The sequence below is a fragment of the Paenibacillus sp. MABNR03 genome, from assembly GCF_050455445.1.
GTDB classification, from domain to species: Bacteria; Bacillota; Bacilli; order Paenibacillales; family Paenibacillaceae; genus Paenibacillus; species Paenibacillus xylanilyticus.
On sequence record NZ_JBCIYR010000003.1, the window covers coordinates 1 to 57,671 of the forward strand.

Consider the following 57,671-nt stretch of genomic DNA (forward strand, 5'->3'; position numbering starts at 1 on the left):
TGCGGACGTGGCTCAGCGGTAGAGCATCGCCTTGCCAAGGCGAGGGTCGCGGGTTCGATTCCCGTCGTCCGCTCCAATAATATTTGCGCCCTTAGCTCAGCTGGATAGAGCGTTTGACTACGAATCAAAAGGCCGGGAGTTCGAATCTCTCAGGGCGCGCCATTTATAAATTCATTTGCCGGCGTGGCGGAATGGCAGACGCGCTCGACTCAAAATCGAGTGGGAAACCGTGGAGGTTCGAGTCCTCTCGCCGGTATAATATAACGGGATGTAGCTCAGCTTGGTAGAGCACCTGGTTTGGGACCAGGGGGTCGCATGTTCAAATCGTGTCATCCCGATCCAAAGAAATGGACTATCTCTAAGAGGTAGTCCATTTTTGTTTTTTCTTAACGTAATACCAAGTTACCTGGGTTCCACACACTGGGTTTATTTTGCATAAAGCATAATCCTTTCGGTCACACTAGGTTTAAAAAAGTGATAGAAGGGGTTCATGTGAACACGTTTAAATTCAGGAAACAATTCAAAAGACGCTGGCGGCGCTGGAAACGAACTGCATGGATGACTGCTTCATTGGTGGCCATAACGATATTGGCCTACAGCGGATTGTCGATTTCCTCTCACATTCAACGATTGTTAACCACCAACTTCGGTGAAGCAGCTGCGGTAATGGGGCCTGTGACCATCGAAGAACGGTCCGAGGAAGAGGTACAAACCATATTGGCAAAGCTCTCTTCTGAACCTGATCGTTTAACTTCGGTTGTTTTGGAGACGCATTATATATGCGGGGTAGAAACGGAACGATTGGGGAAAATGGCTTTACCCCAATTAAAGATATTGTTGCAACAGCATCCGGAATGGGACGCTGAAGTGGTCGCCTCGGATACATTGCAAATCAAGGAACATGTAGATGATCTTTCCCCGTTATGCAAGGAACAGGCTTATATCAGCGTGGATGGGGTGGGGAATCTCAAACTTTATGAAGGTCGACCGACAGAAGAGAAGGTCATACGTACTTTTTTTCAAATGGACGTTGGATCGTTGGAAAGTTCTCTGCCTGAAGGAGTGCTGGAGCAATTACAGCAGGGTATCCGTGTACAAGACAAAGATGAATATAACAGCGTGATTTCTACTTTTAGCGATTATGCCATTGATGGGCCGCATAAAGAAGAGATTCAAAATGGCGGATAAATGAAGAGCATCCCAAATTTAGACTAAGGATCAGTCTTAGGGCATCGAATGATGTCCTTTTTGTCGTAGGAAAAACGACTAGTCGCAAGAGGAACACGACCATGCAGAAAATGCCCTTTTTATGCCGAACCAAACGCTACCAGAGAATAGACAAAGTTTTTCCTGTCGGAGGGTCTATCTTTTGTTATAATGAAATGAACGATACATATGTTCGCTTTATTGTAAGGGAGAGATGGTTTTGCGTTTTTTGGGAATTGACCCGGGGATTGCGATTGTCGGTTTTGGATTTGTGGATAAGATCGGTAGCAAAGTGGTACCCGTACAATATGGCTGCATTCAGACGGAAGCCCATACACCTGAAGAAGAACGGTTGCTTCACGTTTATGAGGGCATGGTGCAGTTAATTGATAAATACAAGCCAGATGCAGTGGCACTGGAAAAACTGTTTTTTAACCGGAACGTGACTACAGCGATGTCTGTCAGCCAAGCGAGAGGTGTTATGGTGCTTGCTGCTGCACAGAAGGGCTTGCCCATAGCGGAGTATACCCCAATGCAGATCAAACAGGCGATCGTGGGATATGGTAAGGCAGAGAAGCGGCAGGTGCAGGAAATGGTCAAAATGTTTTTGCGTTTGCAGGCTATTCCGAAGCCGGATGACGTAGCAGATGCTTTGGCTGTAGCCGTGTGTCACGCGCACTCTTATACATTAAATTCCAAGTTGAATGAGGTATTGCGAAAATGATTGATTTTCTAAGAGGACAGTTCGTACATGTAGAGAATGAATATATTGTGCTTGATGTTCATGGTGTGGGGTACCGTGTATTCTGTCCCAATCCGTTTGCTTTTGCGAAGCAGGAAGGCGAAATTACGGTGTATACCCATCACCATGTGCGTGAAGACGCGATGCTTCTGTTTGGCTTTGTTACACGGGAAGAACAGCGTTTGTTCCGCAAACTGATTGAAGTTTCCGGTATTGGACCAAAGGTTGCACTTGGTATATTAGCAGGTGGTACACCGGACCACGTTGTTACAGCGATCTATCAGGAGAATTTGACGTTCCTGACAAAATTGCCGGGCATCGGCAAGAAGACGGCACAACGCATGATTTTGGACCTCAAAGACAAGCTGGACGGTTTTGGTGCAGCGGCGTATGCTACAGGTTTGTTTGCACCACCTTCAGAGGAATCAGGGAGTGGTTCTGCATGGGATGAGGCACGTGACGGTTTGAAGGCTCTCGGTTATACAGACAGTGAGCTTGATAAAGTGTGGCTTAAGTTGAAGAAGGATGTCACTTCGGCGGATTCTGTTGATGTGTTGATGAAACGTGCGCTGCAAATGCTGTTTACGGGTTAGTTAAATTTGCATATAACATATAGCAGTAGCCCGCACAAAAAAAGGTAGGGATGAACATGGATGACCGGATTATTTCCGCCAACCTGATGATGGAGGATCAGAATGTTGAACTGAGTCTCCGTCCCCGGTATCTGAATGAATATATCGGACAAAACAAGGTCAAGGAAAATTTGAAAGTATATATTGAAGCTGCCAAATTGCGCAATGAAGCATTGGATCATGTGCTGCTCTATGGTCCACCCGGACTTGGTAAAACGACACTTGCCAATATCGTTGCTAACGAGTTGGGCGTGAACCTGCGCACCACGTCGGGACCGGCGATTGAACGCCCGGGCGATCTGGCTGCGCTGCTGACGAATTTACAGGAAGGCGATGTCCTGTTTATTGATGAAATTCATCGTCTGCATCGTACCGTTGAAGAAGTGATGTATCCCGCCATGGAAGACTCTGCGTTGGATATTATGATCGGGAAAGGGCCAAGTGCTCGTTCCGTTCGGCTGGATCTTCCGCCGTTTACCCTGATTGGGGCTACAACACGTGCAGGCTTGCTGTCTGCACCACTTCGAGACCGGTTTGGTGTCATTAGCCGTCTGGAGTTTTATACAGTGGATGAGCTGGCGTACATCGTCTCACGATCTACTGAAATTCTGGGCGTCGAGATTGTTGGTGATGCTGCAGAAGAGATTGCACTGCGTTCCCGTGGGACACCGCGGATTGCCAATCGATTGCTGAAAAGGGTACGCGACTTCGCTCAGGTGCGTGGCGATGGAATTATTACTCAGGCACTGGCTGAAGAGGCTTTGAAACGACTTCAGATTGACCCACGTGGATTGGACGAAATCGATCACAAGATGCTTACATCCATGATTACCAGTTTCCGCGGAGGTCCTGTTGGCCTGGATACGATAGCAGCTACAATTGGTGAAGAAAGTCAGACCATTGAGGATGTCTATGAGCCATATCTGCTGCAGATCGGCATGATTCAGCGTACACCAAGAGGCCGGATCGTTACGGATCTCGCTTATCATCATCTGGGTCTGCCTATACCACCAAGAGACGGAAAGTAACCTGTGTTAACGGAATCTCTTAATAAAGAAAGTTGAAGTTTTCAAGAAATCTACCCGATATAAATTGTAGAAACTGCATGGAGAGGAGTTTGAACGTGGGGAAAGCATTACCAACGAAGAAGTGGAGCCGGCGGTTAAAGGTTTTGGCTACCGCTCTCTTGACGGTAGGATGTCTGCAAGTGCCTGCCTTTGCTGCAGAGAGTAATGGACAGATGATCCGGGTAGCGATGTTTGCGAACCTGGGAAGTACGTATAAGTCGACAACACCACTCATCACACTTGAGACAACTGGTAAGTGGAGTATTGGATCAGAGAGTGGGGCGGGTGTATCCCTTCCTGCTGGTCAAATTCGTTTCAGTGCGGATGGCTTACGGGTAAAGGTGCTCGAAACTGGGGACTTCAAGACTGCAGCCGCAGCTGCAAAATTATTACAGGCAACCAGCGATAAACCATCGCTGTTCACCACGACGTTGAGCGGTAAGGCAACCTACCAGCTGTATACGGGGAATTATGCAACAGAAGCTTTGGCTTCACAAGCAGTAGCACGAGTGCAAAAAGTGGCTGCAGCTCAAATGGGTGGTCAAAAGGCAGCGGTAACCGGAAGCAAGCGTTTGTCGGCAGGGAGCTACAGTTCACTCCAGGAAGCTGAGGCTGCACAGGCATCGCTCTTATCAGCAGGAATCAGTGCCTACACAGTCCTACAATTGACTGGCGGAGCTCAAGGATATTCGGTATGGGTTGGAGAAGCGGTTACGGATGCGGAACTGGCAGCAGTGCAAAAGAATGTGGAAGCCAAAGCACCCGGAGTGAGCTTAACCCCTGTAACTAACAGTGCTGCGCTCATGATCCGTCAGGATGCCGGATTAAGTGCGGATACACTGAAAACTGTTCCACATTACACCATCGCAGGCAGTGAAGCCAAAGCTTTTGTGCAAGGTGATGGAAGCGGGATTAAAGTATTGGAACGCTCTGAGCGGACATACCGGGGAGACATGGAAATTAGCATCGTAGGAGGCGATCTTGCTTTGGTCAATGTCGTCCCACTTGAACAATATCTATACTCGGTTGTTGGGGCTGAAGTATATTCATCCTGGCCAGCGGAGGCCCTAAAAGTTCAGGCAGTCGCAGCTCGCTCTTACGCGCTTCAACAGGGCGATCGTTTTAAAATCGCCAATGTGGTGGATACGACACTCAGCCAAGCGTATAACGGAATTGGTTCGGAGAACGATAAAGTATCGAGTGCCGTAGACGCAACTGCAGGGGAAGTCATCAAAAGCGGCGGTAAAATCGTTGAGGCTGTGTTCTCTTCCAATGCAGGTGGACAAACAGCTCACCCATCCGAAGTATGGAATGGTGGGGCAGGAGTGTTCAGTAATGTGGACAGCCCTGGGGATGCATCGGCCCAAGCTGGGTTACATACGTGGTACCATGTGCTGCTAAGTTCAGGGGTCAGTGGATACATCCGTGAGGACAATGTCAAAGAACTGACAACGAAAACAGATGCAGGGCTGTCCAAAGTGACGGTTACCGCCCAAAATACCAATGTACGTCCCATACCACTCATCCAATCTACGGTTGAACCGGTGGCCAAAATGAACCCGGGCACCGAGGCTGTGGTTTTGGCGAAAGTGGCACAGTCCAATGATTACGCGTGGGTAAGAGGACCTTTTACCTCTGCTGCTTTGGTAAAAGCGCTGCAAGGAAAAACAACGACGACCGTTCCCGCGTCCATCTCAACATTGGAAGTCACGAAGCGCGGACCTTCAGGAAGAGCTCTTGAGGTCAGTGCGAACGGACAACCATTGACGGTCAAATATGCGGATACGTATCGTTCCGCACTTGGGGGATTGCCGAGCACCTTATTTGATATTGCAGGAACCGGAAGTTATACTGTATTAGGCGCTGACGGGCAAACATCAAGTAAAACCGGTTCTAAAGGAGCAGCTGTTTTATCAGCTTCTGGAACGGGCACTTCATCCGGTAATGCTCTTGTCGTTATGAGCGGGGATGGTCAAGCCAGAGCAGTGACCCAGGGTCAGACCTTCATGTTCATTGGTCAGGGTAACGGTCACGGATTGGGCTTGTCTCAATGGGGGGCCAAAGGTATGGCAGATGAAGGGTATGATTACCAGGAAATATTGAAACACTATTATCAAAATGCGACTATTGTTAAGGAATGAATCGAAGATGAATGTGAACTTATATGATTTTGAACTACCGGAGCAGCTGATCGCACAGACGCCATTGCTTGATCGTACGGCGTCCCGGCTGCTGACCTTAAACAAGGAGAGCGGTGAGGTTAATCATCACTCGTTCCCTGATATTATCAACTTTCTGGAGCCTGGTGACACATTGGTCTTGAATGATACTCGTGTTTTGCCGGCTCGCTTATTCGGCACGAAAGAGGACACCGGGGCTAAGGCTGAGGTACTTCTGCTGAAAAACGTGGAGGGCGATCGTTGGGAAGCTCTTGTCAAACCAGGGAAGAGGCTGAAAGCCGGTTCTGTTATCGTATTCGGTGACGAGCTTAAGGCCGTCATCGATGAAGAGGGCGAAATGGGCGCACGCATGCTGACGTTCTCCTATAATGGAATCTTTCAGGAGATTCTGGATCGCTTGGGTGAAATGCCTTTGCCTCCTTATATCAAAGAGACACTGGATGACCGCGAAAGATACCAAACGGTTTATGCCAAGCACGAAGGATCAGCAGCAGCGCCAACGGCTGGATTGCATTTTACGGATAAGCTGCTGGACGAAATCCGTGCCAAAGGAGTCAATGTTACCTTCATCACACTTCATGTTGGACTCGGAACGTTCCGCCCCATGTCTGTTGATGTCGTGGAAGACCATGAGATGCACGAGGAGTATTACTCCCTGTCTCAGGAAACTGCGGACTTAATTAATGAAACGAAGAGACGTGGTAACCGTATATTTGCAGTAGGTACGACGAGCTGTCGAACGCTTGAAACCGTAGGCAGCAAGTTCGAAGATGGCGTGCTTCGGGAAAGCAGCGGCTGGACCAAAATCTTTATCTATCCAGGTTACACCTTTAAGGTTATTGATGGCATGCTTACGAACTTCCATTTGCCGAAATCGACACTGGTTATGCTGGTAAGTGCTCTTGCAGGCAGAGAGCATATCATGCATGCTTATGAGCAGGCGATCCAAGAGCAATACCGCTTTTTCAGTTTTGGCGATGCCATGTTGATCTATTGATTTACACGATAATCTTGGCATAACGATTAATTTTAGAGGATGATTAAAACCAATGGCAGCAATTACGTATGAACATATCAAAACATGTAAACAATCCGGTGCGCGTCTGGGACGCGTACATACACCGCATGGTATTATCGAGACACCAACCTTTATGCCTGTAGGAACACAGGCGACTGTAAAAACGATGAGTCCAGAAGAGTTGAAGGAGATGGATGCACAGATTATTCTGAGCAACACCTATCATCTTTTCCTCAGACCTGGTCATGAGATTATTCGTCAGGCTGGCGGCCTTCACAAGTTCATGAACTGGGATCGCCCGATTTTGACGGACAGTGGTGGATTTCAAGTGTTTTCCCTCAGCGAGATGCGTAAAATTACGGAAGAAGGGGTTCACTTCCGTTCCCACCTGAATGGCGACAAGAAGTTCCTTTCACCTGAGGTGGCCATGGAAATTCAGAATGCACTCGGTTCCGATATTATGATGGCATTTGATGAATGTCCGCCGTATCCGGCTGAATACGAATATGTGAAAAAATCACTTGAAAGAACGAGCCGCTGGGCAGAGCGCTGCCTGGAAAGTCATGCTCGTCCGCATGATCAAGGTCTGTTTGCCATCGTACAGGGAGGCATGCATGAAGATTTGCGTCGCCAGAGCGCTGCAGATTTGACTTCCATGGATTTCCCGGGGTATGCTATTGGTGGACTGAGTGTTGGAGAACCGAAACATTTGATGTATGGCGTATTGGACTACACAGTGCCACTGTTGCCTTCCAATAAACCACGTTATTTGATGGGAGTAGGTTCGCCCGATGCATTGATTGAGGGGTCGATTCGCGGAGTGGACATGTTCGACTGTGTTCTGCCTACCCGGATTGCCCGTAACGGAACAACAATGACCAGCCAGGGGCGTCTTGTAGTTCGTAATGCCAAGTTCGCAACCGATTTTGGTCCACTGGACCCTGAATGCGATTGCTACACTTGCCGTAACTACTCCAGAGCTTACCTGCGTCATTTAATCAAAGCGGATGAAACATTTGGCTTGCGTTTGACGACGATTCATAACCTTCATTTCTTGCAGAATTTGATGCGCAATGTGCGCAAAGCCATAATGGAAGATCGTTTGCTTGATTTCCGTGATGAATTTTTCGATCAATATGGTCTTCACGACAATGACAAAGGTTTCTGATCAGGTTTTGCAGAACCGAAGAAACACGCAGTATCTGTAAGTATAGTCGATAAGGGGGAGTTTTGAATGTTTCAGGGAATGCCTTTAGCAGGAGCTCAAGCAGGCGGTGGAATTGTATCTTTGATTGTACCTTTGGTACTCATGGTTGCGATTTTCTACTTCTTGATGATCCGTCCACAGAACAAAAAACAAAAGCAGCGCAATGCGATGCTGAATCAGTTGAAAAAAGGCGATAAAATTGTAACCATCGGTGGCCTTCACGGTACCATTGCTGAAATTACGGATGATGTTGTTGTCCTTCGTGTAAACGATGTGACCAAGCTTACATTCGACCGTAATGCCATCAGCAGTGCAGTGAGTCGTGAAACCGCTGTTGAATAGCATGATTCTAGTTTGTATCAGAGAATCGGATCTCTACGGAGACCCGGTTCTCTTTTTCTTTTTTTTTATAATCGAATGCTTAAAAATTCTAGGATCTGTGTGTGTTAACTCCGAAAATTCCCCCGAGTGCAGAAATCAGGAATGCGCTTGCGAGCTGCAGGGTGTCCTTCCAATTGAACGAAGCGTCCAAAGCCAGAAATCCAATAAGCAGTACGATCAGCCCGTAGACAATCCCGGTTAAACCTCCATGGTACCAGCCTTTTTCGCCAGACCGTTTTCCCGCTACAAATCCCCCAACCAGGAGGGACAAACCATGAACCACATACGTGTAGAGCGAAAGCTCTTGTTCCCGCATGTTGGTCATCCAGAGAAAGAGGGAGAGAATCAGTGCTCCCAGTAACATCCATACAAATGCATGGCAGAGTCCCGACAAAATCGGGTTGGACATTCGAAACGAAATCACTCGGCGAATCAGCTGCATGAAGCAACCCCCTTGTACAAGTTTGAAATTATTACAGTGTATGGTCAAGCCTCTGGAGTTATGAACTGAATTTTCCATTAAATGAACAATTAAGATTCGCATGAGCACATCAGCTTCAGGTCAAAATAGGGATTACGCTTCAGGTATCTGTCTTAACTCAGATGTGAAGGAGGAACCATATTGTGAACTTTTCAGATATCGGTGCTCATATCTTTCGAACGATTCTCATGTACTTTATTGTCTATGGTGCGATTCGGATTATGGGTAAAAGGGAAATAGGGAAGCTGTCCATGTTTGATCTGGTCGTGTCCATCATGCTTGCCGAAATTGCAGCATTTGTCATTGAGGATACAGATAAACCGTTATTTCACGGCATCGTACCGATGCTGACAGTACTTGTTGTTCAGATTGGCATGGCTTTTCTAAGTCTCAAAAGCCGCCGGTTACGATTGATGATTGATGGCAAACCAACCGTACTGATCTCCAAGGGCACATTGCATCGCGATGAAATGCGCAAACAGCGATACAATCTGGATGACCTGCTGCTTCAATTGCGTGAACAGAATATCGACAGCATTGACGAAGTTCAATTTGCGATCTTGGAGACGACGGGCAAGCTAACGGTCATCCCGATGGACAACTCTTATTCCGCCAACAGCTCATCACAACCAACAAATAACAAGCAAAGACCCAGAAAAGACAAAGTTGATGGCTTCCAAAATATTAAATACGAAGGTCTGCCTTTGCCGCTGATTATGGATGGAAAAGTTCAGGATCAAAACCTTGAGCTCATCAAGAAAACACGCTTTTGGCTTAAAAATGAGATCCAGAAGAAAGGTGTTCTCGATTTTAAGGATGTGTTTATATGTTCCATTGATCATAACGGAAAAGTATTTGTGAGCTTGAAGGATGATCAAAAATAGGAAGTAATGCCCTACTTACGTGAACGTCGCTGGAACCATGAGCCGATGATCGGCATCCGGGAGAGATCATGGAAGTCAATCATTCGGGTTAAGCCCATCACGATAAAGTAAACGATTAAACCGGTTAGTAGAGCCAGGAGCATTCTCAGCCAAAAAGGCAGCAAGATGACTGTATGTTCATACACAAGTAGAGTTGCTGCTCCCATGATGACCATACCTGCTGCTGTTTTGACCCAGTCCATTCGTTTAAACCGCAACTGAAGCAGATTGCGGACACTTCTGGCGTGTAAAAGGGTAACGACGGTTGAGTTCACACAAATGGCAATGACTGCCCCCAAAATGCCGTATTCCGGCCTGGATGCAAGCAGTAATATCAAAGTAATTTTGATCACTGCACCGATAAAGGTATTGAGGAGTGCTTTTCCTGGACGATCGAGTGCCTGCAAAGCGGCTTGAAGAGGTGCCTGGATGTAGATAAACAAAGCAAAAGGAGCCATCAGTTTAAGCATGCTTCCAATCGATGCATCATTATATAGTACCAAACACATCGGTTCGGCAAGCACATACATAAAAACAGAAAAAGGTGCACCTGTGACGAGTGCAAGCCGCAAAGCCTGGTGCATGCGTTTGTGAATAAGGGCTCGGTCTCCCTGTGCTGACGCTTCAGACAGCGAGGGTACAAGTGACGTTGCAAGGGAGGAAGTCAGCGCTCCCGGCAGCAGCAACAGCGGAATAATCATGCCTTGTAAAGCACCGTACTGGGCTGTAGCCAGTCCACGGGATATGCCTGCAAGTGCCAGACTCTGAGCGGTAACGATCGTTTCAGCAAGGTAGGAGAGGGAGCCTACAAGTCGACCTGCTGTTACCGGCACCGAGATGGCCAACAAGCGACGAATCAACCCCGTTTGTGAAGCTTCTGAATCCACGGGTACAGTTGGAACCGGAGCATTTGCATCCTTAGGGGGAAGAAGCCGATTCGCTCGCTCCGAGTCCTTTTTGTATCTGCTGTAATTCCACAGCAATACAAGCATGCCCACAAATTCTCCAACGAGCGCTCCGAGCATGGCCCCTGCGGCCGCCTGAGCAATACCCTGAGGAAGTAAAAGCCAGGAAAACCAGATCACGCATATGATACGGACGACAGTTTCAGTTATAGAGGAAGCGGCATTTGGAATCATATTTTGCTTGCCCTGAAAATACCCTCGAAACACTGCAGATACGGCAATGATGGCAATCATCGGACTCATGCTGACAAACGTATGGTATACCCTCTCATCTGTCAGAACATAGCGTGTAACCCAAGGCGCAAAGACAATGCACAAAAACATGAATACAACACCCAGCGTTAAGGTGAAGCTTAGACTGATCTGCAATATGCGTTGGGGGGAATAACGGTTAGCCCCCGTGTCTGCTTCAGCAACGAGTTTGGCAACGGCGAGTGGTATGCCTCCGGTAATTAATGTCACGAGTACAATAAAAAACGGATAGCTCAGCTGATACAAACCAACCCCTTCAGCTCCGATCACGCGTGGCAGCGCAATGCGGGGGATAAAACCGAGAATGCGATTAATAATGCCTGCAGCAAGCAGGATCATGGCTCCCTGGATGAATGTCTGTTTCTTCAAAACTACCCCTCTTTCCCGGTTGAAAGTAACAGGTCTCGTAAACGGGACAAAGCCGTTGTTCTTCATCCTATGCCAGTCCATTGTCTTCTCATGACAACTTGGACTCTATTAACAAAAAGAACCAGATGGAGCAAGAAGGAATATGAATGGCTGGAGTCGAATTATGTAATATTGATGCCGCATAAAGGCTTGTGCGTATGGAAGGGAGGCGCTCCCCGCTTGGAGGAAATGAACGATATGGAGTTAGAAGAGTCCATTGAGATGTTATGTCGCAGCAAGGCGGAGGAATTAAGGCTTGTCGGATACGAATATGTGACCAGCAAAGATGTCTGGAATTGCGTTAGTCATAAATATGAAAAACAGGGCATTCCACCGCTTCACCAGCTGGTGAACGACATTTTGTCACTGAAAGCAACAAGCTTTATGAACTTTATGACCGTTTCTGCATACCGGGGGTCCTCTTTCTAACGAAAGGGATCTTTTTGTGTTGGAAATTGACTGCTTTTTACGGCATCGCTATAATAGGAATATTGAGAATGAAAGGGGATCTAGGAACGGCATGAAAAGAATTGTCAGTTTCATTCTGGTCGTGCTTGTGACCGCAGGAGTCATGTTGGGCACAAGTCCGGGGCTGCTCAAAAATATACGCTTGGGCCTTGATTTAAAAGGAGGCTACGAGATCTTATATGAAGCAGAGCCGCTGGAACAAGGGCAGGAAGTCACCAAAGCTTCATTGGTACAAACTGCAAAAAGTCTGGAAAGCCGTGCCAATGCGCTCGGAACAAGCGAGCCGGAAGTAACAACAGAAGGAACAAACCGGATTCGTTTGAAGTTGGCTGGCGTTACCGACGAGGCTGAAGTAAGAGCCAAAATGAAAGAACCTGCTGTTCTGACTTTCCGTAGTAAAGGGGAGAACGACAAGGAAGGCGAGTACACAAAAATTGAGCTTCGAGGAAATGAATTTGTTGAGAATGGGGCAAAAGTGACATTCAATCAGCTCAATGAGCCTATGATTGATATTCAAGTGAAAGACAAGGCCAAGTTCTCTGAAATTACGAAGCGTCTCATTGGACAACCTCTGGCCATCTATCTGGATGATCAGTTACTCTCTGCCCCAACCGTACAACAGCAATTGACTGACGGTTCGGCACAAATTACAGGAAGTTACACACGTGAGGAAGCGAATCAGCTTCGTGATACCATTAACCTGGGTGCACTCCCTCTGAAACTCACAGAGAAATACTCACAAAGTGTTGGAGCAACACTCGGTAAATTGTCTCTCGACCAAACCATTAAAGCGGGATTGATTGGTTCCGTTATTATTTTAGTGTTCATGATTGGTTTGTATCGCATACCGGGGATTATCGCAAGTTTCTCCTTGATCACACATACATGGCTGGTACTGGCAATCTTCTATATGGGAGAATTTGTGCTGACCCTTCCGGGTATTGCCGCATTTATCCTGGGTATAGGGATGGCGGTCGATGCCAACATCATTACGTACGAACGGATTAAGGAAGAAATGCGGAGTGGTAAATCGATTCTGTCTTCGGTCAAAGCGGGTGGAAAGAGTTCCTTCCGTACCATTATTGACTCGAACATTACAACAATTATCGCTGCAGCGGTTATGTTTTTCCTGGGTACAGGTGCAGTCAAAGGTTTTGCACTCGTGCTGATTTTTGACATCGTCACCAGCATTATCACGAATATTTTCTTCTCCCGCTTCCTGTTGACCCTGCTTGTGCGGGCTAACGTGTTGAAGAAGCCTAAGTACTTCGGAGTGAAGGAGAGTGAAATTCGTGCGCTTTAATTGGAACTTTGATTATATTAAAGGCAGTAAAATTGCCTATACCTTTTCAATTATCTTAACTGTTGCAGGGATTATCAGTTTGTTATCCTTAGGACTGAATTATGCTGTTGATTTTCGATCCGGTTCAAATGTGGACATCACGGTATCCAAAGCTATTACAGCAGAACAAATTAAGCCCATAATTAATGATATTGGCATCAATGATGGGGATGCTCATATTACAACTGGTGCGGATCGAGTGAATGTCCGCTTCTCTAATGTACTGGATGAGAAACAGGAGAGCCAGTTCAAGGAAGAATTCACCAAGCTGGATTCAGCGGCTTCCTATGAAGTTAATACCGTGGATCCAGAGATGGCCAAAGAATTAGAGCGTAATGCCATTTATGCTGTGCTTATCGCAAGTATCGGAATTATGATCTACGTCGCTATCCGATTTGAATGGCGATTTGCAGTTGCAGCAGTCATTTCCTTGTTCCATGATGCATTTGTGGTAATTAGTGTATTCTCTCTTTTCCGACTTGAAGTAAACTTGACATTTATAACAGCTGTATTGACAATTGTCGGTTTCTCGATTAATGACACGATTGTTATCTTTGACCGGATTCGGGAGAATTTGCGTTTTGCCAAGAAAACAACCAAAGCCGATTTGCGCGAAGTGGTTAACCGCAGTTTGGCACAAACCATGACACGTTCATTGAATACGACATTTACGGTGTTCATTGCATCGCTTTGCTTGTTTATCTTCGGTGGAGAATCCATCCGCATGTTCTCGCTTGCGATGGTGATCGGAACATTGTTCGGTGCATACTCTTCCATCTTTATCGCAGCACCGTTGTGGTTGACACTCAAAGGTAAACAGCCAACAAAACCCAAAGCAACTGCGAAAGCAACCAACTAAACATCTGATTGTCAAGCCGCGTCTGTCAGGCGCGGTTTTGCAACTTTTGGTACAGTATTAAGGGGGAATTTCCATGACCAGAGAACGTATTCCAGCTGCTCAAGCGGCAACGTGGAGTGGTATTGCTGGGAATATGACACTTGCAGTGATCAAGGCTGGAGTCGGTTATATGGCGAACAGCAAATCGCTGCTTGCAGATGGCCTGTATTCTGCCTCGGAAGCTGCTTCCTCCCTGGCAGGTCTCTTCCCCTCGAAGTCTGTACAGAATAGGAACAAGGCCCACCGAGAACGGTCCAGGGAGCATTCACGTATGGCTAGGCCTGGGATTACGGTGTTGCTGTCTGTCCTTATTCTTATGGGCGGGTTGCAGATCGCCATTTCGGCTCTGACCGGATTGACTGGAGATGATCCTGGCCAATCGGCGAAATATGACCATGCACTTATCGCAGCTTTTGCTGCACTTGCCGTGAGAGAAGCCATTTTTCAATTTCAATATCGATATTTTCGCAGACGTAACCAATCACAGGCACTGGCGTATGCTCAGGAACACCGACGTGCGCTCTATTGTTCACTTACCGTGTTGGTAGGCATCGCAGGTTCTATGGCTGGAGAAACGATGGGTATAGGATTTCTGCTGTATATGGACCCAGCAGCTGCACTAATCGCTTCCTGTTTCGTTCTTCACAAAGGTTACCGCATGATCGTGGATACCGTCTATGGCTCACTGGTTCAGGAGCTGGAGCAGGAAGAGGCATTAGATTTTAAGGAAACGGTACAGCGTGTGTATGGTGTCATTACGATTGAGCATCTGGTTGCACGAGAACAGGAACACGATGTGACCATTGAGCTGGTCATTAGTGTGAATCCGAGAATATCCGTGCTGGAGGCTCAGGAAATTGCCAATCGGGCCAAGACATTGCTGTTAACTCGTTTTAGTCATGTAAAAGAAGTGCAAATCCAGGCTATCCCTTATGATCCGGGATATCCTTATAAATCCAATCATGAACTGCCCGATCATGAAGCGACATTAATTCAGTAATGGAGCGCGGGTCCCGTAGATCAGGAAAGGAGCGTTATCATTGCTTTATTCGCAATACCGGTGGAACACACCGAATATCGATCTGGAGGCGGCTGCGGGACTCTCGCAGGCGCTTTCCGTTTCAGGACTTGTTGGACGTTTGCTGGTTAGCCGGGGAGTTCATAATGAAACAGAGGCAGAACGGTTTCTTCATCCCGATCTAGGGCAGATGCATGATCCCTATCTGCTCCTCGGCATGAAGGAAGCTGTCCCCCGTATCCGGCTGGCGCTGGAGCGCGGAGAACATATTTTAATTTATGGGGATTACGATGCGGATGGGGTATCCAGTACTTCTCTGATGATCCATTTAATGCGGCATCTTGGGGCATCCTATGATATCTACATCCCTCATCGTTCCAATGAAGGTTATGGGCTGCACAACCATGCGCTGGATTGGGCCCATCAACAGGGTGTTTCACTAATCATCACGGTTGATACAGGAATCAGTGCAGTCGATCAGATTGCTTATGCAGGAACACTTGGAATGGAAGTTATAGTCACAGACCATCATGAACCACCCGAAGTATTGCCTGAAGCTTATACGTTGATTAATCCGAAACTTCCGGATTGTCCATATCCCTTCAAAGGGTTAGCCGGCGCTGGTGTGGCCTTAAAACTGGCCCAAGCCCTGATCGGTGAGGTGCCTGGCGAATGGATGGAGATCGCAGCCATCGGGACTGTTGCCGATCTGATGCCGCTTGAAGGAGAGAATCGGGTTATTGTCAGTTATGGCGTCGAGTCCATGCGGGGATCACGTCTTCCCGGCGTTAGTGCACTGCTTGAAATTAGCGGTGTGGATCAGAGCCAGGTTACCTCAATCAATATCGCTTTTGCGATGGCTCCACGAATTAATGCCAGTGGACGTCTGGATCATGCCGGAAGAGCAGTGTCGCTGCTTACAACCGAGGATCTGGATGAGGCTCATATGCTTGCAGGGCAACTTGATCTGCTCAATCGGGAACGACAGCAGGTTGTTGAGGGCATACTTCAGGAAGCCAGCGCGCAGTTGGAGCAGAAAATTCAGCTCCGTTCCGGAAAAGTTCCGGATGTGATCGTTCTTGCGGGAGAAGGCTGGAATGTTGGAGTGGTTGGCATTGTGGCATCCAAATTGCTGGAACGTTATTACCGACCAACACTCATTCTCGGGATCGACCCAGAGAGTGGTGTCTGCAAAGGCTCTGCTCGCTCTATTGAAGGCTTGGATATTTATGAGGCTCTCACAGCCTATAAACACACCATGGACCATTATGGGGGACATCCGGCAGCCGCAGGCATGACCCTCCATCGGGATCAGTTGGAAGAGCTGGAGTCGGGACTGAATGAGTTTGCCGGGGCTGTATTAACGGAAGAGGATTTTATGCCTCAGCGCCTGGCAGATGACGAATGCAGAATCAGTGATGTGCCGTTGAAAGTGATCCAGGAGATTGACAGGCTTCAACCGTTTGGTATGAGCAACCCTTCTCCCCGTTTCGTTTTGCGGAATGTAACGGTAAAAGAAACTCGAACCATGGGCCGGGAGAAACGCCATTTGAAACTGGTTCTCGAACAGGATGGGCAACAGCTTGAAACCGTTGCTTTTGGAAAGGGAGCCTTGGCTGAATTTTTACCTGCGGGTACTCTTATTGATGTTATGGGTGAACTGTCCATTAATGAATGGAATGGGATGCGGAAACCGCAATTGATGCTTCAGGACATTCATGTTCCTCATGCTCAAGTGTTTGACTTGCGCGGAAACGCTGATCCGCTGAACGCCATGAAACAGTTCCTAAGTTCACTTGAAGTACATTTAAAATATACATCTGGTTCGATCGGTGCAATTGTCCGGAAGGAAACAAATGTTTCTGAGGGAAATTCATTGTATGAACCGTGCCTTTGGGTATATGATAGAAAGGTCGGTTTGTTGCCGTTTAATGCTGCTGCGCAGCATTATGGACAGGAGCAGGTCCGGACGTTATTTGTGTTTGATACGCCAGAAACCCCGGAACAACTTGATGCCATGCTGGCCATGTTCAGCGGAGCCGAGAATATCATCCTTCTGCACGGATCAGGCAACCGCCGAGATCGCCTTCAGATGCCTTCTAGAGAACTCTTCAAGCGAATTTATATGCTGGTGTCGAAATGGAGAGCCGAACCGGTAGAGGAACAAGAGATTACTCCTGTGCTCAGTCGTCAGTGTGGATGTTCGCCACGCATGATCACGATGATGCTGGATGTATTTGAAGAATTATCGTTCATCACCCGAAATGATGGCAAGATATCGTTTGTGGATAACCCGCCCAAGCGTGAATTAACCTCGTCCCGTCATTATCAGGCCTTGGAAAGCATGGCCGAAACAGAACAGGTATTGCTGGATGCATCTACACCGCAGCTGACACAATGGATGATATCCCGGATGAAGGGCGTATCTTAAATGGAAGTTGTGCTATTTATTTTAGGAGGAGATTATTTTGGATTTTAAAGAGTATATTCGTGTCATTCCTGACTTTCCACAACCGGGAATCAGCTTCAAGGACATTACGACATTGTTGAAGGATGGAGAAATGTACCGCAAGGCGATCAATGAGCTGAAAGTAATGGTTTCTGATCTCAAAATTGATGTCATTGCTGGACCTGAAGCACGTGGTTTCGTTGTGGGCGCTCCTCTGGCTTACGCTCTTGGTGTCGGATTTGCTCCGATTCGCAAAAGCGGCAAATTGCCTGGAGAGACGATCGAAGTAGGTTATGATCTCGAATATGGCAAGGATACGCTTGCGATGCATACCGATGCGATTGAAAAAGGACAAAATGTTCTGATTGCTGACGATTTGCTGGCAACGGGCGGAACGATTGCAACTTCCGTTAACCTGATTGAACAATTGGGAGGCAAAGTTGTTGGAGCCGCATTCCTAATTGAGCTGTCTGACCTGAATGGACGAGCTAAATTGCCGGAGATTGAAGTATTCACGTTGATGAACTACTAAGATCCCTGCATTCGTGTTTTACACAATTTAAAGTGTATCTCCCTTTTCCCGGGAAATAATATACAGCATTAATGATTATAAAAAGCCTGCTTCTCATTTCGCTCTGGACTGAGAAAGCAGGCTTTTTGTGTTTTCGTATTTTCGTGCGCAATTCATAATGTACATAAGTATGCGCCGAGTGTGTCAATCAGGTGTTTTTTCTGTCAGTGGTTGTTTCTCCGATTGATCGTTGGACCAGCCGAGTACGTCAAACAATTTGAACAATAGGCTCAGCAAAATACCGACAATGGTAGCGAGTGCCATACCTTTCAATTGGACACCATAGATCGATACCTGAGTTCCGCTTAATCCGATGACAAGCACAAGCGTAGTCAGCAAAAGGTTCGTTGGTTTGGCGAAGTCTACTTTTTGTTCAACCAGAATACGCAGGCCGGATGCGGCAATGACACCAAACAGAAGCAGGGATACACCACCCATAACCGGTACCGGAATGTTGGCTACAAGTGCCGAGAATGTGCCAGAGAACGATAGCACGATCGCAATAATAGCTGCGCCACCAATAACGTACGTGGAGTAGACTCTTGTAAGTGCCATAACTCCGATATTTTCGCCATAGGTTGTATTCGGTGTGGATCCTACAAAGCCGGACAGAATAGTGGAAACGCCGTTTCCGAGCAGGGAACGGTGGAGACCAGGGTCTTTGGAAAGATCCTTGCCAACAATGCTGCTCGTTACGAGCAAGTGTCCGATGTGCTCTACAATAACAACAAGCGCTACAGGTAAAATGGTGAAGACAACAGACCAGTCAAATGTAGGTGTTGTTACGGTTGGGAGCGAGATGATTTCAGCACTGGTAATTTTTTCGGTTTCGACTGCATTCATAAAGTATCCAAGTACATAACCGGATACAATCCCGATCAGAATGTGAATGATTTTAGGGAAACCGCGGAATGTCACGGCTCCGATTACAGTGATGCCTAGAGTGACCATGGATAAAATAATGGGTTTGGCCTGAGGAACCCAGTTAGGGTTATTCACAGGGTCCGAATTGATTAGCCCTGCCATTCCAGCCGCAACAGGCACAAGTTCAAGACCAATCAGGGCAACGATGGCGCCCATCACTGCTGGAGGGAACACAACATCAATCCAGCCCGTCCCGGCATATTTAATGATTAGAGCCACAACGCAGAATACAATGCCTGTTACGATAAATGCACCGAGCGCCATGGAGTAGCCATTACCCGGATGTGAAGCTAAAACGGACGATACAGGTGCGATAAAAGCAAAACTGGAGCCCAGATATGCAGGTATTTTGCCTTTGCACATCAATATGTAAAGCAATGTTCCGATACCGTTCATTAACAGGATCATGCTTGGATCAACCCCGAACAGATTCGGTACAAGCACCGTGCTGCCAAACATGGCAAACAAATGCTGCAGACTGAGCAGGGAGCCAGATCCCAGTGGCATCTTCTGATTAACCTGAATTTCGCGTTGCAATGAATATTCATCTCCTTTTCCGAAACACAAATCTTCAATAGATTACAGAGTTTCTCTTAATTAATCAATAACATTTTTTGCGTTTTGGCTTTGAATGTACGTTTTTTAGCAAATGTTGATTCTATTTCGTATATAAATGGCCATAATAATTAAGATAATTCCACGATTCAATCCCGGTGAAGGGGACTATAAACAAATTGATGGGACAGTCATAAATTCTTTTAAAAAATTGGATATATGCTCTTATTCGTCAGCAGTTGACGGGAAACGGGTGAAGCGTCATAATTATAGGAAATTACTTTTACGGGGAACCTGTGTTGATCATTTGTCACGGGTTCCATTTTGTATAGAAAGGACACGGAACAGATCAGAATGGGCATAGAGCAATTACTCGAGAAGGCCGGAGCTTATATCAAAGAACCCGATCTGGTGCGCATACGTGAAGCTTACGAATTTGCTGATCAGGCCCACCATGGACAGACGCGAAAATCGGGAGAACCGTATATTCTGCATCCGCTTGCGGTTGCCGACATTGTTGTGAACATGCAGATGGACACCATCTCCATAATAGCAGCGCTTCTTCATGATGTTGTAGAAGATACTACGGTATCGCTTGAAGAAATCCGCAATCACTTCGGCAATACGTGTGCCATGCTTGTTGATGGCTTGACGAAGCTGGAACGTATTCAGTTCCGCTCCAAGGAAGAGCAGCAGAACGAAAACTATCGTAAAATGTTCATCGCCATGGCGCAGGACATCCGTGTCATCGTTATCAAATTGGCTGACCGTCTGCACAATATGCGGACTCTCAAATTCCAGTCGGAAGAAAGCCAGCGCAGAATCTCTTATGAGACGCTGGAGATTTTTTGTCCAATTGCAAACCGTCTGGGTATCTCTGCGATCAAATGGGAAATGGAGGACATCGCTCTCCGTTATTTGAATCCGCAGCAATACTACCGCATTGCAAACCTGATGCACAAAAAGCGTGCAGAACGTGAGCAGTACATTGATACGGTCATGGACGGTATTACGACCAAGCTTGATGAAATGGGAATTCAGGCAGATCTGTCTGGTCGTCCGAAACATATTTACAGTGTGTTCAAGAAAATGACAACGAAAAACAAGCAGTTTAACGAAATCTACGATTTGCTTGCGATTCGTATTATTGTGGATAATATCAAGGATTGTTATGCTACGCTCGGCATTATACACACACTATGGAAACCGATGCCTGGACGATTTAAGGATTATATTGCCATGCCGAAGGCCAACATGTACCAATCGCTCCACACAACGGTGGTTGGCCCCAATGGCGAACCGACCGAAGTTCAGATCCGGACATGGGATATGCACCGTACTGCCGAATTCGGGATTGCGGCCCACTGGGCATACAAGGAAGGTGCAGCCACCGGAAATAATTTTGAAGATAAAATTACGTTCTTCCGGGAAATTCTTGAGCTTCAAAATGAAGCGCAGGATGCATCTGAATTTGTCGAATCCCTTAAAATGGACTTCTTCTCTGACCTGGTATTTGTGTTTACGCCAAAAGGCGAAGTCATTGAGCTGCCTACAGGCTCCGTGCCGCTGGATTTTGCGTATAGGATTCATACCGAAGTCGGCAACCGTACGATTGGTGCCAAAGTGAACGGTCGCATCGTTCCGCTTGATTACCATCTGAAGACCGGTGATATAATCGAGATTTTGACGTCCAAACATTCTTATGGTCCAAGTCAGGATTGGCTCAAAATTGCGAAATCATCCCATGCCCGAGCCAAGATCAAGCAGTGGTTTAAAAAGGAACGCCGCGAGGAAAACGTTGAAAAAGGCCGCGAAAGCTGTGAGCGTGAACTGAAGCGCATGGGACTAGATCCGTCTGCCTGGATGACAGATGACAAGTTGCAGGAAGCAGCCAAAAAATATGCGTTTAACGATATTGAGGATATGCTCGCGGCTGTCGGATTCGGTGGCATTACCGCTGCACAGATCGTAACCAAAACAACAGAGAAGCTGCGCAAGGAACAGGAAGAATCGAACTTGCTCGAACTGAATTCCGAAATGCGCGAGCTGAAGCCTGCACCTGAACGCAAAAATCGTCCAACCAATGGCATTCGTGTCAAAGGAATCGATAATTTGCTTGTTCGCTTTGCACGCTGTTGTAATCCTGTACCCGGGGACGACATTATTGGTTACGTTACACGTGGACGGGGTGTATCCGTGCATCGCAGCGACTGTCCAAACATCCCATCAAGCGGAGATGGAGAAGAAGCAGCGCGCGTCATTGAGGTAGAGTGGGAAGAAAATATCGAGGCCAATTACAGTGTCGACATTGAGATTACCGGCCATGATCGCAATGGTTTGCTTAATGAGGTGCTTCAGGCCGTTTCCGAAAGTAAAACCAATATATCTGCCGTCACCGGACGGACAGACAAAAATAAATTAGCATTGGTGCACGTTACGATTCTGATTCGCAATACAGAGCATCTGCATTCTGTTGTTGAACGGATCAAACGGGTAAAAGATGTCTACTCAGTGCATCGGATCATGCAGTAAGGAGCCTGTAAGATGAGAGTGCTTGTACAACGCTGTAAAGAGGCTCAGGTAACGGTTGGAGAAGAAATAACGGGACAGATTGAATCCGGCGTAATGCTGCTCGTGGGTATAACCCATGAAGATACGGAGAAGGATGCAGTATACCTGGCAGACAAGGTTGCCGGACTTCGGATTTTTGAGGATGATCAGGAAAAGATGAACCTTAGCCTGGTAGATGTTGGTGGCGCAGTCCTTTCCGTCTCCCAATTTACTCTGTACGGTGATTGCCGCAAGGGGAAACGACCAAGCTTTGCAGCGGCAGCCAGACCCGAAGCAGCTGAGGTATTATATGAGACCTTTAATCAGCTATTGAGGGATAAAGGCATTCAGGTGGAAACAGGGAGATTCGGAGCCATGATGGATGTGTCCTTTACGAACTGGGGACCCGTGACGCTAATGCTGGAAAGCCCCATTCGTCAGGAAGCGCGTGCATAATTCGCCGGGGATCAGGCGATAATGAAGGAAGATTCAAGAATTAGCATAAGCTGATCAAAGGAGTATCTCTCATTATGCGTCAGTCTGCCAAGATAACACGTTCCCGCACCGAACCACTGCTTATTCCCGGAAACCTGTATGAGTCGCTGAAACTGGCTCGTGCAGCTTCTGAATGCGTGGCTGCGATCTGGTCTACCCAGGATTCTGATAAGGGAGAGCAGAGTCGTCTTCCTCGTGCCTAAGTTATGCTGAAAGAACAATTTGCAAGCAGGTAGTCATTATATATGTTGAAGCTTACTCGCATAGTAGCGAACCAAAAAGCCCTGATTCGATGTTTCGAATTAGGGCTTTTTGGGTTTCAGTCGTATTTTGTATGTCGGAAAGAATATTGAAGGCATCAACTGTTATAAACAGCTGCAGTTAGGGTAATAACAACACGAGGCACATGATTGTGCCAAAGTTCAGGGTTTGTACAACGGATTACTGCATTTGTAGATCATAAAGTGCTGCAAAACCCGAATACGAAAAGATTTTTCGAACACGGAAAGGAGAACGTACTTATGAGTAAAGTTGCTTTTTTATTGGCGAATGATTTTGAAGATTCGGAAATGCAGGTCCCATATGACGAGGTGAAAAAGGCCGGACACGATGTAGAAATCATCGGTTTAAAGGCTGGTGAAACCCTCAAGGGTAAAGGCGGCAAAGCCTCCTATACTTCAGATAAGGCGATTTCAGAAGTTTCAGCTTCAGATTATGACGCTGTTGTAATTCCGGGGGGATCTTCTCCTGAAAACCTGCGTACGGATGCAAATATTCTGAAATTTGTAACCGAGATTAACAGTGCGAAAAAACCGATCGCTGCAATCTGCCATGGACCACAAATTCTGGCTAGTGCCGATCTGCTGAAAGGAAGAACCATTACATCCTATCCTCCACTTAAAGATGATATGGTCAATGCCGGAGCTGAATTTAAGGATCATGAAGCTGTAGTGGATGGTAATTACATTACATCAAGAACGCCAGCCGATGAGCCTGCATTTGTTCGAGAACTGCTAAAAGTCATATAATCGGTCACGGGTAATCGATTAGCTTGTTTAACAAGTTAATCTGCACCATAAATGATGATTCAATTTATTCCGATAAAGGAGGGTTTGACATGGCAAAGCATATTCAGGCATATTTTCGAACCGAAGATGAGGCAGAGGGTGCAAGAACTTCACTTCAGACATTTCGGACGGAGCATTTGGAGGTAGGACAGCTGGACAGTGCGATTGGCAGAGACAGACGCATCATGGTACCCCTGGTGCCTTATAACACCGCGGGTGGTGCAGGTACCAATGGATCCATGGGTGTGGGTACGGCACCCGGAGTTCCAGCCAGCGAAAACGTCGTTCCTGTCGTTAGCAACGTGGATCGTAACGCTGATCGGGGCCCCCGTGACAATGCAAATGAGGATGGAGACCTGCTGGATGCTGCAGACGTGTCCTCGGACGATTATGATGATCTGCATTATGTTTTGTCTGCCAAAGTCCAGGATGCGGATTATGATGAAATCGTTCATAAACTCCGTTCCAACAATGCCTATGTGGAAGAATTGAATTAACGTGTAGATCCCTTCATTCAGGGCCCTGCGACGCCTGACTTTAAAGTCGGTGTTCTCGCAAGGGCCTTTTTGATGATACTAAGTCAGCCTGATTATAAAGCGCTATCATTTTTGTAATATTACTGTAATATTAGTTACATAAGGCTTTAACATAGGGCGTTTATAATAACAAGCATGACCCCCTTTTTTTATATATCCTTTGAGCCTGCACACCGTGTGCAGGTTTTTTTTTGCTGTCTTATCATGTTAGCCCTTGACTTTAGTACTGCGGTTCATTACAATCAGAAAATAAATTAACTTTAAAGGTTATACTATAACTTAAAACGATATCATGATGATTTGATGACGGGACTAAGTACTCCGTGCCCACATGACCAGAGAGGAATCCCCAGGCTGTAAGGATTCTCTTGATGAGCGGACGAATGACTTCCCCGAGAACAGACGGCGAACACATCAGACTGATAATCTGATAGCCATTAGCCGGCCTGCGCAGGACGTGCGTTACACGTAGAGCGGAATGATTTTTTGATCGGAATGCTGTAAGGCAGTCCCTTTGATCAGATGATCACCTGAACGGCGAAAGTGTCAGGAGTTCCGGAATGTGGGTGGTACCACGGGTGAATGTATAAACACAATCTCTCGTCCCTTGTTTGCTGTATACAGCGACAGGACGAGGGATTTTTTTGTTATCTAGAGAAAAATAGATGCTGGAGGGATGGAAGATGGCTTTTCAGAAACCAACGGGAACTCAGGATTTGCTGCCTGGGGTAGTGGAGAAGTGGCAGTTTGTAGAGGAGAAAGTAAGGGATCTGTGCCGCCGGTTTAATTATCGGGAGATTCGCACACCAATCTTCGAACAGACATCACTGTTTGAGCGGGGTGTAGGAGAGACAACAGACATCGTTGAGAAAGAGATGTACACGTTCAAGGACAAGGGAGATCGCAGCATGACCCTCCGTCCGGAAGGAACCGCTGGCGTTGTACGTGCTTTTGTAGAGAATAAGCTCTATGGGGAGCCGGATGTAACGAAACTTTATTATGTCGGCCCCATGTTTCGTTATGAACGTCCGCAAGCAGGACGTCAACGTCAGTTCCACCAGTTCGGCGTGGAGGCATTCGGAGCTGTAGATCCGGCGATTGATGCTGAAGTTATCGCACTCGGTTATCAGTTCTGCGTCGAGCTTGGATTGAAAGATGTCAAAGTCGAAGTAAACTCGGTTGGTAATGCAGCAAGTCGTGCGGCTTATCGTGAAGAACTGCTTGGTTTCCTGAGACCGATGAAAGACACCCTGTGCAAGGATTGTCAAAACCGCATGGAACGTAATCCGCTCCGCGTTCTGGATTGCAAGGTGGATCAGGACAAGTTTGTCGGTGCACCATCCATTCTGGATAGCCTGGACGAGGAAGCAACGAATCACTTTGCGAAAGTTCAAAGTCTTCTGGGGGATTTTGGCGTAGATTACACAGTGAATACAAGATTGGTACGTGGACTCGATTATTACACCATGACGGCATTTGAACTGAAAGCTCAGGGCATTGGTGCCATTGATACGGTGGGTGGCGGCGGCAGATATAACGGCCTCGTTGGGGACATTGGTGGGCCGGATCAACCGGGCATTGGTTTCGGTATCGGTCTGGAACGTATTCAACTGATTCTGGAACACCAAAATATTGATGTAAGTGCCCTCGCACCGCTTGATGTGTACTTTGTTGCCCTCGGCGAAGCAGCGGACCGGGAAGTCAACCGTCTGTTGTTTAAACTTCGTCAGTCTGGTCTTTCGGGTGAACGTGACTATCTGGGTCGCAAGATGAAAGCTCAAATGAAATCGGCGGATCGATATAAAGCCCGCTACACGGCAATTCTTGGCGACGATGAGCTGGAACGTGGAGAGATTGCACTGAAATCGATGGATACAGGTGAACAGCAAACCGTGAAACTGGAAGAGCTGATTGCAACCATTCAGGGAGCCAAATAAGAGCACAACAGAAACAGCCAGCTGTTAAACAAGTTGATTCAACAATGGAATGATTCGGCAGCTTGCAGGGGGTCTACAAGCAATTTACCAGTTCATTCGGGAATGTTGGAGACCCCGGTAAGCACTCTGCCTTTTCGATAAACGCATCTTCACGCAACCGTGCTGTTGGAGTATTGGCCTTGGCCTGCTTGCACAGAACGGAAATTCACATAATGAGGAGTTTGGTTATGAAAAGAAGTCATCATTGCGGTGCATTAACAACCGCACACATCGGCGAAACGGTAACATTGAACGGCTGGGTACAGACCCGCCGTGACCTGGGAGGCGTACTGTTTATCGATCTGCGTGACCGCAGCGGAATTGTACAGGTTGTTTTCAACCCGGCTTACTCTGGCGAAGCATTGCAAATCGCAGACAGAGTACGTAGTGAGTATGTTATCGCGGTAACGGGTAAAGTCGTTAAACGTGACGAAGAGACCATAAACAAAAACCTGCCTACAGGCGAAATTGAAGTTCAAATTACGGAAATCGAAGTGCTGAACGCAGCAAAAACACCTCCATTCTTCATCGAAGATGGTGTTGAAGTCGACGAGTCGCTCCGTTTGAAATATCGTTACCTGGACCTGCGTCGTCCGGAAATGTACGAAACGTTGAAACTGCGTTCCAAAGCATCCAAAGTGTTCCGTGATTACCTGGATGGAGAAGAATTCGTTGAAGTGGAAACACCGATTCTGACCAAGAGCTCCCCGGAAGGTGCGCGTGACTATCTCGTACCAAGCCGTGTGCATGAAGGTGAATTCTTCGCCCTGCCGCAATCACCGCAAATTTACAAACAATTGCTGATGGTCGGCGGACTTGAGCGTTACTATCAGATCGCACGTTGTTTCCGTGATGAAGATTTGCGTGCAGACCGTCAACCGGAATTCACCCAAGTCGACATCGAGACTTCCTTCCTGCAGCAGGATGACCTGCTACCAATGATGGAAGAGCTGATGGCGAAATTGCTGCGTGAAACCAAAGGCATTGAGCTGGAACTGCCTTTCCAACGCATTACGTATGCAGATGCAATGGGTAAATACGGTTCAGACAAACCGGATTTGCGTTTTGGCATGGAACTGGTGGAAATGAACGATATCGTAGCGAACAGTGGTGTGAAAGTATTTGCTTCTGTCATTGAAAAAGGTGGAGAAGTAAAAGTGCTTAACGCCAAAGGCTGTGGAACATGGAGCCGTAAAGAGATTGATGATCTCGGACCATTCGCAGCACGTTACGGTGCAAAAGGATTGGCATGGATTCAAGTGAAAGACGGCGAGTTCAAAGGTCCAATCGTGAAATTCTTTACACCGGAAGAGATCGAAGCCGTGAAAGAACGCACAGGTGCTGAAGAAGGCGACTTGCTGCTCTTCTCCGCTGACAACAAAAAAGTAGTTGCTGACGTTCTGGGCGCATTGCGTCTGAAAATCGGTCGTCAACTCGGACTGATTGATGACAGCAAATTCAAATTTGCCTGGGTTGTGGACTTCCCACTCCTCGGATATGATGAAGATGCCAAACGTTATGTAGCAGAACATCACCCATTCACGCGTCCAAAAGACGAAGATGTGGCTCTGTTCGATACAGATCCGGGTGCAATTCGTGCTCAAGCCTATGACCTTGTTCTGAATGGTTATGAAGTGGGTGGCGGTTCGATGCGTATCTACAAACGTGATGTTCAGGAGAAAATGTTCGCTGCCCTGGGACTCTCTCCAGAAGTAGCCAACGAGAAATTCGGATACCTGCTCGAAGCCTTCGAATATGGAACGCCGCCACACGGCGGAATTGCCTTTGGTCTCGATCGTCTGGTGATGCTGCTGGCAGGCCGTACGAACCTGCGTGAAACGATTGCCTTCCCTAAAACGGCAAGTGCAACGGATCTGCTCATGAATGCACCATCTGAAGTGGATAATTCCCAATTGGAACAACTTCATATCCGTGTAGCCCGTAAACCGGTGGCGGAAAAGAAATAAAGGAGGCATCGATTCTCAATGCTCCATCAATTTTCGAGAACAGAACTGGCGATCGGACCGGAAGGTCTGAATGCCTTGAAAAATAGTACAGTCGCTGTGCTTGGTATCGGCGGCGTGGGCGGTATAGCCGTTGAAGCCCTCGCTCGCAGCGGGGTTGGACGCATCATCCTCATTGATAAGGATGTGGTGGACATCACCAATGTTAACCGTCAGATTCACGCTTTGACAACGACCGTGGGTCAGAAAAAAGCGGATCTGATGGTAGAACGGGTGAAGCTGATCAACCCCGAGTGTGACGCCATTGCGTTAAACATGTTTTACACGGAAGAAACGTATGAGGAACTGTTCAAATATGAACTGGATTACGTACTGGATGCATCCGACACGATCATCTACAAAATCCATCTCATTAAGGAATGCCTCAAACGTAACATTCCGGTGATCTCCAGCATGGGGGCAGCGAACAAAATGGACCCGACGAAATTCCAGGTTGCGGATATCTCCAAAACGTCCATGGACCCGATTGCCCGTGTGGTTCGCACCAAATTACGCAAAGAAGGCATCAAAAAAGGGGTCAAGGTGGTTTTCTCCACGGAGGAGCCATTAAAGCCGCGTGAGGATGTCACTCAGAAAATTGTTCCTGAGAACGCCCCTGAAATTCGCAAGGCCAAACAGCCGCCAGCGAGCAATGCTTTTGTTCCGCCGGTAGCTGGATTGATTATGGTCAGTGTGGCAGTCAAGGAATTGATTGAAAATGCAGAGAAAAAGCAGCAGTAACCTGTTGTGAAAGGAAAAGCGTAGGTACCGACAAGGTACCTGCGCTTTTTTTTGCATGGTCATCACATGTGAATACGGGCAAAAGAGCCAATCGAAGCCGCTATAAAAAGAGGCTCAAAACCTTAACAAATGTCAGGGTTACGTGATGTACTTCAACCCCAAAACCGTGTATGATATGTGGTGCTGCGCGAAATGATGATAAATACATAGAGAAACGGCAGCATGAGAGAGGGGAACGGAACGAATGAAACAAGGATGGATGACCAGACGTTTTGGCCTAGAGCCGGGAGATCAGTGGAAGAAGGAAATTGTGGCGGGGGCCATTTCCTATTTTGCCGTGGTGTATATCGTGATGGTCAATGCAACAATTCTGGCTGATGCCGGAATGCCGCTGCAGGCGGCTATGGTGGGTACACTACTGACATCTATTGCCGGTTGTTTGCTGATGGCCTTTGGAGGTAAATCGCCGATTATCGTTGTACCTGGAATGGGTATTAATGCGTTTTTCACCTACACACTCGTACATTCAATGAAACTGAGCTGGCAGGAAGCCTTGGCGGTTGTATCCGTCACAGGTGTGCTGTTTGCAGTTGTTGCATTTACGTCACTATATAAAATGATTAGCGAGGCTATTCCGAAGAACCTGCAGCATGGGATCACCGTGGGAATTGGTCTGTTCCTGACATTCATCGGTCTGCAAAAAAGCGGAATTGTTATCGCACACCAGACCACATTTGTGGCTATCGGACATTTTAATGATCCTGGAGTGATCACCGCCTGTGTTACTCTCGTAATCGCCCTGGTTCTATTTATACGCAATGTACAGGGCGGACTCCTGATCAGCATTCTTGCAGGGACAGGCCTTGCCTACGTACTCGGTGCTGTTAATCCTGGCGAATCTGTGTCAGCTATGGAAGCCTTGCGTCAATATGGTGGTTTGTTTGGGGAGCTGTCTCTGGTGAAACTGGCCGATGTGGCGTTCTGGATCGCAGTATTCCTGCTGCTGCTGATTGTTGTATTTGAAAATATCGGACTGATTACGGCTCAGACTCATCTGATTGGTCGTCCCCAACGGTTCAAGGGGAGTTTGCGTGCACTATCGATTAGTACCGTACTCGCCGGTGTATTCGGAAGCAGCCCTCCTGTGGCTGCGGCAGAGACAACTGCCGGGATTGCTGCAGGCGGACGCTCAGGGCTGACTCCTCTGGTTACAGCTGTACTTTTTGGAGCCACGTTTTTCTTTATTCCGCTGCTTGGTTACATACCAGACAGCGCGATTGCTCCCATTTTGATCATTATTGGCGGCTTGATGGTACAAAGTGTCAAGGATATGGATTTCGGTGATTTCACGGAGGCTTTTCCGGCTTTTCTGATTATGGTCATGATTCCATTTACATATAGCATCGTGGACGGCATGGCATTTGGATTCATTGCGTATCCGGCAGCGAAGCTGGCGGCGGGCAAGGGTAAGCTGGTGCCGAAGGTCATGTACGGTATTGCCATTCTGTTTCTGGCCAACTTTGTATTGCATGGGGTATTGTGAAAAATTAGAACGCACGACATGTCATACGTATGAATCGGGTAAGCATGTGGAGAACGGGAGGAACAGGGATGGAAGAGCAAGAACAAACTGAAGTAGTTGAACCGAAGGTAGGGAAAAAGGGATTCAAAGATTTCGTGAAGCTGATCGCCTCAACGCAGCCTCCCAAACTCATTTTGACTGTCGCGTTGATTCTGACACTCATTCAGACAACTGCCGGATTAATCGTTCCGCTGATGACCAAAGGTCTGATTGATGGACTGACGATGTCTGCACTCAATAAATCAGTCATTTTTCTGCTGCTCGGGGCATTTGTCATTCAGGCGATTGCTTCAGGTATCAGCATCTATATGTTGAACTATGCAGGACAACGGGTGGTTGCAACGCTGCGAACCAAGCTGTGGAACAAAGTGCTCTCCCTGCCGATGCCATATTTTGACCGAAACCGCACAGGTGACACGATGAGCCGGATCACGAATGATACAAGCCAGATTATGACGCTGATTGCGGATTATCTCGTTTCGTTTGTATCCAATATCGTGGCGGTCGTCGGCGGGGTAGCTCTGCTATTCTACCTGGATTGGGTCATGTCGCTCATTATTCTGAGCCTGGTACCACTGACGCTGCTGATTTTGCTGCCGGTTGGACGGAAAATGTACAAAATCTCCAGAAAGCAGCAGGATGAGATGGCTGGTCTTACCTCGGTGCTGAGCCAAGTCATTAGCGAGATTCGATTGGTAAAAGCGTATGGCACCGAACAGCAGGAAGCGGAAGCGGGACATTCACGGATTGGCAAGATGTTTGCTTTTGGTTTGCAGGAAGCGAAAATTTTGGCGTTAATCGGGCCGCTATTTACCTTTGTCATGACCGCTGTCTTGGTTGTCATTCTGGGCGTTGGAGGGATGCGGGTAGCATCAGGAATGCTGTCTCCCGGCGAACTGGTGGCATTTATCCTGCTGCTGTTCCAGGTCATTATGCCGATGGGGCAATTCACGACGCTATATTCCCGTTTGCAAAAAGTTGTCGGTGCAACCGAACGCATTCAGGCTATCCTTGCACATGAGGAAGAACCACGTCACAGTACAACGTCTGCTCCAAAGGGCAATGAGACAATTGCATTCAACAACCTGCATTTTTCCTATGTCACAGGGGAAGAAGTGCTGCACGGCATTAATCTGACCGTTCCGGCACGAAAAGTGACGGCGATTGTCGGTCCGAGTGGCAGCGGGAAATCAACACTTTTCTCGCTGCTCGAGCAGTTCTACCTTCCCGGTTCCGGTGCCATTACGTATGGAGGCCAAGCGATAACGGATTATTCACTCGCTTCCTGGCGCAGCAAGATCGGATATGTGTCACAGGAGAGTCCGTTAATGGCAGGTACAATCAAGGACAACATTACGTATGGTCTGGGCCGAGAGGCAAGTATGGACGAGATCCGGCATGCGGCAGACATGGCGTATTCTTCTGCATTTATTGATAAGCTGCCACAGGGTTATGAGACCGAGGTAGGGGAACGCGGAATCAAGCTATCTGGTGGTCAGCGCCAGCGTATCGCCATTGCCCGTGCACTGCTGCGCAGCCCGGATATTTTGATGCTGGATGAAGCTACCTCGAGTCTGGACAGTACTTCGGAGCATGAAGTTCAACAGGCTCTGTCCAATCTGATGGAAGGACGAACAACCGTTGTGATTGCACACCGTTTGTCCACGGTCGTGGATTCGGATCAGATTGTGGTATTGGAGCAGGGCCACGTAACTGGAACAGGAACACATGCGGAGCTGATCAGCACGCATCCGGTATACCGTGAACTGGCTCAAAAGCAGTTTGTTGCACAGGATGGGAAGCCCTGATCCGGGCTGGATTGATTAGAAAGCATAACCGTTGTTCATTCGTCTTCAAGGGACGGGAACAGCGGTTTCTTTCGTTTTCTCATCCTGTTAGCTGTAGCTTTTTGCACTTCAATATGATATAGTGGGTATCCTTTTGTGTCGTCAGATTGGCTATACAAAAAAACATATTCTTAGGAGGTAACTGAAACATGTCAGACAGCTTTCAAAGTGCCTATCAAGAAGAAGAGTACAGGTTAGAGCGAACGATGGAGGAAGTGGATCGTCAGCTGGAACGGCTGCAGAGCATTCCGGTGTATACCGGCCACGATTTCACAGAACAAGTGCTGGAAGCCGGACGCGAAGAGCGCCGTACCGCCTTGTCCAAGAGCGCGCAGCAACCCTATTTCGGACGCTTGGATTTCGAAGAACAGGGCAGCGGGGCACGGAAGCCGCTGTACATTGGCAAAGTCGGCGTAGACCGCGAAGAGGTGGGAGAGCATCCGCTCGTCATCGACTGGCGCGCTCCTGTCGCGAGCCTGTTTTACTCATTTACAGGAGGGGAAGCCTCCGCAACCTACGAAGCACCGGAAGGGCTGATTGAAGGCCTGGTCTATCTGAAACGCAACGTTGTCATCCGGCAGCGGATTTTGGAGCGTGTTGCAGATACATATAACCGGGATAGTGATCAGCCGGCGGTATCGGATGAGTTTCTCGTCTATCGGTTGGGAGAGAACAAGGATAACAAGCTTCGTGACATCGTATCCACCATTCAGGCAGAACAGGATCAGATCATTCGTGCGGCGAGAAACACTGCATTGATCATTCAGGGTGTGGCAGGTTCGGGAAAAACAACGGTTGCCTTGCATCGGCTCGCATTTTTGCTGTATCAGTACAAGGAGCAGGTGTCGGCGGAAAAAATGGTTATCTTCGCCCCCAACCACATGTTCCTCGATTACATCTCAGATGTGCTTCCCGAACTGGGGGTAGGGGATATTCAGCAGCGGACATTCCCGGATTGGGCTATGAGCCTGCTGGGGCTGGATATGCCTCTGGCGGACACGTCGGAGACACTGAATACCTGGTTTGAAACGCCGGAAGCCCGTCCTGAGTTGAACGATGATGTGCCTGGACGCTATAAGGGTTCAATCCGCTTTATGGAACTCATTCGGGAATGGCTGTCAGGCATGGAAGAGGAATCGGTGCCCGATCTGGACTTCAGTCCGTGGGACGGGGCCGTGCTCAGCAAGGCAGAGATCGAAAGCTGGTTCAGCGAAGAATATAAGCACTATCCGCTGGCAAAACGTAAAGAGCGGGTGATGGCGCGGATCCATCGCTGGATTGAGATGGAGCTCAAGAAGCCTTCTCCCGAAGCCGTTCGCAAGGAACGCAAAAAGAAAGCGGCAACCCGTGAAAAAGCCTATGCGAAAAAATGGCCGCAATATGAACCGCTTACGCTGTACAAACAGCTGTTCAAAGCCATTAAGGGTGGTTCAGTGCCGGCATCGCTAAGCAGTCTTATTCCCAAAGGCGTCATGAAGCAGACGGCAGCAGATCTGAAGCAGGATCTCATTCGTGAAGAGGATCTACCTGCTCTGGTGTATATTCATACGCTTATTCATGATATTGAAGGTTCGGAGCGATTTGATCATGTCGTGATTGATGAAGCGCAGGATTTCTCACCTTTTCACGTTGCTTTGCTGGATCTGTTCGTCAAAGGGCACTCCTTCACCATCCTGGGTGACTTGTCCCAAGGCATTCATGAGTATCGTGGTGTCCATGCGTGGGAAGAAATGAGTTCCTTGTTTCCGGAAGAGCAGAATGCCTACTTCGCCTTAACCCGGAGTTATCGTTCCACAATGGAAATTATTGATTACGCAAATACGATTCTGGAACGAGGTGTCAAAAGCGGAATTACGGCCATTCCTGTTTTCCGGAGCGGTGATCCGGTTCGAACGTTAGCCTACGAGGGTGAAGGGAGAACAAAGAGCCTTGAGCGTGCGCTGAAGCTGCTAACGGTCAAAGATTACCGCACGGTGTCCATTTTGACGCGTACCCTGCGTGAAGCGGTTGAACTTCACCGTGAACTTCTGGCTGCGGGCTGGGATCTGAACCTGATCGATGGCGGCAAAAAGCAGTACACCGGCGGCCATTCCGTTTTGCCTGTCTACCTGTCCAAAGGTTTAGAGTTTGATGCTGTTATTGTGGCAGATGCGGATGAGCAGCATTATCTGTCTAATGCGGGTGATGCCAAGCTGCTGTACGTTGGCTGTACACGGGCACTGCACGAATTGTGGCTGTTCCATGAAGGTGAACTGCCGTTCTATGCGGCAGCAACACACAATCCGGAAGGCGAGCCTGTAACGATTCAGGGCTGGCCAGACAGTGACACCAAGTGAACGTAAGCGAAGCTTGAAATATAACAATAAAAGGCATGACGTTTATGGGCAATTCCCATGAGCGTATGCCTTTTTTGTTTCAGCATTTTGCATCATTCGATTTCACTCGCTCCGGGGCACAATATATAGACGAATAGGACCATTTCGATCTATATATTAAAGATTGGAAGTCGCTTATGGGATTTATGAAAATGCTCGTTTGTATAAGTTTGTGTAAAACAGGCGCAGTTTCGCGAATAAGTGAAGCGAGCCTTTGATCAAACATTGATAGGGAATAGCTGTTTAACTTGCCGGCGAAGAACGCCGGGAGAGTTCTGATTGACGGTCTTCTTTTGTCATTCTGGATGCACGACGGTTGACGAGGAAAATGCCGACACCAATAAGTAAACCACCTGCCCCAACGACCCACTGTATCTGCTCTCCCAGCAGAATCCAGCTCGACAATACACCGAAGAAAGGTGCGAGGAATAAATAGGAACTGGTTTGGGCCGGATTACTGTGCTGCAGTAAATAAAACCAGAGTGAAAACTGGATGATGGAGCAAAAAAGCGTTAACCAGAGCAGCACCACAACCGAGGTGATGTTCAGCATAAAGTGAGGCTCTTCAGTCCATGCGCTCAGCAGAAGCAGCGCCGTACCTCCGGCCAGCATCTGGTAGGCAGTAAGCACAAAAGTATCGTAACGATCACCCCAGCGTTTAATGAGCAGCGTGGATACCGCGAAAGAGACTGCACCGCCAAATCCAATCCAGGTTCCGGGGCTAAAGCTCATATGCCAACCAAAGGTTAACATGATTCCTGCAAAACCGAGGATGACACCCATCCATTGACTGAAACGATAGGTTAACCCATACAGGAGAGCGCTGATGATAATGACTAACAACGGATTGGTAAACGTTATAATGGCAGATTCCCCGGATGTAATCCAGTTCATGCTGTAGTAGGCGCAGCCCATCACTCCTGCGGATTGGAACAGCCCGATTACGATTATTTTCAACCATGCGTGCCATCCGGTGGGTAAAGGGCGTTTACGTAGAATCAAGGCCATCAAGCCACCTGCCAGTACATAACGTAATCCCATAAGAAGGAAAGGTGGGGCATACAACATGCCTATCTTGCCAACCGGAAAAGAAGTCCCCATGATCAATGTCGTCAAAATGATCCCTAGTGTGTATTTTAATGGTTTCATAGTTGTGGATGTATCTTTATCATGACTGGAGTTCATAGGGTCTGGCCGCCATCTACGGTAATAAGTTGTCCGGTCATGGATGGCTGTTCAAGCGAAGCACATATCATGTGGGCAATATCCTCAGGCGAGGAAATTCTCTGCAATAACAACGAACCACCGAGACGATTCATTCGCTCCTCGTTTCCGGCCCACCAACGTGTTGCAACGGCGCCAGGAACGATGGCATTTACCCGAATGAGCGGTGAGAGTGCGTGGGCAAGAGATAAGGTCAGTCCATGAACTGCGGCTTTGGAGACTGCGTAAGGGAGGGAGGAGCCGGAACCTGTTCTGCCCGCAATACTGCCCAGGTTCACAATGGAGCCACCGCCTGCCTGCTGCATTCCTTCCTTCACTGCACGAGCGCAATAAAACATGCCTTTCACATTCACATCATACAATTCATTCCAGACATCATCCGTAACGGCTTCCAGATCGTGCAAGGGGATATGACGAGTAATTCCGGCATTGTTAACAAGGGCAGTTATGGGGCCATAGGTTTCGGTTACTGTAGTGACCATTCGCCGGACGTCCAAGTCATCGGCAACATTGGCCTGAACGGCGAATGCCTGCCCTCCTTCATCCAAAATGTGTTGAACCGTCTCTTCTGCTGCATCCTGCGAGCGGGAGTAATTGACAGCAACCAATGCTCCACGCCCGGCCAACAATAGGCTGACAGCACGGCCTATGCCTGTTCCACCACCTGTGATCAAAGCTACTCTGTTTTTCCAGTATGTCATGCTGAACACTCCTTATCATCATCCAGTCAGATGACTGGTTTGGGATCTACATGAATTGTAGTCCGGTTTACACATGAAGTATAATGATTGTTAATGAACTGGATATCATTTTAAATGATGTCAGAGTGGGGGGACCATGGAGAGCGGGGATCTTAGAATATTTCAATGTGTTGCACAGGAAGGGAATCTGACCAAAGCTGCTTCCAAGCTCGGGTATGTTCAATCCAACGTAACGGCACGAATCAGGCATCTGGAAGCCGAAGTGGGTACAACGTTGTTCATCCGTCACAACCGAGGGATGACATTATCTCCAGCCGGAGAGATGCTGCTGGCCTATGCGGATAAAATTATTGGTTTGCTGAATGAGGCATCCAAGGCGCTTCGGGCAACGAGCACGCCATCCGGGCCATTGCGTATAGGATCTACACAGACGGCGGCTGCGGTACGCCTGCCTGAACTTTTCTCCAGATATTATAAACAGTATCCGGACGTGTCTTTGTCACTGGCTACTGGCAATTCGCAAATGCTTATTGATCAAGTTATCGGGTATGAATTGGAAGGGGCGTTTATTGGTTGTTCCTGTGATCATCCCGAAATCGAGTCCATTGATGTATTCGATGAAGAACTGTTTGTGGTCTCGTCGGGTGTGGGGCAGGCGGAAGAACTTACACGCAAGCCAATCCTTGTCTACAGCATGGGGTGTTCCTACCGCCAAACGTTAGAGGAATGGCTGCTCTCCTGTGGGGTGAACCGTCCGGTGATTATGGAATTTGGTACTTTGGAAGCGATCATTAGCGGTGTGGCATCGGGGATGGGAATCTCGCTGTTACCAGAGATTGTGATTCGGCAGCAGATTGGAAATGGCACACTTCGCAAACACTCACTTCCCACCGGCATGAGCCGCATGATGACTCGTTTTATTACACGCAAGGATGCGTTTGTCAGCAGTGCCCTTGGCGCATTTATGGCTATGCTGCCGCAGGAATATGATATGATAGAGAGTGCTGATTGTTCAGACGTTTAGTTAAGCAGGATCTAGTATAGGTAATCCGTTAAGGAAGTGATGAGCATTGGATTTATTTTCGTTTCAACAGGATTCAAAGCCCCAGGCAAGACTGCTTGCTGATCGTATGCGACCAGAGCATCTTGATGAATATATTGGACAAGAACATATTATTGGACCCGGGAAGCTGCTGCGGCGTGCGATTGAAGCAGACCAGATTTCGTCCATTCTGCTCTACGGTCCTCCCGGCTGTGGCAAAACAACGCTTGCCCATATCATCTCCCAGCATACACAGGGACAGTTTGTTCGTCTAAACGCGGTGGATGCCTCTGTGAAGGATGTGCGTGAGGTCATTGAGCAGGCGCAGACCAACAAGCAGCTGTACGGAACAAAAACCATATTGTTCCTTGATGAGGTACATCGCTTCAATAGCTCCCGCCAGGATGCATTGCTGCCGGCTGTGGAGAAGGGCACCATTATATTTATTGGTGCTACGACAGAGAATCCGTTTCACTATGTGAATGGGGCCTTGATGAGCCGCTCCACCCTCTTTCAGCTCGAATCACTGAACAAGGAGCATTCACTTATTGCCATGCGTCGTGCGCTGGCTGATTCGGATAAAGGGCTCGGATTCATGGAATTGCAGGCAGACGATGAAGCCCTGGGTCACATTGCCACGATGGCTAATGGCGATATTCGGCGTGCCCTGAATGCTCTGGAACTCGCTGCATTAACCACACCGCCCGAGAAGGATGGCTCCATTCATATTACACTCGCCGTTGCGGAGGAGTCGATCCGACGTCCGATTGTGAAAGCAGATGAGTCCACCCAATATGATGTGCTGTCTGCTTTTCACAAGAGCATTCGCGGTTCCAGTGATGCTGCATTGTTCTGGTTTTTGTATGCAGTTGAGAAGCTGGGCATGGATCCGATGACGTTTATTCGTCGTCTGATTGCTGCGAGCAGTGAGGACATCGGACTGGCGAACCCCCAAGCGATGACTCAGGCTATTGGTGCACTGGATGCATACCGTAACAACGGATGGCCGGAAGCGAAGCTGAATATTGCGCAGGCAATTTTGTTCGCAGTAGAGAGTCCGAAGTCGAATGCAGTATACACTGCCATATCGAAGGCGATGAATGCGATCGATGAGGTTAAGTCGGCTGAGGTTCCGCTCCATTTAAGGGACACGCATTATTCAGGTGCTGTGAAGCTGGGACATGAAGGTTATCAATATCCGCATAACTACCCTGGCCACTACGTGAAGCAGGAGTACCTGCCCAAGCAGCTCTCACGGAGAGTATTCTATGAAGCAACGGAACAGGGCAACGAGTCGAAAATCAGGCTGAACCAACAGCGGCGAAGAGAGTTGTAATGTTGATGACCCGGGAGATGTGTACAACGTGAAAGAGGTTCTATATGTAGGTGCCGGCGGATTTTTGGGCACATGGACTCGATATGTCATACAGTTAGGGATACCCGCTGGCAATGCAGGCTTTCCTTGGGCAGTGCTGCTGATTAATGCCCTCGGCAGCCTTTTTTTGGGTTGGTTCTTTACCGTTGCCGTTCCAGACAAAATAACCCCACAACTTCGCCTTGCAATTGGCACTGGATTTACAGGCGCGTTCACCACATTTTCCACGTTTACGCTGGATATCGTCCGTTTATCTGATGGCAGCATGTGGATGAAGGCCTTCATGTATATGATGGCAAGTTTGCTCGCAGGCTTGCTGCTCTGTGCTTTGGGAATCAGGCTGGGGCAGCTTATGCGGGGTAAATCGGCGCAGGATGGCGCTGCAACATGATCATATGGGTCGGACTGGCAGGCATGTTAGGAGCCATACTTCGTTACAGTCTGGGGCGGTGGATTTCAGAAAACCTCGGGACGGCTTTTCCATGGGGGACATGGATCATTAACATCAGCGGTTCTCTGCTGCTCGGCTTGTTATATGGATGGCATCAATCGGAGATGATCTCGGACGGAATCTGGGTTGTGTGGGGCACCGGATTTTGCGGAGCATTTACGACCTTTTCGACCTTTGGGTATGAAACGGTTAACCTGGTGACCAAGAAACGTTATTCATCGGCTGTACTTTATGTTATCAGTTCAGTTTTACTGGGTGTTGCTGCCTCATACGCAGGCATGTGGTTAACTGCATAACCAAAAAAATATTCTTTTTGCAGGAAAAAGCAGGAAATAAGCCATCCTTCATGGTATACATGAAAGATGGCTTTTATGATGGGAATACAGGGTATTCCGAATTCTATACATAATGGGGTCTTCCCCGATTATTGCATCGCCGGGACAGGTACTTTTTGAACCTGATCAATGGTTCCGCCGCCCAGGCAAACATCGCCATCATAGAATACAACCGCTTGTCCTGGTGTAATGGCTTTTTGTTGTTGATCGAACTGTACATCCACGCTTCCGTCTTTCTGCCAAGTCAGTGTGACGCCTTGGTCCGGCTGACGGTAACGGAATTTGGCGGTACAGCGGAAGGATTCGTTAGGCACATGATCAGCGCCAGCGATCCAGTTTACGCCAGTAGCCGTCAAACCTGTCGAGTACAAGCTCGCGTGTGCATCGCCTTGAACAACAAGCAGTTGATTTTTCTCCAGATCCTTGTCTGCCACGAACCATGGTTCACCATTGCCGGACCCGCCAATACCGAGACCTTGGCGCTGTCCGAGGGTGTAGTACATCAGTCCGTCATGACGGCCTTTTACTTCACCCGTTACAATATCAACCATGTCTCCACCTTTGGCAGGCAGATAGTTGCTCAGGAACTCTTTGAAATTACGCTCACCGATAAAGCAGACACCTGTGCTGTCTTTTTTCTTGGCTGTGTACAAGCCTGCCGCTTCAGCAATTTTCCGCACCTCAGGTTTGGGAAGATGACCGATGGGGAACATGGCTTTGGACAACTGGTTCTGATTGAGTGCATTAAGGAAGTAGGTCTGGTCCTTGTTGCTGTCTACCCCTCGCAGCAGTTTGAATGTGCCGTCTTCTTCGACAAGACGAGCATAGTGGCCTGTGGCAACATAGTCTGCACCCAAATCAAGTGCCTTGTTCAGGAATTCACCGAATTTGATCTCGCGGTTGCACATGACATCCGGATTCGGTGTCCGACCTGACTTATATTCATCAAGGAAATAGGTAAATACTTTATCAAAGTACTCTTTCTCGAAGTTGACAGTGTAGTAAGGAATGCCGATCTGTTCACAAACCCGGCGAACGTCCTCTGAATCTTCTTCAGCGGTACAGTGGCCGAACTCGTCCGTGTCATCCCAGTTTTTCATGAAAATGCCGATGACATCGTATCCCTGCTCCTTCAGCAGCAATGCGGTAACGGAAGAATCGACACCTCCGGACATGCCAACGACGACCCGAGTATTCTCAATTGTTTTGGACATCGTTATCACCATTTTCTATATATAAATGTGTTTCGTTTCTATTCTAGCATAACCGGACTCAAGTTACGATACACCCGGCCTTTTTTGGATAGTGTCCACTCCAGGCGCACAATTTTGAATATCGTCAATCTTTCTTTTCCATAAAGCCTGCAGATATGTTAACATTAGCTGAGGGTTATGATCGGAATACGGAGGATTAGAAGCCTTGAGATCTGTATTTTTCGTATCCTGCAGTGGGATCATGAAAAAGACGGTCTTGAACCACACCAATATAATATTGTAATTGTTTTTCTGAAAATTGAAAGAGGTGACTCCTTTGAAAATATCGACAAAAGGCCGTTACGGGCTAACCATTATGATGGAGCTGGCTGCAAGAACAGGCGAAGGCCCTACATCACTTAAAAGCATTGCTGAGCGCAACCAGCTCTCAGAACATTATCTGGAGCAGCTGATCGCACCATTGCGCAATGCCGGACTTGTTAAGAGCATCCGGGGCGCCTACGGCGGTTACATTTTGGCAGGAGATCCTGCGACAGTGACTGCAGGTGACGTGATTCGTGTCCTGGAGGGACCGATCTCCCCAGTGGACTTCACCGAAGAAGATGATCCGGCCAAACGTGATCTGTGGCTGCGCATTCGTGACAGCATTGCAGAGGTACTGGATTCCACCACGCTAAAAGACCTGATTACATTCCAGGATCAGGAACAAAAAGACAGTTACATGTTTTATATCTAGTAAGGTTGATATTAACCATCACAGCTAACACACTAAAGCCCCCATTTTGGGGGCTTTAGCCATGCAAGAGCTGCATTTTAAACCAATGAACGCATAGAATTCGAACAAATAACGGGGTGAATAACATGAACAGAATTTATTTGGACCACGCTGCATCAACACCCATGCATCCACAAGTGGCGGAAGCGATGATGAAAGTCATGACAGGTCAGTATGGCAACGCTTCAAGCATTCATGCTTTTGGTCGGGAAGCCAAACGGACGGTTAGCGGAGCAAGGGACAGCATTGCGGCTTATTTGGGTTGTTTTCCGGATGAGCTCGTATTTACGGGTGGGGGCACGGAAAGTGATAACCTGGCGATTTTTGGTGCAGTATCGGCGAGAAAAGAACAGGGAAGACATATTATTACAACGGCAATCGAACATCATGCCGTTCTGCACAGCTGTCAGGAGCTTGAGCGTCAAGGTTGTGAAGTAACCTATCTGCCTGTAGATAAGCACGGGAGAGTAAGCATGGATGAACTGCGAGAGGCTATTCGTCCGGATACGGTACTCATTACGATGATGTTTGCCAATAATGAGGTAGGAACGATTCAGCCGATCCGCGAAATAGGCGAACTGGCGCGGCAGCATCAAATTTTATTCCATACCGATGCGGTACAGGCGCTGGGCACCCAAAACATCTCCTGTAAAGATCTACCGGTTGACCTGATCAGTTTCTCTGCGCATAAAATTAATGGGCCGCAAGGTGTAGGTGCACTTTATGTACGTCGGGGAATTGTTCTGGAAGCGAGATCCCATGGAGGACTGCAAGAGCGTCAGCGGCGTGCAGGTACGGAAAATATAGCGGGGATTGCCGGATTTGCAGAGGCACTCAAAATCGCAACAGAGCAGGCCGAAACGCATCGTCAGCATGATCTGGAATTACGGCACCTTTTGTTGGAACAGCTGAAAATCCACGTGGGTATAGAGCATTTTCATGTGAACGGCCACCCGGAATATACATTGCCCAACATCCTGAATATCAGTTTTCCCGAAGTGTCCACAGAAACGATGTTAATGAACCTGGACATGGAAGGCATCGCGGTTGCGAGTGGTTCTGCATGTACTTCAGGCTCCCTTGAAGTCTCTCATGTACTTAAAGCGATGAACCTGCCGGAGGCATTTTTGCATTCTGCGATTCGATTTAGCTGGGGATTGGGTAATACTACGGAAGAAATCATGAAAACCGCCGAAAAAATTGGAACCATTCTTGAACGCTTGCGTAATAGACCCTAAGGGGCTCTTTTGCACATGGAACATAAGGAGGGGAGAAGTTCCATTTCATCGGTTAGATAGAAGCGGTTTTGATGATCGGCGTCTGATTGCCACTCATCAACTTTGGGCATACCTAGCAATAGCGCCGCGCCTATTTAATGATAAGAAGATGAGGAGGACCCTGCGATGAAGCTTCAGGAAATGATCGGACTAGCCGTTTTTGATGTCGAGGACGGAAAACAGGTCGGTAAAATCCAGGATTTCATTGTAAGTGACGATTGGAAAATTGAAGGCATTGAACTTGAGAATAAAGGCCTGTTTACCAGTCATGTCAAAATCGTGCAGTGGCAAGACATTATTGCCTACGGCGAAGATGCCGTCATGATCCGTAATCAACAGGCTGTCCGCAAGACGGGAGCCGACGACATAAAACACACGTATCTTCTTGGGCAGTCTAAATTGAAAGAGATGTCCGTGCTGACCGAAGAAGGTTTGCTGCTTGGACGAGTCTCTGATGTTTATTTTGACCAAGAGTTGGGAAATACAATAATAGGGATTGAAATTACGGACGGTTTCGTGTCCGATCTGATTGAGGGCCGTAAATGGCTGCCATGTACAAGCGATATGTCTATCGGGGAAAGTGCCATTATGGTGCCTCCACTGAGTGAACAGCGCTTGGAAAATGCCATTCATTCTGTTAATGGATAGGTGAATGTATATGAAATGTCCAAATTGTAGTTCCAAAGATATCGGGAAAATTGGTTCCCACCAGTTTTATTGCTGGGGTTGCTTTATCGAATTGAACGTAAATGGTGAGAAAATGTCTGTGTACCAGGTTGAAGAAGACGGAACGCTCAGTTCTCTTGACGATCTGTTCTTCGGGGAAGAGCTGCCACAAGACTTCCCGCACCTTCACGCATCTTCTTAAAAACGGGAAAAACTTCCTCTATATGCGGTTTTGTGACAATCGATATCATGAGCCCTGTCGTCACTTGGCGACAGATGTGTATAGATGACAGTTACATAGCGGTCTGTCCAGCATGCATTAATGTATGCTCTCGCGGTTAGCAACATGCGTCTCTTTCCATAGTGAAGGAGGCGTTTTTGTTTTCTTCTGTTCCACTTTTGTACGGGGTTAATAAATTTTCCCTTTCCTACATATACTGACTTTCAGAGCCAGTCCAAAGGGGAGAGATGCAAGTGGAGCAATTAACCAAAAACAAGCTGTTCCGTTATGCCATCTGGCTGCTGCTCGGCTTGATCATTCTGTATTTTATATGGCTGCTGAGGCCTTTGCTGCTTCATATATATGGATTCCTGAAAACTGTACTGGCACCTTTTATCGTGGCTCTCATCATATCCTATGTTCTCAATCCGATCGTAAGCATGTTGGGCGGGCGCAAGGTGCCGCGCTCCATCGCCGTTTTGCTTATCTATGCTTTTTTTCTCACTTGTATCGGGGTCATACTAATGAATGTCATTCCGGTGCTGATTGAGCAGCTTGAAGAACTGAACGAGCATATGCCCGAACTATCGATGAGAGCCCAGAGTCTAATGAACAGCATGGATCACAAATTGATGCCACCGAGTGTACGAACAGGCATGAACAGCTGGTTCTTCCAGATGGAGGACCGTCTTACCCAAGGCATCACGATGCTGATGGACAATATCGGGGCAACGATCAATATGCTGTTTAACGTGTTTATCGTGCCGTTTCTCATTTTCTATATGTTAAAAGACTTCGAAGTGTTCGAACGCACGGTCGTTGCTTATCTCCCGCGTTCCCGCCGTAAAGCCATCGTGTCCGTCATGAAAGAGATCGATACAGCACTCGGTAACTATATTCGCGGGCAATTTATCGTCTGTGTGATTGTCGGCATTTTCGCCTACATCGGTTACGTGGTCATTGATATGCCTTACGCGCTGCTCTTGGCAAGCATTGTGGCGGTATTTAATATCGTGCCGTACCTGGGGCCCTTCCTGGGTGCAGCGCCAGCCGTCATCATGGCTTCAACCGTATCTGTTAAAATGGTCCTGCTGGTAGTTATCGTAAACACACTATGCCAGGTGCTGGAGAGCAATGTTATTTCTCCACAGGTGGTGGGGCGTTCGCTCCATCTGCATCCGTTGTCCATTATTTTTGCGCTCCTTGTTGGTGGACAATTGGCAGGTATTGTAGGTCTTATTCTGGCAGTGCCCGTTTATGCCGTTCTGAAGGTCATTGTGCAGCACTTTTTTGCCTATTACATCAAGCGGAGAACAGACTGACTATCCCTTAACGGACTGTCACTTGGGGGCACATTGACACTCGCTTGGCGTACCGATATAATAAAGTGACATGTTTAGAAAATGAAATCGATGATGAAATGAAGTACGCCGAGGGTTCCTTTCCTCAGAGAATAGACTTCTTCGGATTAGATCCAGATCTGATATCCGATGGCTGGAAGAGTCTTGAAAGTTGAAGCGGCGGAAAGCTGATTTCGGAGTGCAGGACAACCCTGCCGGGCGCGACCGTTATTCGCATGAACGAGGAGATTGCTGATCTGTCCGGGAATGAAGGACTAGCAGCAATAACCAGGGTGGTACCGCGATAACATCGTCCCTGATATTTCAGGGGCGTTTTTTGTGTTTATTTTTACAAAAAGTAATGTTAACCAACCGGAGCGAACAGCACCGGACCATAATAATTAATTGGGGGCAGCCAGTATGAAAGCCAGTGAAATCCGTTCCAAATGGATAGAGTTTTTTGCAAGTAAAGGTCACAAAATCGAGCCTAGTGCATCGCTCGTACCGCACAACGATCCATCCCTTTTGTGGATCAATGCAGGTATGGCCCCGCTTAAGCCTTATTTTGACGGTCGTGAGAAACCGGAGAACCCGCGTCTTGCGAACTCCCAAAAATGTATTCGTACCAACGATATTGAAAATGTCGGCAAAACACGTCGTCACCATACGTTCTTCGAAATGCTCGGTAACTTCTCCATTGGAGACTACTTCAAGGAAGAGACGATTACCTGGGCATGGGAATTCCTGACGAGCAAGGAATGGATCGGTTTCGATCCGGAGCGCTTGTCCGTAACGGTATATCCCGAAGATGAAGAAGCCTTCAAACTGTGGAACGAAAAAGTAGGATTGCCAGCTGAACGCATCATCAAGCTGGACGAGAACTTCTGGGATATCGGCGAAGGTCCATGCGGACCTTGTACTGAGATTTTCTATGATCGCGGTGAAGCCTACGGCAATGACATGAATGATCCGGAAATGTACCCAGGCGGAGAAAATGAACGTTACCTGGAAGTATGGAACCTGGTATTCTCCCAATTCAATCACAACAAGGATGGCAGCTACACGCCGCTTCCAAACAAAAACATTGATACAGGTGCAGGTCTGGAGCGTTTTGCTTCCATTCTGCAAAATGTTGATTCCAACTTTGACACAGACTTGTTCCAACCGATGATTCAAAGAACAGCAGCACTTGCTGGTGTGAAATATAATGACAGCGTTGAGATTGATATTGCACTCAAAGTCATTGCTGACCATATTCGTACCGTTGCTTTTGCAGTCGGTGACGGTGTGCTGCCAAGTAACGAAGGACGCGGATATGTTATCCGCCGCCTGCTGCGTCGTGCAGTACGCTACGGAAAAGTACTCGGACTGGATCGTCCATTCCTCTATGAACTGACAACAACGGTCGGTGAAGTGATGGGAGTTTACTATCCAGAGGTAGTAGAGAAGCAAGAATTCATCGCCAAAGTCATCAAAACTGAAGAAGAGCGGTTCCATGAAACACTTAGCGACGGACTGGCTATCCTGGCAGACATCAGTGCTGCAGCCAAAGCCGAAGGCCGCACGGTGATCAGTGGACCGGAAGCATTCAAACTGTATGACACATACGGTTTCCCGTTTGACCTTACCGAAGATTATGCCGCAGAGCATGGTTTGACTGTCGATCGTGAAGGATTCGATGCTTCCATGCAAGAGCAGCGTGATCGTGCGCGTGCAGGTCGTCAGGAAAGCGAAAGCATGAAAGTCCAAGGTGGACCACTTGCCGATCTGGAGGTTAAAAGCGAGTTTGTTGGTTATACTGACCTGTTGACGGAAGCAAAAGTGGTTGCCATCGTTGCTGGCGACGCCCTTGTAGATTCTGTGAGCGAAGGACAAACCTGTCAGGTTATCCTGGACAAAACTCCGTTTTATGCGGAGAGCGGCGGACAAGTGAGCGATCAGGGCTTGCTGCGCGGAGCAGGCGTCACTGCAAAAGTACAAGGTTTGTTCAAAGCTCCACAAGGACAGCACGTACACATGGTAAGCGTGGAATCAGGTGAACTGCGTGTGGGCGAAGTCATTCAAGCGGAAGTGAATGCGTCCAAGCGTGGAGATATTATTAAAAACCATACAGCTACCCATTTGCTGCACAAAGCACTTAAGGATGTACTGGGTACGCATGTCAATCAGGCAGGATCACTCGTGGAACCACAGCGTCTGCGGTTTGACTTCTCCCACTTCGGCAGCATTACGCCGGAAGAATTGACAGAGATTGAGCGCCAGGTGAATGAGCAGATCTGGAATCGCCTGAATGTAAACATTGAATTGAAAGGCATCGATGAAGCCAAAGAAATGGGCGCAATGGCGTTGTTTGGTGAAAAATACGGAGATATTGTGCGTGTCGTACAAATCGGTGACTACAGTTTGGAACTTTGTGGCGGCTGTCACGTAAACAATACATCGGAGATCGGCATGTTCAAACTCGTGAGCGAGAGCGGAATTGGTTCCGGTGTACGCCGGATCGAGGCTGTAACCGGTCGCGGTGCGTATCTCTTCGTTGAGAGCCAACTGGAGCTGCTCAAGCAATCGGCTGCCTTGCTCAAATCCAATGTTGCCGATGTGCCTAAGCGGATTGAAGGTTTGAATCATCAGCTGAAAGAAGCGGCGAGAGAAACGGAATCGCTGCAAAGCAAGCTGAGTGCCATGGAAGCAGGCGCGCTGACAGATCAAGTGGTACAGGCAGGAGATACACAAGTGCTCGCTGCCCGAGTGGATGCACCGAACATGGATGCACTGCGTACCGTTGCCGACGAGTTGAAAGTAAAACTGCCTGATGCCGTACTCGTTCTGGGTGCTCCAGCAGATGGCAAGGTGAACTTCGTGGTTGCTGTTCCTGCTGAAAAAGTGAAACAAGGTCTTCACGCCGGTAAAATTGTCAAGGAAGTCGCGGCAGTATGTGGCGGCGGTGGCGGTGGCCGTCCAGACATGGCACAAGCCGGAGGTAAGGATGCGTCCAAGCTGGATGAAGCGCTGAAACTGGCGGTATCACTCATTGCACAATAACGGACAAGCAAAAAACACAATTGCATTCTCCTTTGTTTACTCGTGGCAGTCAGAATATGTTATTATATAAGCAGAAATCAATTCGGCAGGACATGGTCCCCATGTTCATGCAGGAGCGAGGTGTCATCAATGGACTCCATGGATAAGACGGTTAAATTTAATGTGAAAGCTGACGAGCAGGAAGCATCCTCCAAAGAGATTCTTCTTACGGTGTATGATGCACTGGTGGATAAGGAGTATAATCCGATCAACCAGATTGTCGGGTACCTGATTTCGGGAGACCCGGCATACATTCCTCGTCATAACAACGCACGCAGTCTGGTCCGGAAAAAGGAGCGCGATGAGCTGATTGAAGAGCTTGTACGTTCCTATCTGGCCAATCACCGGTAATGTATACCGCTTCCGCTGTGATGCAGCCATGCATGCAGCGGGAAATGAACCGACAGAAGACAGCCTGAAGCTTAAGAAGGGGAGTATGTAATCCTCCTACGCGGGCTTGAGGATGGGAGAGCATGGATGAAAATATTAGGTTTGGATTATGGGGACCGAAGAATCGGAGTTGCCGTTAGTGACGCCTTCGGTTGGACTGCCCAGGGATTAGAAGTGCTTGAACGCCGCCGGGATGAAGGCGAGTTCGGTCGAATTGCTGAGCTTGTGCGTGAGCACGAAATCAGCGAGATCGTTGTCGGGCTCCCCAAAAACATGAACGGCACCGTAGGGCCGCGTGGCGAGATCTGTATTGCTTTTGCCGAACGACTGCGGGGCGAACTGAATTTACCTGTTCACCTTTGGGATGAACGGCTGACAACCATGGCAGCAGAACGAACGTTGATTGAAGCGGATGTCAGTCGGAAAAAACGCAAGCAGGTTGTGGACAAAATGGCCGCAAGCTTGATTTTGCAAAATTATTTAGATGCGAACAGTAAAAGGTGAGGGGGATCAACAATGGCTGAAGATCAACTGGGTATGGAAGAAGAATCGGAGATTATTTACATCGCGGATGACGAGGGCAATGAAGAAGAATTTGAAGTCATCATGAAGTTTGAAGTGGATGGGTCGGAGGCCAAGTACATGATGGTTGCTCCGGTTGAACCTGAAGATGGAGAAACGGATGTATATGCATTCCGTTATGAAGAAGATGGCGACGATATTAAACTTTTCGTCATCCAAGATGATGCCGAATGGGATATTGTCGAGGAGACGTTTAATACATTTTTGGCAGAAGATGAAGAGGAAGCGAACTAAATGACCGAATACAGCCGCAAAGACCTGAAATGGACAGATTCGCTGCGTCTGGCTTTTGGTGCTCATGTTGAGCTGGAAGAAGAGAACGGTAAGTCCCATCCGTATGACTTGCTGGCTGAGTTTGAAGTGAAGGGTCAGCAGTATGCGGTACTCCGCAGTTCATTACGTCCTTACGACGAAGTTGAACTTCTGCGGGTCTTGCCTGGAACTGAAGGCCAGGTTATGCCGGAGTTAGTTACGATTGACGATGATGATGAGTGGGAGAACATCTCGGAACTGTACGATGAATGTACTCTCCCCATTGATGAAGATTGATCAGCTTCAAATTGAAGAAACCGGAAGGGCGGAGAAGTCCGCTCTTTTTGGTTGTGTAAAGGAGTTGTGTCTTTTTTGAAAGGAAAAGCCATAATAATCGTTCTGCTTATCATTGTAATTGTTGCCGGAGGCGGCGGTGCTGCTGTCTGGAGCATGATGCGTCCTGTTGCGACCTCGGCAGATCCGGTCGTATTCGAGATCAAGAGCGGATCGGGAACATCCCAAATTGCGGATCAGCTTGAACAAGAAGGGCTAATTCGAAGCGGTTTAGCGTTCAAAGGATATTTGAAATGGAAGAAGCAAGGATCGAATTTTATGGCAGGTACATATTCCATGAATCCTGGCGTGTCATACGATGAGATTATTACCAAGCTGAGTAGTGGTGAAGTTGTACCGGAAGAAATGGTGAAGTTTACGATCCCTGAAGGATACACGGTGCTGCAAATGGCGGATAAGTTGTCGGCAGAGGGTGTCGTTGACCGTGAGGAATTCATCAAGCTGGCGAACGACCCTTCTTCCTTTGATGTTGACATCATTAAGGACATCCCGGTGGATGAGGAGCTTCGCTATGTCTTGGAGGGGTATTTGTTCCCAGAGACCTATGAGCTCAAAAAGGGCAGCACCACACATGACGTCATGCAGCGAATGCTTGAGGAATTCCAGAGCAAGATCAGCTCCATTCCGGATTTGGAAACGAAACTGCAGGAGCGAAATCTTTCTTTGCATGAGCTGCTTACGATTGCCTCTCTTGTAGAGAGAGAAGTTGTGGTTGATCAGGAACGCGCTCTGGTAGCAGGTGTGATTGATAACCGGCTTAAGCAGGATATGAAGCTGGAGATCGATGCTACTGTTCAATATTTGCTGGATAAGCCCAAGGCACGATTGTTGTTCAAAGACTTGAAGGTGCAAAGTCCATACAACTCGTATCTGAACAAAGGACTGCCACCAGGGCCGATTGCAAGCCCGAGTTTGGCTTCCATTGAGGCTGCTCTCGAACCGGAAGCTTCGGAGTATCTGTTCTATGTCACCAAAAAGGATGGTTCATCCGGGCATCTGTTTGCCAAAACATATAAGGAACATCAGCAAAATATAGCCAAAAGTAAGGCTGCGCAATAAGCGGAGGGGATGTATATGAGTAAGAAGCATGAACTGCTCGTTACGGCAGTAAATGTAAATGAAGCAGAAGTGCTGCTCCAGGCCGGAGCAGATGCTTTGTTAATTGGGGATGATCGCTTCGGCATGCGTTTACCCGGAAGTTTCACTGTGGAAGAGACAGCAGAGGTGGTAGCCATTGCTGCCAAACATCAGGCGCGTGTCTATGTATCGATGAATAACCTGATGTCCAACGAGCTCTTGAAGGAACTCCCTGAATATGTCCAGGCTCTAGGCAAAATTGGCGTCCATGCGGTGGAATTTAATGATCCGTCCGTACTGGCTGCGATCAAGGAATACGCCCCACATATTCAACTGCACTGGAACGCGGAGATGACTTCGACGAACTACGCGACAGCCAACTACTGGGGAAACAAGGGTGCCAGTCGTGTCGTGCTTGCTCGGGAGTTGAATATGGATGAACTGACGGAGATGGTCCCTTTTCTGAAGGTGGAAGCTCAGGTTCAGGTTCATGGGATGACGAATATTTATCATTCCAAGCGCAGTCTGGTCCAAAGTTATATGGCGCATCAGGGCCGTCCGGTAGAAGGGAATCTCGGTAAAGAGCGCGGGTTATTCCTGATTGAGGCTGAGCGTCGGGATGAGAAATTTCCGATCTATGAAGATATTAACGGTACACACATTATGAGTTCAGAGGATATATGCATTCTGGAGGATCTCCATTTGATGATGGAGGCAGGCGTGCATAGTTTTAAAATAGAAGGCATTCTCAAACCCCTGGTTTATAATGAAGCTGTTGTACGGGCATACCGGAAAGCGATTGACAGCTATGTAGCTGATGCCGATGCATATGCTTTCTCGGATGAGTGGCTGGATGAGGTCCGCCAATTGCAGGATCCTGAACGGGAGCTGTCATTTGGCTTTTTCTACAAAGAACAGGTGTATTAATAGACGAGGTGAACGAAATGGAAACAGTGGCGGTACAGCGGAAATTTTCGGGTAAACGTAACCGTCTGGACAAACCGGAGCTGCTTGCTCCGGCGGGAAATCTGGAAAAACTCAAGTTTGCGATCCATTATGGCGCAGATGCCGTGTATATTGGTGGACAGGCATATGGACTCCGTTCCAACGCGGATAACTTCAGCTTTGAAGAAATGCGTGAAGGTGTGGAATTTGCCAATAAATACGGTGCCAAAGTATTTGTGGCTACGAACATCTATGCACACAATGAAGATATCGAGGGCATTGAAGCGTATTTGCAAAATCTGTACAATGCGGGTATCTCAGCTGTAATCGTAGCTGATCCGGCGATTATTGAAGTGGCCCAGCGTGCTGTTCCTGGTCTTGAGGTGCACCTTAGTACTCAACAATCAACGCTGAACTGGCAAGCCGTGAAGTTCTGGAAAGACGAAGGACTCCCACGTGTGGTTCTGGGGCGTGAGACCAGCTTTGAGGAGATTGAAGAGATCAAGGCTAACGTGGATATCGAAATTGAAGCCTTCATCCATGGCGCGATGTGTTCCTCTTATTCCGGGCGCTGTGTACTCTCCAATCATTTTACGGATCGGGATTCCAATCGGGGTGGCTGCTGCCAATCATGCCGCTGGAAATATGATTTGTTTGAAGATGCCAGAGAAGATACGGTGTGGGTCAGTGAAGAAGAGATGCAGATGAAAGCTCCTGCGCCTTTCAAACTGGGAGAAAATCAGCTGCCCCTGTTCGAGGAGCAGGACAATTCGTTTTCCATGGGATCGAAGGATCTGTGCATGATTGGCCATATTCCCGAGTTGATTGATGTGGGTGTGGATAGTTTCAAAATAGAAGGACGCATGAAGTCGATCCACTATGTGGCTACTGTCGTAAACGTATATCGTCAAGCGATAGATGCTTACATGGCTGATCCGGAAAACTATGTATTGAAGCCGGAATGGGTTGAAGAAATGAATAAGGCTGCCAACCGTCCATTAAACACGGGCTTTTTCTATGATACACCGGATCATGAGGATCATATTTATGAGCCCGAAGAAAAAGCAGTACCTTATGATTTCGCAGGATTGGTTATGGATTATGATGCGGCCACAGGAATGGCGACAATCCAGCAGCGGAATCATTTCAAACCTGGACAGGAGATCGAATTTTTCGGTCCGAACGGAACCTTTTTCAAGCAAGTTGTAGGTGAAATTCAGGATGAAGAAGGCAATGTGCTCGATGCAGCACGCCACCCATTACAATTAATCAGAATGAAGGTGGATCAGCCTGTATCCTACTTTGATATGATGAGGAAAAAGAAATAGGCTGAATGACCTACCTTATAACAAGATTATGTTATCCATTAACAAGATTGTGTTATAAATCAAAAATATAGTCCTCCGTATATCGGTATACGGGGGGCTTTTTTTTATAGGAAAATAGGAAAAAAGTTGCAAAATATTTTTGGAAAACGAAAGGGGAAAGGGGAAAACTGTCGAATATTACATGTTTATAGGGGAGAGAAAGAAAAATATAACTAGCAAACTGGCAGGTGAATGGGATTGGTTCAAAAGAAGCAGAAGGACAGTGGGGAAAAGGTGAAAAAACCAGTGAAGGAAAAGAAGCCGAAAGATCAAAAGTTTAAGAAATTAAGCTTCCTGAAAGGTAAGACAGAAAAACCATCGAACAAGAAACCGTTTAAGCTGGATTGGAAAAAGATTCAGTGGAATAAGATGGGGGGAACAACGTTAACTCAGGTCCGGAAGGCAAATCCGGTCAAATCGGTAGGGGTTAAACTGTTTTTAATCTTTTTTGCGGGCATTATGATTTTTGTGATTAGTTTGGGTCTATTATCCTACTCGAAAGCCAAAAACACAATTGAGGAAAATGCCTCCCGGGCAAATCAGGAAACGATTGATCAAACCAAAGAAAAAATGGATATCATTCTGGAACGATTTGTGGATACGTCTACCCAGATCTTCTTTGATCCGGAAATGCAATCCTTGTTGCAAAACATGTCTAATGCGAATTTGACGGCATATGATACGTTTATCAATTCAAGCTCCATCAATAAACAGCTATCCAATGTAGCATTTACAAATAAATCTATGGAAGCGATTTATCTGGTACCAACGGACGAAACCAAGTCCACGATGGGAACGGGTAGCAGCAGCTCTTCCATGGGTAATATTCGAAGCGAGGCTTGGTATGACGAGTTAGTAAAGTCTGGCGGATATCGCTGGCTTCCTACAGAAACCAAAGAAGATGGAAGTGCTCCAACATTCCGAATCGCTCGGTCTATGAAAAATCTGCAAGGGACAAATCAGTCCTATGTCCTGGTCATTGAATTGAAACTCGAAGTTTTGGAGGAACAGTTGAAATCGCTTAATCTGGGAGAGGGAGCTGTGCTTCAGCTCATTGCCCCGGACAAAAAAGTAGTAGCCTCAACGATTCCTGACCGTACAGGGAAGGAGACGGAGCTTGCCTTTTACGGAGATTTGACGGAGCAAACGGGCAGTACCAATGCAGAATATACGGTTGATGGGAAATCTACGGATATGCTTGTAGTTTACAGTACGATGGAATCATCGGATTGGAAACTAATTGGAATGGTACCTACTTCCATGTTGGTTCAGGATGCCAAAGGCATTTTGACGCTGACATTATGGATGGCATTGATTGATGCAGCGATTGCAGTACTGATTGGTGTATGGATGGTCCGCATGATTGCCCGTCCGCTGGGAAGATTGAAAGACCTGATGCAGGAGGGTGCGAAAGGGAACCTGAAGGTGCGTACACCATTTACCTCCAAAGATGAAATTGGCCAGTTATCTGCTGCCTTCAATCTGATGATGGAACAGATTACGAAGCTGGTTGAGCAAACGAATCGTTCCGCGCAGGAGGTGCTGGATACAGCCTCAGAGCTTAGCAATGCGTCCAAGAAAACAGCGGTTTCAGCATCTGAGATTGCAGTAGCCACTGAAGAGATTGCAGGTGGGGCAAGCAGCCTGGCATCGGAAGCCGAGCGCGGTAATGAGTTGACCGACAACATCTCCCGTCAGATGGAGAGTGTGGTTGCCGCAAACGAGCAAATGGGACAATCTGCCCGACATGTGGAAAGAGCCAGTGAAACAGGAACACAGCACTTGAATCAATTAATGACGAAGACACAGAAGACGGAAGAAATGATTGGTGCACTGGTGAACAAGGTAGACTCTCTGAAAGAGAGTACATCTTCCGTTCTGAAAGTCCTTGATGTGCTTCAGAACATTACGAAGCAGACCAATATTTTGTCACTGAACGCCACCATTGAAGCGGCACGTGCCGGTGCAGCAGGACGCGGATTCATGGTCGTTGCTGGTGAGGTTCGACAACTGGCTGAGCAGTCCAGACAGTCCATCGACATGGTAGGTGACATTACCGATAAAATTATGCTTGAGATGAACGAGACTGTCACCGCCTTGTCCAATGTCAACCCGTTATTCCGGGAACAGATGGATGCAGTAAAAGATACCAATGTGATTTTTGCTTCGGTACAGCAGCAGATGGGTGCATTTGTAGAGAAACTGGACATGGTCACGGAGTCCATCGGAGATCTGAACAAGTCTCAAGGAACGTTGTCTGAGGCGATGAGTAATGTTAGCGCAGTAGCTGAGGAATCGTCCGCGACATCGGAGGAAGTGGCGTCTTTGAGCAGTGAGCAGCAAAATATTAGCAACCAGTTGGTGAACCTGTCTGACAAGCTGGAGAATGTATCCACTGAACTTAAAAATACGTTGTCCCGCTTTACAGTTTAAACCAATGTAGAATCTCATGGATATCTTCAATAAACCTGTTCCGTTCATGGAACAGGTTTATTGCTGTTTGCCGGATAATTCCAAATGCAATGAAACATACTATGTGAAAAAAGAGAAAGGGCGGGATCAGGAAGTATGCATGTACAACTGAAAAGAAGAATTTATGTTGGATGTGTCTTCCTGACCGTCATTTTTGCAGTGTTAATCCTCCGCCTCGGTTGGATTCAGATGGTTCAGGTGAATCGAATGATGCCAGGATCTCAGCGAACAGTCCGCGAGATGTCTGTTTTGCAGCGTGAACGCGGGGTTATGCTTGATCCCGGCCGGGGACAGTTCACAGATCGAAAGGGAAGATCATTAACGGGTAACCTGCAGTGGGGACTTGTGCTTTTTCCGCATCCTAAACAAAAGGACTTACGACCTGAAACAAATACGGCAAACTACAGATTGAAACAGATGGCAGCCATATTACATACGGATACAGCACGGCTAATTAAAGAATGGGAACAGGGATATGCTCCCCATTTCTGGACGGCAGGCAAGCATCAACCGATTGTACTGGATGAATCACAAGCAGCGAGCCTTCGTGAGATTGTGGGGGAGGGTGCGGGAGTATATCCCATGATGTCACGTTATGGCCAGAATCGTACAGGCATGCAATGGCTGGGCTATTTGGCTGAACAACCTGGAGTTCTCAACGGACGTGACCATCATACAGATGAAGTAAAACAAACATTTGCTCTGAAGTCGGGAGCTGCCGGGCTGGAACGAACGCTAGATCCAATATTGTTGGGAATGGGTCCAACCCTGCTGACACGTATGGTTACAGGCTCAGGTGAGATTATTCCGGAAATAGAACCAAGGGTAATTGCCCCAATGAATCGTCATTATCCCTTAAAAGTGGAGACTACAATTGATGCAGACATACAGCAGGGGGTGGAGCGGATTGTGGAGGTATCGGGCATAAAAGAAGGGGCGATCGTTGTGCTCGATACAGCAAATGCGGATGTACGCGCAATGGTCTCCGTACCGTTCTACAATCCGCAGCATGTGAATCCGGGAGATTCCTCATGGGCGAACCGTGCTGTGCAGAGCGCTGTACCCGGTTCCATTTTTAAAATCGTTACGGCGGCGGCGGCATTGGAATCTCAGGCTGTGTCTACCAAGGAAACCTTTCATTGTGGTGGAGAATGGGGGAGGTACGGATTATCCTGCTGGAAAGAGCATGGACATGGTGTTCTGAAGCTGGAACAAGGATTCGCTGAGTCCTGCAATATTGTATTTGCCGAAACGGCTCGTCGCCTCAGTATGGAGCAGCTGGAACGAACGGCAGATGCGCTGGGGCTGGCACGGCCAGTTGGCTGGGAGGGAAAAAATATAGCCGGAATGTCAGTACTGCGTCAATTTGATCACGAGGATGCAGGGAGGGTACGTACAGCAGCCGTCTCCCAGCAGGATGAAGGGGCACGGGTACAGACCGCCATTGGTCAGCGAGACACCCGGGTTACTCCGCTGCAGGCTGCGAATCTGATGGTTAGTCTGCTTCATGACGGCAGGGTTCATGCGCCGCGGCTTGTCCAGCAGATCCGGTACGCCGATGGTGATGTCATGCTGGAAATGCCCTCGCATCATTCACCTTCACAAGCCGGTCAGATCTCCCCCACAACCGCTCATCAACTGCTGAGATGGATGCGTACGGTGGTTACGGATG

General features: G+C 47.8%; 51 protein-coding genes and 4 tRNA genes (1 of these 55 running past the window's edge). 49 read left to right on the forward strand and 6 right to left on the reverse strand.

Annotated elements, in window-relative coordinates:
• The first annotated feature begins 1 nt into the window (after nt 1).
• The 12 genes from AAIH57_RS15210 to yajC all read left to right on the forward strand — a co-directional run bounded on the left by AAIH57_RS15210 (nt 2) and on the right by yajC (nt 8,394).
• A tRNA-Gly gene (locus tag AAIH57_RS15210) sits at nt 2-76 on the forward strand.
• Between the two features lie 9 nt (nt 77-85).
• Nucleotides 86-162 (forward strand) — tRNA-Arg (locus AAIH57_RS15215).
• Between the two features lie 15 nt (nt 163-177).
• Nucleotides 178-256 (forward strand) — tRNA-Leu (locus tag AAIH57_RS15220).
• A gap of 8 nt (nt 257-264) precedes the next feature.
• Nucleotides 265-338 (forward strand) — tRNA-Pro (locus AAIH57_RS15225).
• A 154-nt stretch (nt 339-492) separates the two neighbouring features.
• The gene (locus AAIH57_RS15230; protein ID WP_430022170.1) at nt 493-1,188 is read left to right on the forward strand and encodes a BofC C-terminal domain-containing protein; all 696 of its coding nucleotides are present in this window, start codon (nt 493-495) and stop codon (nt 1,186-1,188) included.
• A gap of 238 nt (nt 1,189-1,426) precedes the next feature.
• Nucleotides 1,427-1,930 (forward strand): crossover junction endodeoxyribonuclease RuvC, encoded by a 504-nt coding sequence (gene ruvC, locus AAIH57_RS15235; RefSeq protein ID WP_056701196.1) that lies wholly within the window; start codon nt 1,427-1,429, stop codon nt 1,928-1,930.
• Nucleotides 1,927-2,541 (forward strand): Holliday junction branch migration protein RuvA, encoded by a 615-nt coding sequence (gene ruvA / locus AAIH57_RS15240; protein ID WP_430022172.1) that lies wholly within the window; start codon nt 1,927-1,929, stop codon nt 2,539-2,541. The genes ruvC and ruvA overlap by 4 nt, the downstream gene beginning before the upstream one ends.
• Nucleotides 2,542-2,597: 56 nt before the next feature.
• The gene (gene ruvB / locus AAIH57_RS15245) at nt 2,598-3,608 is read left to right on the forward strand and encodes a Holliday junction branch migration DNA helicase RuvB (protein WP_175397157.1); all 1,011 of its coding nucleotides are present in this window, start codon (nt 2,598-2,600) and stop codon (nt 3,606-3,608) included.
• Between the two features lie 77 nt (nt 3,609-3,685).
• Complete coding sequence (locus tag AAIH57_RS15250; RefSeq protein WP_430022174.1) at nt 3,686-5,788, forward strand: SpoIID/LytB domain-containing protein; 2,103 nt, start codon at nt 3,686-3,688, stop codon at nt 5,786-5,788.
• A 7-nt stretch (nt 5,789-5,795) separates the two neighbouring features.
• Nucleotides 5,796-6,824 carry a tRNA preQ1(34) S-adenosylmethionine ribosyltransferase-isomerase QueA gene (gene queA / locus AAIH57_RS15255; protein WP_430022176.1) on the forward strand — a complete coding sequence of 343 codons (1,029 nt, stop codon included), beginning with the start codon at nt 5,796-5,798 and terminating at the stop codon, nt 6,822-6,824.
• Between the two features lie 52 nt (nt 6,825-6,876).
• On the forward strand, nt 6,877-8,013 hold the full coding sequence (gene tgt / locus AAIH57_RS15260) for a tRNA guanosine(34) transglycosylase Tgt (RefSeq protein WP_175397160.1): 1,137 nt from the start codon (nt 6,877-6,879) through the stop codon (nt 8,011-8,013).
• Nucleotides 8,014-8,079: 66 nt separating this feature from the next.
• Nucleotides 8,080-8,394 (forward strand): preprotein translocase subunit YajC, encoded by a 315-nt coding sequence (gene yajC, locus AAIH57_RS15265; protein WP_175397161.1) that lies wholly within the window; start codon nt 8,080-8,082, stop codon nt 8,392-8,394.
• Between the two features lie 88 nt (nt 8,395-8,482).
• Here the strand turns inward: yajC and AAIH57_RS15270 are convergent, their stop codons facing one another.
• A complete protein-coding gene (locus AAIH57_RS15270) occupies nt 8,483-8,875 on the reverse strand; it encodes a TIGR04086 family membrane protein (RefSeq protein WP_175397162.1) in 393 nt (130 codons plus the stop codon).
• A 227-nt stretch (nt 8,876-9,102) separates the two neighbouring features.
• Between AAIH57_RS15270 and AAIH57_RS15275 the strand changes: the two genes are divergently transcribed.
• The gene (locus AAIH57_RS15275) at nt 9,103-9,798 is read left to right on the forward strand and encodes a DUF421 domain-containing protein (protein WP_175397583.1); all 696 of its coding nucleotides are present in this window, start codon (nt 9,103-9,105) and stop codon (nt 9,796-9,798) included.
• An 11-nt stretch (nt 9,799-9,809) separates the two neighbouring features.
• Here the strand turns inward: AAIH57_RS15275 and spoVB are convergent, their stop codons facing one another.
• Complete coding sequence (gene spoVB, locus AAIH57_RS15280) at nt 9,810-11,423, reverse strand: stage V sporulation protein B (RefSeq protein ID WP_430022179.1); 1,614 nt, start codon at nt 11,421-11,423, stop codon at nt 9,810-9,812.
• Between the two features lie 228 nt (nt 11,424-11,651).
• On the opposite strand from spoVB, the gene AAIH57_RS15285 reads away from it, so the two are divergent.
• From AAIH57_RS15285 to AAIH57_RS15310, 6 genes are all read left to right on the forward strand, one after another.
• Nucleotides 11,652-11,891, forward strand: coding sequence for a post-transcriptional regulator (locus AAIH57_RS15285; RefSeq protein ID WP_095289489.1), 240 nt, complete (start codon nt 11,652-11,654; stop codon nt 11,889-11,891).
• A gap of 91 nt (nt 11,892-11,982) precedes the next feature.
• Complete coding sequence (gene secD / locus AAIH57_RS15290; protein WP_175397164.1) at nt 11,983-13,233, forward strand: protein translocase subunit SecD; 1,251 nt, start codon at nt 11,983-11,985, stop codon at nt 13,231-13,233.
• Nucleotides 13,223-14,131 (forward strand): protein translocase subunit SecF, encoded by a 909-nt coding sequence (gene secF / locus AAIH57_RS15295; RefSeq protein ID WP_430022181.1) that lies wholly within the window; start codon nt 13,223-13,225, stop codon nt 14,129-14,131. The genes secD and secF overlap by 11 nt, the downstream gene beginning before the upstream one ends.
• A gap of 73 nt (nt 14,132-14,204) precedes the next feature.
• Nucleotides 14,205-15,170, forward strand: a complete 966-nt coding sequence (locus AAIH57_RS15300) for a cation diffusion facilitator family transporter (protein WP_175397166.1) — start codon at nt 14,205-14,207, stop codon at nt 15,168-15,170.
• A 40-nt stretch (nt 15,171-15,210) separates the two neighbouring features.
• Nucleotides 15,211-17,619, forward strand: a complete 2,409-nt coding sequence (gene recJ, locus AAIH57_RS15305; protein WP_430022183.1) for a single-stranded-DNA-specific exonuclease RecJ — start codon at nt 15,211-15,213, stop codon at nt 17,617-17,619.
• Nucleotides 17,620-17,656: 37 nt separating this feature from the next.
• The gene (locus tag AAIH57_RS15310) at nt 17,657-18,169 is read left to right on the forward strand and encodes an adenine phosphoribosyltransferase (RefSeq protein ID WP_175397168.1); all 513 of its coding nucleotides are present in this window, start codon (nt 17,657-17,659) and stop codon (nt 18,167-18,169) included.
• Between the two features lie 183 nt (nt 18,170-18,352).
• Here AAIH57_RS15310 and uraA read toward each other — a convergent pair whose 3' ends face one another.
• Nucleotides 18,353-19,669: a uracil permease gene (gene uraA / locus AAIH57_RS15315; RefSeq protein ID WP_175397169.1), complete on the reverse strand. Its 1,317-nt coding sequence runs from the start codon at nt 19,667-19,669 to the stop codon at nt 18,353-18,355.
• Between the two features lie 372 nt (nt 19,670-20,041).
• On the opposite strand from uraA, the gene AAIH57_RS15320 reads away from it, so the two are divergent.
• The 11 genes from AAIH57_RS15320 to AAIH57_RS15370 all read left to right on the forward strand — a co-directional run bounded on the left by AAIH57_RS15320 (nt 20,042) and on the right by AAIH57_RS15370 (nt 34,820).
• A complete protein-coding gene (locus tag AAIH57_RS15320; RefSeq protein ID WP_175397585.1) occupies nt 20,042-22,219 on the forward strand; it encodes a RelA/SpoT family protein in 2,178 nt (725 codons plus the stop codon).
• A gap of 12 nt (nt 22,220-22,231) precedes the next feature.
• Nucleotides 22,232-22,693: a D-aminoacyl-tRNA deacylase gene (gene dtd / locus AAIH57_RS15325; RefSeq protein ID WP_430022185.1), complete on the forward strand. Its 462-nt coding sequence runs from the start codon at nt 22,232-22,234 to the stop codon at nt 22,691-22,693.
• A gap of 74 nt (nt 22,694-22,767) precedes the next feature.
• Complete coding sequence (locus AAIH57_RS15330) at nt 22,768-22,935, forward strand: hypothetical protein (RefSeq protein WP_175397171.1); 168 nt, start codon at nt 22,768-22,770, stop codon at nt 22,933-22,935.
• A 318-nt stretch (nt 22,936-23,253) separates the two neighbouring features.
• Nucleotides 23,254-23,760, forward strand: coding sequence for a type 1 glutamine amidotransferase domain-containing protein (locus AAIH57_RS15335; RefSeq protein WP_175397172.1), 507 nt, complete (start codon nt 23,254-23,256; stop codon nt 23,758-23,760).
• 89 nt (nt 23,761-23,849) lie between these two features.
• The gene (locus AAIH57_RS15340; protein ID WP_175397173.1) at nt 23,850-24,296 is read left to right on the forward strand and encodes a hypothetical protein; all 447 of its coding nucleotides are present in this window, start codon (nt 23,850-23,852) and stop codon (nt 24,294-24,296) included.
• Nucleotides 24,297-25,018: 722 nt separating this feature from the next.
• Complete coding sequence (hisS, locus tag AAIH57_RS15345; protein WP_413036029.1) at nt 25,019-26,272, forward strand: histidine--tRNA ligase; 1,254 nt, start codon at nt 25,019-25,021, stop codon at nt 26,270-26,272.
• A gap of 227 nt (nt 26,273-26,499) precedes the next feature.
• A complete protein-coding gene (aspS, locus tag AAIH57_RS15350; protein WP_430022188.1) occupies nt 26,500-28,278 on the forward strand; it encodes an aspartate--tRNA ligase in 1,779 nt (592 codons plus the stop codon).
• Nucleotides 28,279-28,296: 18 nt separating this feature from the next.
• Nucleotides 28,297-29,055 carry a tRNA threonylcarbamoyladenosine dehydratase gene (locus AAIH57_RS15355; protein WP_430022190.1) on the forward strand — a complete coding sequence of 253 codons (759 nt, stop codon included), beginning with the start codon at nt 28,297-28,299 and terminating at the stop codon, nt 29,053-29,055.
• Nucleotides 29,056-29,299: 244 nt separating this feature from the next.
• Nucleotides 29,300-30,598 carry an NCS2 family permease gene (locus AAIH57_RS15360; protein ID WP_430022192.1) on the forward strand — a complete coding sequence of 433 codons (1,299 nt, stop codon included), beginning with the start codon at nt 29,300-29,302 and terminating at the stop codon, nt 30,596-30,598.
• A gap of 68 nt (nt 30,599-30,666) precedes the next feature.
• Nucleotides 30,667-32,445 carry an ABC transporter ATP-binding protein gene (locus AAIH57_RS15365; protein WP_430022194.1) on the forward strand — a complete coding sequence of 593 codons (1,779 nt, stop codon included), beginning with the start codon at nt 30,667-30,669 and terminating at the stop codon, nt 32,443-32,445.
• Between the two features lie 188 nt (nt 32,446-32,633).
• Entirely contained in the window at nt 32,634-34,820 is a 2,187-nt protein-coding gene (locus tag AAIH57_RS15370; protein WP_430022196.1) for a HelD family protein, read from the forward strand.
• A 282-nt stretch (nt 34,821-35,102) separates the two neighbouring features.
• Here the strand turns inward: AAIH57_RS15370 and AAIH57_RS15375 are convergent, their stop codons facing one another.
• Together AAIH57_RS15375 and AAIH57_RS15380 are read right to left on the reverse strand one after the other, a co-directional pair.
• On the reverse strand, nt 35,103-36,044 hold the full coding sequence (locus AAIH57_RS15375) for a DMT family transporter (RefSeq protein WP_430022198.1): 942 nt from the start codon (nt 36,042-36,044) through the stop codon (nt 35,103-35,105).
• Nucleotides 36,041-36,784, reverse strand: coding sequence for an SDR family NAD(P)-dependent oxidoreductase (locus AAIH57_RS15380; RefSeq protein WP_430022200.1), 744 nt, complete (start codon nt 36,782-36,784; stop codon nt 36,041-36,043). The genes AAIH57_RS15375 and AAIH57_RS15380 overlap by 4 nt, the downstream gene beginning before the upstream one ends.
• A 136-nt stretch (nt 36,785-36,920) precedes the next feature.
• Between AAIH57_RS15380 and AAIH57_RS15385 the strand changes: the two genes are divergently transcribed.
• From AAIH57_RS15385 to crcB, 4 genes are read left to right on the forward strand one after another with little or no spacing between them, the layout of a single operon-like run.
• Complete coding sequence (locus AAIH57_RS15385) at nt 36,921-37,808, forward strand: LysR family transcriptional regulator (RefSeq protein WP_430022202.1); 888 nt, start codon at nt 36,921-36,923, stop codon at nt 37,806-37,808.
• A gap of 46 nt (nt 37,809-37,854) precedes the next feature.
• Complete coding sequence (locus AAIH57_RS15390) at nt 37,855-39,162, forward strand: replication-associated recombination protein A (protein ID WP_175397183.1); 1,308 nt, start codon at nt 37,855-37,857, stop codon at nt 39,160-39,162.
• Between the two features lie 28 nt (nt 39,163-39,190).
• Nucleotides 39,191-39,592 carry a FluC/FEX family fluoride channel gene (locus tag AAIH57_RS15395; protein WP_175397184.1) on the forward strand — a complete coding sequence of 134 codons (402 nt, stop codon included), beginning with the start codon at nt 39,191-39,193 and terminating at the stop codon, nt 39,590-39,592.
• A complete protein-coding gene (gene crcB, locus AAIH57_RS15400) occupies nt 39,589-39,948 on the forward strand; it encodes a fluoride efflux transporter CrcB (RefSeq protein WP_175397185.1) in 360 nt (119 codons plus the stop codon). The genes AAIH57_RS15395 and crcB overlap by 4 nt, the downstream gene beginning before the upstream one ends.
• Nucleotides 39,949-40,076: 128 nt before the next feature.
• Here crcB and mnmA read toward each other — a convergent pair whose 3' ends face one another.
• Nucleotides 40,077-41,201: a tRNA 2-thiouridine(34) synthase MnmA gene (gene mnmA / locus AAIH57_RS15405; RefSeq protein ID WP_175397186.1), complete on the reverse strand. Its 1,125-nt coding sequence runs from the start codon at nt 41,199-41,201 to the stop codon at nt 40,077-40,079.
• A 316-nt stretch (nt 41,202-41,517) separates the two neighbouring features.
• On the opposite strand from mnmA, the gene cymR reads away from it, so the two are divergent.
• From cymR to AAIH57_RS15480, 15 genes are all read left to right on the forward strand, one after another.
• A complete protein-coding gene (gene cymR / locus AAIH57_RS15410) occupies nt 41,518-41,937 on the forward strand; it encodes a cysteine metabolism transcriptional regulator CymR (RefSeq protein ID WP_076287765.1) in 420 nt (139 codons plus the stop codon).
• 125 nt (nt 41,938-42,062) lie between these two features.
• Nucleotides 42,063-43,214, forward strand: a complete 1,152-nt coding sequence (locus AAIH57_RS15415; RefSeq protein WP_430022206.1) for a cysteine desulfurase family protein — start codon at nt 42,063-42,065, stop codon at nt 43,212-43,214.
• A gap of 165 nt (nt 43,215-43,379) precedes the next feature.
• Nucleotides 43,380-43,901, forward strand: coding sequence for a PRC-barrel domain-containing protein (locus AAIH57_RS15420; RefSeq protein ID WP_430022208.1), 522 nt, complete (start codon nt 43,380-43,382; stop codon nt 43,899-43,901).
• A gap of 10 nt (nt 43,902-43,911) precedes the next feature.
• Nucleotides 43,912-44,121 carry a hypothetical protein gene (locus AAIH57_RS15425; RefSeq protein ID WP_095289519.1) on the forward strand — a complete coding sequence of 70 codons (210 nt, stop codon included), beginning with the start codon at nt 43,912-43,914 and terminating at the stop codon, nt 44,119-44,121.
• A 272-nt stretch (nt 44,122-44,393) separates the two neighbouring features.
• Complete coding sequence (locus AAIH57_RS15430; RefSeq protein ID WP_430022210.1) at nt 44,394-45,461, forward strand: AI-2E family transporter; 1,068 nt, start codon at nt 44,394-44,396, stop codon at nt 45,459-45,461.
• A 438-nt stretch (nt 45,462-45,899) separates the two neighbouring features.
• Nucleotides 45,900-48,521 (forward strand): alanine--tRNA ligase, encoded by a 2,622-nt coding sequence (alaS, locus tag AAIH57_RS15435; RefSeq protein WP_175397190.1) that lies wholly within the window; start codon nt 45,900-45,902, stop codon nt 48,519-48,521.
• Between the two features lie 129 nt (nt 48,522-48,650).
• Nucleotides 48,651-48,911, forward strand: a complete 261-nt coding sequence (locus tag AAIH57_RS15440) for an IreB family regulatory phosphoprotein (RefSeq protein ID WP_024633073.1) — start codon at nt 48,651-48,653, stop codon at nt 48,909-48,911.
• 126 nt (nt 48,912-49,037) lie between these two features.
• Nucleotides 49,038-49,454 carry a Holliday junction resolvase RuvX gene (gene ruvX / locus AAIH57_RS15445; RefSeq protein WP_095289522.1) on the forward strand — a complete coding sequence of 139 codons (417 nt, stop codon included), beginning with the start codon at nt 49,038-49,040 and terminating at the stop codon, nt 49,452-49,454.
• A gap of 12 nt (nt 49,455-49,466) precedes the next feature.
• On the forward strand, nt 49,467-49,766 hold the full coding sequence (locus AAIH57_RS15450; RefSeq protein WP_127538641.1) for a DUF1292 domain-containing protein: 300 nt from the start codon (nt 49,467-49,469) through the stop codon (nt 49,764-49,766).
• Nucleotides 49,767-50,081: a DUF1292 domain-containing protein gene (locus AAIH57_RS15455; RefSeq protein ID WP_175397191.1), complete on the forward strand. Its 315-nt coding sequence runs from the start codon at nt 49,767-49,769 to the stop codon at nt 50,079-50,081.
• Nucleotides 50,082-50,156: 75 nt separating this feature from the next.
• A complete protein-coding gene (mltG, locus tag AAIH57_RS15460; RefSeq protein ID WP_217506509.1) occupies nt 50,157-51,197 on the forward strand; it encodes an endolytic transglycosylase MltG in 1,041 nt (346 codons plus the stop codon).
• Between the two features lie 15 nt (nt 51,198-51,212).
• The gene (locus tag AAIH57_RS15465; protein ID WP_430022214.1) at nt 51,213-52,142 is read left to right on the forward strand and encodes a peptidase U32 family protein; all 930 of its coding nucleotides are present in this window, start codon (nt 51,213-51,215) and stop codon (nt 52,140-52,142) included.
• Nucleotides 52,143-52,159: 17 nt separating this feature from the next.
• Nucleotides 52,160-53,488 carry a peptidase U32 family protein gene (locus tag AAIH57_RS15470; protein ID WP_430022216.1) on the forward strand — a complete coding sequence of 443 codons (1,329 nt, stop codon included), beginning with the start codon at nt 52,160-52,162 and terminating at the stop codon, nt 53,486-53,488.
• Between the two features lie 231 nt (nt 53,489-53,719).
• Nucleotides 53,720-55,960: a methyl-accepting chemotaxis protein gene (locus AAIH57_RS15475; protein WP_430022218.1), complete on the forward strand. Its 2,241-nt coding sequence runs from the start codon at nt 53,720-53,722 to the stop codon at nt 55,958-55,960.
• 135 nt (nt 55,961-56,095) lie between these two features.
• Nucleotides 56,096-57,671, forward strand: the 5' portion of a protein-coding gene (locus AAIH57_RS15480; RefSeq protein ID WP_430022220.1) for a peptidoglycan D,D-transpeptidase FtsI family protein. Its footprint extends 233 nt past the window's final position; 1,576 of the gene's 1,809 nt are visible here — the first part of the coding sequence; the start codon lies at nt 56,096-56,098; its stop codon lies off the right edge, out of view.

Coding starts and splice junctions, on each gene's coding strand:
- ruvA (WP_430022172.1), top strand. CDS start 1,927: ATGATTGATTTTCTAAGAGGACAGTTCGTACATGTAGAGAATGAATAT.
- ruvB (WP_175397157.1), top strand. CDS start 2,598: ATGGATGACCGGATTATTTCCGCCAACCTGATGATGGAGGATCAGAAT.
- AAIH57_RS15250 (WP_430022174.1), top strand. CDS start 3,686: ATGGAGAGGAGTTTGAACGTGGGGAAAGCATTACCAACGAAGAAGTGG.
- queA (WP_430022176.1), top strand. CDS start 5,796: ATGAATGTGAACTTATATGATTTTGAACTACCGGAGCAGCTGATCGCA.
- tgt (WP_175397160.1), top strand. CDS start 6,877: ATGGCAGCAATTACGTATGAACATATCAAAACATGTAAACAATCCGGT.
- yajC (WP_175397161.1), top strand. CDS start 8,080: ATGTTTCAGGGAATGCCTTTAGCAGGAGCTCAAGCAGGCGGTGGAATT.
- AAIH57_RS15270 (WP_175397162.1), bottom strand. CDS start 8,875: ATGCAGCTGATTCGCCGAGTGATTTCGTTTCGAATGTCCAACCCGATT.
- AAIH57_RS15275 (WP_175397583.1), top strand. CDS start 9,103: ATGTACTTTATTGTCTATGGTGCGATTCGGATTATGGGTAAAAGGGAA.
- AAIH57_RS15285 (WP_095289489.1), top strand. CDS start 11,652: ATGAACGATATGGAGTTAGAAGAGTCCATTGAGATGTTATGTCGCAGC.
- secD (WP_175397164.1), top strand. CDS start 11,983: ATGAAAAGAATTGTCAGTTTCATTCTGGTCGTGCTTGTGACCGCAGGA.
- AAIH57_RS15300 (WP_175397166.1), top strand. CDS start 14,205: ATGACCAGAGAACGTATTCCAGCTGCTCAAGCGGCAACGTGGAGTGGT.
- AAIH57_RS15320 (WP_175397585.1), top strand. CDS start 20,042: ATGGGCATAGAGCAATTACTCGAGAAGGCCGGAGCTTATATCAAAGAA.
- dtd (WP_430022185.1), top strand. CDS start 22,232: ATGAGAGTGCTTGTACAACGCTGTAAAGAGGCTCAGGTAACGGTTGGA.
- AAIH57_RS15330 (WP_175397171.1), top strand. CDS start 22,768: ATGCGTCAGTCTGCCAAGATAACACGTTCCCGCACCGAACCACTGCTT.
- AAIH57_RS15335 (WP_175397172.1), top strand. CDS start 23,254: ATGAGTAAAGTTGCTTTTTTATTGGCGAATGATTTTGAAGATTCGGAA.
- AAIH57_RS15340 (WP_175397173.1), top strand. CDS start 23,850: ATGGCAAAGCATATTCAGGCATATTTTCGAACCGAAGATGAGGCAGAG.
- hisS (WP_413036029.1), top strand. CDS start 25,019: ATGGCTTTTCAGAAACCAACGGGAACTCAGGATTTGCTGCCTGGGGTA.
- aspS (WP_430022188.1), top strand. CDS start 26,500: ATGAAAAGAAGTCATCATTGCGGTGCATTAACAACCGCACACATCGGC.
- AAIH57_RS15355 (WP_430022190.1), top strand. CDS start 28,297: ATGCTCCATCAATTTTCGAGAACAGAACTGGCGATCGGACCGGAAGGT.
- AAIH57_RS15360 (WP_430022192.1), top strand. CDS start 29,300: ATGAAACAAGGATGGATGACCAGACGTTTTGGCCTAGAGCCGGGAGAT.
- AAIH57_RS15365 (WP_430022194.1), top strand. CDS start 30,667: ATGGAAGAGCAAGAACAAACTGAAGTAGTTGAACCGAAGGTAGGGAAA.
- AAIH57_RS15370 (WP_430022196.1), top strand. CDS start 32,634: ATGTCAGACAGCTTTCAAAGTGCCTATCAAGAAGAAGAGTACAGGTTA.
- AAIH57_RS15375 (WP_430022198.1), bottom strand. CDS start 36,044: ATGAACTCCAGTCATGATAAAGATACATCCACAACTATGAAACCATTA.
- AAIH57_RS15380 (WP_430022200.1), bottom strand. CDS start 36,784: ATGACATACTGGAAAAACAGAGTAGCTTTGATCACAGGTGGTGGAACA.
- AAIH57_RS15385 (WP_430022202.1), top strand. CDS start 36,921: ATGGAGAGCGGGGATCTTAGAATATTTCAATGTGTTGCACAGGAAGGG.
- crcB (WP_175397185.1), top strand. CDS start 39,589: ATGATCATATGGGTCGGACTGGCAGGCATGTTAGGAGCCATACTTCGT.
- mnmA (WP_175397186.1), bottom strand. CDS start 41,201: ATGTCCAAAACAATTGAGAATACTCGGGTCGTCGTTGGCATGTCCGGA.
- AAIH57_RS15415 (WP_430022206.1), top strand. CDS start 42,063: ATGAACAGAATTTATTTGGACCACGCTGCATCAACACCCATGCATCCA.
- AAIH57_RS15420 (WP_430022208.1), top strand. CDS start 43,380: ATGAAGCTTCAGGAAATGATCGGACTAGCCGTTTTTGATGTCGAGGAC.
- AAIH57_RS15425 (WP_095289519.1), top strand. CDS start 43,912: ATGAAATGTCCAAATTGTAGTTCCAAAGATATCGGGAAAATTGGTTCC.
- alaS (WP_175397190.1), top strand. CDS start 45,900: ATGAAAGCCAGTGAAATCCGTTCCAAATGGATAGAGTTTTTTGCAAGT.
- AAIH57_RS15440 (WP_024633073.1), top strand. CDS start 48,651: ATGGACTCCATGGATAAGACGGTTAAATTTAATGTGAAAGCTGACGAG.
- ruvX (WP_095289522.1), top strand. CDS start 49,038: ATGAAAATATTAGGTTTGGATTATGGGGACCGAAGAATCGGAGTTGCC.
- AAIH57_RS15450 (WP_127538641.1), top strand. CDS start 49,467: ATGGCTGAAGATCAACTGGGTATGGAAGAAGAATCGGAGATTATTTAC.
- AAIH57_RS15455 (WP_175397191.1), top strand. CDS start 49,767: ATGACCGAATACAGCCGCAAAGACCTGAAATGGACAGATTCGCTGCGT.
- AAIH57_RS15465 (WP_430022214.1), top strand. CDS start 51,213: ATGAGTAAGAAGCATGAACTGCTCGTTACGGCAGTAAATGTAAATGAA.
- AAIH57_RS15470 (WP_430022216.1), top strand. CDS start 52,160: ATGGAAACAGTGGCGGTACAGCGGAAATTTTCGGGTAAACGTAACCGT.
- AAIH57_RS15475 (WP_430022218.1), top strand. CDS start 53,720: ATGGGATTGGTTCAAAAGAAGCAGAAGGACAGTGGGGAAAAGGTGAAA.